58 protein-coding genes and 1 tRNA gene (1 of these 59 cut by a window edge) are annotated in these 57,671 nt (G+C 42.4%); 30 read left to right on the top strand and 29 right to left on the bottom strand.

The window, feature by feature from the left end; genetic code table 11:
- Positions 1-229, bottom strand: the 5' portion of a protein-coding gene (gene rpsB, locus FTV13_RS01150) for a 30S ribosomal protein S2 (RefSeq protein WP_004784492.1). The gene continues 518 nt to the left of window position 1, outside the view; the window shows 229 of its 747 coding nt (coding positions 1-229); the start codon lies at positions 227-229; its stop codon lies beyond the left edge, outside the window.
- 207 nt (positions 230-436) lie between these two features.
- Here rpsB and map point away from each other — a divergent pair, with 207 nt between their 5' ends.
- On the top strand, positions 437-1,264 hold the full coding sequence (gene map / locus FTV13_RS01145; protein ID WP_004784494.1) for a type I methionyl aminopeptidase: 828 nt from the start codon (positions 437-439) through the stop codon (positions 1,262-1,264).
- A gap of 253 nt (positions 1,265-1,517) precedes the next feature.
- On the top strand, positions 1,518-2,753 hold the full coding sequence (locus tag FTV13_RS01140; protein ID WP_005236666.1) for a pyridoxal phosphate-dependent aminotransferase: 1,236 nt from the start codon (positions 1,518-1,520) through the stop codon (positions 2,751-2,753).
- Between the two features lie 44 nt (positions 2,754-2,797).
- Here FTV13_RS01140 and FTV13_RS01135 read toward each other — a convergent pair whose 3' ends face one another.
- Together FTV13_RS01135 and FTV13_RS01130 are read right to left on the bottom strand one after the other, a co-directional pair.
- Positions 2,798-4,060, bottom strand: coding sequence for an MATE family efflux transporter (locus FTV13_RS01135; RefSeq protein WP_373684508.1), 1,263 nt, complete (start codon positions 4,058-4,060; stop codon positions 2,798-2,800).
- A 479-nt stretch (positions 4,061-4,539) separates the two neighbouring features.
- Complete coding sequence (locus FTV13_RS01130; protein ID WP_159124076.1) at positions 4,540-4,950, bottom strand: GFA family protein; 411 nt, start codon at positions 4,948-4,950, stop codon at positions 4,540-4,542.
- Positions 4,951-5,111: 161 nt separating this feature from the next.
- On the opposite strand from FTV13_RS01130, the gene FTV13_RS01125 reads away from it, so the two are divergent.
- Positions 5,112-5,555 carry a PaaI family thioesterase gene (locus FTV13_RS01125; RefSeq protein ID WP_166138298.1) on the top strand — a complete coding sequence of 148 codons (444 nt, stop codon included), beginning with the start codon at positions 5,112-5,114 and terminating at the stop codon, positions 5,553-5,555.
- Between the two features lie 12 nt (positions 5,556-5,567).
- On the opposite strand, the gene FTV13_RS01120 is transcribed toward FTV13_RS01125, so the two are convergent.
- Entirely contained in the window at positions 5,568-6,011 is a 444-nt protein-coding gene (locus FTV13_RS01120; protein ID WP_180010721.1) for a hypothetical protein, read from the bottom strand.
- Between the two features lie 236 nt (positions 6,012-6,247).
- Between FTV13_RS01120 and FTV13_RS01115 the strand changes: the two genes are divergently transcribed.
- Positions 6,248-6,323: transfer RNA gene (locus tag FTV13_RS01115), tRNA-Asn, on the top strand.
- A 356-nt stretch (positions 6,324-6,679) separates the two neighbouring features.
- Here FTV13_RS01115 and FTV13_RS01110 read toward each other — a convergent pair.
- The 11 genes from FTV13_RS01110 to FTV13_RS01060 form a co-directional block, all read right to left on the bottom strand.
- A complete protein-coding gene (locus tag FTV13_RS01110; RefSeq protein ID WP_180010719.1) occupies positions 6,680-7,333 on the bottom strand; it encodes a tRNA-(ms[2]io[6]A)-hydroxylase in 654 nt (217 codons plus the stop codon).
- Between the two features lie 15 nt (positions 7,334-7,348).
- Entirely contained in the window at positions 7,349-8,074 is a 726-nt protein-coding gene (gene pdxJ, locus FTV13_RS01105) for a pyridoxine 5'-phosphate synthase (protein WP_180010717.1), read from the bottom strand.
- A gap of 16 nt (positions 8,075-8,090) precedes the next feature.
- Positions 8,091-8,798: a DNA repair protein RecO gene (locus FTV13_RS01100; protein ID WP_180010715.1), complete on the bottom strand. Its 708-nt coding sequence runs from the start codon at positions 8,796-8,798 to the stop codon at positions 8,091-8,093.
- A gap of 11 nt (positions 8,799-8,809) precedes the next feature.
- Positions 8,810-9,007 carry an NF038104 family lipoprotein gene (locus FTV13_RS01095; RefSeq protein WP_034593121.1) on the bottom strand — a complete coding sequence of 66 codons (198 nt, stop codon included), beginning with the start codon at positions 9,005-9,007 and terminating at the stop codon, positions 8,810-8,812.
- An 18-nt stretch (positions 9,008-9,025) separates the two neighbouring features.
- Positions 9,026-10,054, bottom strand: coding sequence for a GTPase Era (era, locus tag FTV13_RS01090; RefSeq protein ID WP_004784513.1), 1,029 nt, complete (start codon positions 10,052-10,054; stop codon positions 9,026-9,028).
- Positions 10,054-10,752 (bottom strand): ribonuclease III, encoded by a 699-nt coding sequence (gene rnc, locus FTV13_RS01085; RefSeq protein WP_004784515.1) that lies wholly within the window; start codon positions 10,750-10,752, stop codon positions 10,054-10,056. The genes era and rnc overlap by 1 nt, the downstream gene beginning before the upstream one ends.
- Positions 10,724-11,095 (bottom strand): DUF4845 domain-containing protein, encoded by a 372-nt coding sequence (locus tag FTV13_RS01080; protein WP_034171224.1) that lies wholly within the window; start codon positions 11,093-11,095, stop codon positions 10,724-10,726. The genes rnc and FTV13_RS01080 overlap by 29 nt, the downstream gene beginning before the upstream one ends.
- Before the next feature lie 24 nt (positions 11,096-11,119).
- The gene (gene lepB, locus FTV13_RS01075; RefSeq protein WP_159124070.1) at positions 11,120-11,947 is read right to left on the bottom strand and encodes a signal peptidase I; all 828 of its coding nucleotides are present in this window, start codon (positions 11,945-11,947) and stop codon (positions 11,120-11,122) included.
- Between the two features lie 21 nt (positions 11,948-11,968).
- The gene (gene lepA / locus FTV13_RS01070; RefSeq protein WP_004784519.1) at positions 11,969-13,786 is read right to left on the bottom strand and encodes a translation elongation factor 4; all 1,818 of its coding nucleotides are present in this window, start codon (positions 13,784-13,786) and stop codon (positions 11,969-11,971) included.
- Between the two features lie 260 nt (positions 13,787-14,046).
- Positions 14,047-14,532 carry a thioesterase family protein gene (locus FTV13_RS01065; RefSeq protein WP_179992701.1) on the bottom strand — a complete coding sequence of 162 codons (486 nt, stop codon included), beginning with the start codon at positions 14,530-14,532 and terminating at the stop codon, positions 14,047-14,049.
- A gap of 127 nt (positions 14,533-14,659) precedes the next feature.
- Entirely contained in the window at positions 14,660-16,045 is a 1,386-nt protein-coding gene (locus FTV13_RS01060) for a Do family serine endopeptidase (protein ID WP_125279350.1), read from the bottom strand.
- 236 nt (positions 16,046-16,281) lie between these two features.
- Here FTV13_RS01060 and nadB point away from each other — a divergent pair, with 236 nt between their 5' ends.
- Complete coding sequence (nadB, locus tag FTV13_RS01055; protein ID WP_180010713.1) at positions 16,282-17,910, top strand: L-aspartate oxidase; 1,629 nt, start codon at positions 16,282-16,284, stop codon at positions 17,908-17,910.
- Positions 17,911-18,028: 118 nt separating this feature from the next.
- Here nadB and FTV13_RS01050 read toward each other — a convergent pair whose 3' ends face one another.
- From FTV13_RS01050 to pabC, 4 genes are all read right to left on the bottom strand, one after another.
- The gene (locus FTV13_RS01050) at positions 18,029-18,469 is read right to left on the bottom strand and encodes a PaaI family thioesterase (protein ID WP_180010738.1); all 441 of its coding nucleotides are present in this window, start codon (positions 18,467-18,469) and stop codon (positions 18,029-18,031) included.
- A 91-nt stretch (positions 18,470-18,560) separates the two neighbouring features.
- Positions 18,561-19,160, bottom strand: a complete 600-nt coding sequence (tmk, locus tag FTV13_RS01045) for a dTMP kinase (protein WP_125279347.1) — start codon at positions 19,158-19,160, stop codon at positions 18,561-18,563.
- Positions 19,161-19,162: 2 nt separating this feature from the next.
- Positions 19,163-20,221: an endolytic transglycosylase MltG gene (mltG, locus tag FTV13_RS01040; protein ID WP_180010711.1), complete on the bottom strand. Its 1,059-nt coding sequence runs from the start codon at positions 20,219-20,221 to the stop codon at positions 19,163-19,165.
- A 1-nt stretch (position 20,222) separates the two neighbouring features.
- Positions 20,223-21,038 carry an aminodeoxychorismate lyase gene (gene pabC, locus FTV13_RS01035; protein ID WP_180010709.1) on the bottom strand — a complete coding sequence of 272 codons (816 nt, stop codon included), beginning with the start codon at positions 21,036-21,038 and terminating at the stop codon, positions 20,223-20,225.
- A gap of 161 nt (positions 21,039-21,199) precedes the next feature.
- Here pabC and FTV13_RS01030 point away from each other — a divergent pair, with 161 nt between their 5' ends.
- The 8 genes from FTV13_RS01030 to FTV13_RS00995 all read left to right on the top strand — a co-directional run bounded on the left by FTV13_RS01030 (position 21,200) and on the right by FTV13_RS00995 (position 29,216).
- Positions 21,200-22,210, top strand: coding sequence for a sulfate ABC transporter substrate-binding protein (locus tag FTV13_RS01030; protein WP_034703949.1), 1,011 nt, complete (start codon positions 21,200-21,202; stop codon positions 22,208-22,210).
- Between the two features lie 173 nt (positions 22,211-22,383).
- Positions 22,384-23,409, top strand: a complete 1,026-nt coding sequence (locus tag FTV13_RS01025) for a sulfate ABC transporter substrate-binding protein (RefSeq protein ID WP_179992694.1) — start codon at positions 22,384-22,386, stop codon at positions 23,407-23,409.
- Positions 23,410-23,429: 20 nt separating this feature from the next.
- Positions 23,430-24,035 (top strand): alpha/beta hydrolase, encoded by a 606-nt coding sequence (locus FTV13_RS01020; protein ID WP_180010707.1) that lies wholly within the window; start codon positions 23,430-23,432, stop codon positions 24,033-24,035.
- 86 nt (positions 24,036-24,121) lie between these two features.
- On the top strand, positions 24,122-24,955 hold the full coding sequence (gene cysT / locus FTV13_RS01015) for a sulfate ABC transporter permease subunit CysT (RefSeq protein WP_004784537.1): 834 nt from the start codon (positions 24,122-24,124) through the stop codon (positions 24,953-24,955).
- The gene (gene cysW / locus FTV13_RS01010) at positions 24,952-25,845 is read left to right on the top strand and encodes a sulfate ABC transporter permease subunit CysW (RefSeq protein WP_180010705.1); all 894 of its coding nucleotides are present in this window, start codon (positions 24,952-24,954) and stop codon (positions 25,843-25,845) included. The genes cysT and cysW overlap by 4 nt, the downstream gene beginning before the upstream one ends.
- Before the next feature lie 11 nt (positions 25,846-25,856).
- The gene (locus FTV13_RS01005; RefSeq protein ID WP_159124059.1) at positions 25,857-26,918 is read left to right on the top strand and encodes a sulfate/molybdate ABC transporter ATP-binding protein; all 1,062 of its coding nucleotides are present in this window, start codon (positions 25,857-25,859) and stop codon (positions 26,916-26,918) included.
- A gap of 52 nt (positions 26,919-26,970) precedes the next feature.
- Positions 26,971-27,894, top strand: a complete 924-nt coding sequence (locus FTV13_RS01000) for a CysB family HTH-type transcriptional regulator (protein ID WP_004784546.1) — start codon at positions 26,971-26,973, stop codon at positions 27,892-27,894.
- A 119-nt stretch (positions 27,895-28,013) separates the two neighbouring features.
- Positions 28,014-29,216, top strand: coding sequence for an outer membrane protein transport protein (locus FTV13_RS00995; RefSeq protein ID WP_180010703.1), 1,203 nt, complete (start codon positions 28,014-28,016; stop codon positions 29,214-29,216).
- Between the two features lie 63 nt (positions 29,217-29,279).
- Here the strand turns inward: FTV13_RS00995 and carO are convergent, their stop codons facing one another.
- Positions 29,280-30,014 carry an ornithine uptake porin CarO gene (gene carO, locus FTV13_RS00990; RefSeq protein WP_180010701.1) on the bottom strand — a complete coding sequence of 245 codons (735 nt, stop codon included), beginning with the start codon at positions 30,012-30,014 and terminating at the stop codon, positions 29,280-29,282.
- Between the two features lie 299 nt (positions 30,015-30,313).
- Between carO and dapD the strand changes: the two genes are divergently transcribed.
- The 5 genes from dapD to FTV13_RS00965 all read left to right on the top strand — a co-directional run bounded on the left by dapD (position 30,314) and on the right by FTV13_RS00965 (position 33,707).
- Positions 30,314-31,135 (top strand): 2,3,4,5-tetrahydropyridine-2,6-dicarboxylate N-succinyltransferase, encoded by an 822-nt coding sequence (dapD, locus tag FTV13_RS00985; protein WP_004784553.1) that lies wholly within the window; start codon positions 30,314-30,316, stop codon positions 31,133-31,135.
- A gap of 131 nt (positions 31,136-31,266) precedes the next feature.
- Positions 31,267-31,977: a 7-carboxy-7-deazaguanine synthase QueE gene (gene queE, locus FTV13_RS00980; protein ID WP_159124056.1), complete on the top strand. Its 711-nt coding sequence runs from the start codon at positions 31,267-31,269 to the stop codon at positions 31,975-31,977.
- Between the two features lie 33 nt (positions 31,978-32,010).
- Positions 32,011-32,679 carry a 7-cyano-7-deazaguanine synthase QueC gene (gene queC / locus FTV13_RS00975; protein WP_180010699.1) on the top strand — a complete coding sequence of 223 codons (669 nt, stop codon included), beginning with the start codon at positions 32,011-32,013 and terminating at the stop codon, positions 32,677-32,679.
- A 27-nt stretch (positions 32,680-32,706) separates the two neighbouring features.
- Positions 32,707-33,168 (top strand): hypothetical protein, encoded by a 462-nt coding sequence (locus FTV13_RS00970; protein WP_034171206.1) that lies wholly within the window; start codon positions 32,707-32,709, stop codon positions 33,166-33,168.
- Between the two features lie 80 nt (positions 33,169-33,248).
- Positions 33,249-33,707 (top strand): peroxiredoxin, encoded by a 459-nt coding sequence (locus FTV13_RS00965; RefSeq protein ID WP_180010697.1) that lies wholly within the window; start codon positions 33,249-33,251, stop codon positions 33,705-33,707.
- A 75-nt stretch (positions 33,708-33,782) separates the two neighbouring features.
- On the opposite strand, the gene FTV13_RS00960 is transcribed toward FTV13_RS00965, so the two are convergent.
- Complete coding sequence (locus FTV13_RS00960) at positions 33,783-34,382, bottom strand: LysE/ArgO family amino acid transporter (RefSeq protein ID WP_166138351.1); 600 nt, start codon at positions 34,380-34,382, stop codon at positions 33,783-33,785.
- 107 nt (positions 34,383-34,489) lie between these two features.
- Between FTV13_RS00960 and FTV13_RS00955 the strand changes: the two genes are divergently transcribed.
- Positions 34,490-35,392 carry a LysR family transcriptional regulator ArgP gene (locus FTV13_RS00955; RefSeq protein WP_180002801.1) on the top strand — a complete coding sequence of 301 codons (903 nt, stop codon included), beginning with the start codon at positions 34,490-34,492 and terminating at the stop codon, positions 35,390-35,392.
- A 46-nt stretch (positions 35,393-35,438) separates the two neighbouring features.
- Here the strand turns inward: FTV13_RS00955 and FTV13_RS00950 are convergent, their stop codons facing one another.
- The gene (locus FTV13_RS00950) at positions 35,439-36,002 is read right to left on the bottom strand and encodes a YceI family protein (RefSeq protein ID WP_180010736.1); all 564 of its coding nucleotides are present in this window, start codon (positions 36,000-36,002) and stop codon (positions 35,439-35,441) included.
- 47 nt (positions 36,003-36,049) lie between these two features.
- Complete coding sequence (locus tag FTV13_RS00945; protein ID WP_180010695.1) at positions 36,050-36,619, bottom strand: nicotinate-nicotinamide nucleotide adenylyltransferase; 570 nt, start codon at positions 36,617-36,619, stop codon at positions 36,050-36,052.
- A 101-nt stretch (positions 36,620-36,720) separates the two neighbouring features.
- Between FTV13_RS00945 and FTV13_RS00940 the strand changes: the two genes are divergently transcribed.
- From FTV13_RS00940 to FTV13_RS00930, 3 genes are all read left to right on the top strand, one after another.
- On the top strand, positions 36,721-37,521 hold the full coding sequence (locus FTV13_RS00940; RefSeq protein WP_180010693.1) for an enoyl-CoA hydratase: 801 nt from the start codon (positions 36,721-36,723) through the stop codon (positions 37,519-37,521).
- Between the two features lie 73 nt (positions 37,522-37,594).
- A complete protein-coding gene (locus tag FTV13_RS00935) occupies positions 37,595-38,389 on the top strand; it encodes a nitroreductase family protein (RefSeq protein ID WP_180010692.1) in 795 nt (264 codons plus the stop codon).
- Between the two features lie 253 nt (positions 38,390-38,642).
- Positions 38,643-39,236 carry a hypothetical protein gene (locus tag FTV13_RS00930; RefSeq protein ID WP_180010690.1) on the top strand — a complete coding sequence of 198 codons (594 nt, stop codon included), beginning with the start codon at positions 38,643-38,645 and terminating at the stop codon, positions 39,234-39,236.
- 79 nt (positions 39,237-39,315) lie between these two features.
- On the opposite strand, the gene FTV13_RS00925 is transcribed toward FTV13_RS00930, so the two are convergent.
- From FTV13_RS00925 to FTV13_RS00905, 6 genes are all read right to left on the bottom strand, one after another.
- Positions 39,316-40,782 (bottom strand): carotenoid oxygenase family protein, encoded by a 1,467-nt coding sequence (locus tag FTV13_RS00925; protein WP_180010688.1) that lies wholly within the window; start codon positions 40,780-40,782, stop codon positions 39,316-39,318.
- A gap of 136 nt (positions 40,783-40,918) precedes the next feature.
- Positions 40,919-41,236 (bottom strand): NGG1p interacting factor NIF3, encoded by a 318-nt coding sequence (locus FTV13_RS00920; RefSeq protein WP_180010686.1) that lies wholly within the window; start codon positions 41,234-41,236, stop codon positions 40,919-40,921.
- A gap of 17 nt (positions 41,237-41,253) precedes the next feature.
- A complete protein-coding gene (locus FTV13_RS00915; RefSeq protein WP_159124023.1) occupies positions 41,254-42,135 on the bottom strand; it encodes a LysR family transcriptional regulator in 882 nt (293 codons plus the stop codon).
- Positions 42,136-42,614: 479 nt separating this feature from the next.
- On the bottom strand, positions 42,615-42,740 hold the full coding sequence (locus FTV13_RS15650) for a KGW motif small protein (RefSeq protein ID WP_253144109.1): 126 nt from the start codon (positions 42,738-42,740) through the stop codon (positions 42,615-42,617).
- Positions 42,741-43,054: 314 nt separating this feature from the next.
- Positions 43,055-46,888 (bottom strand): phosphoribosylformylglycinamidine synthase, encoded by a 3,834-nt coding sequence (gene purL / locus FTV13_RS00910; protein ID WP_180010684.1) that lies wholly within the window; start codon positions 46,886-46,888, stop codon positions 43,055-43,057.
- A gap of 550 nt (positions 46,889-47,438) precedes the next feature.
- Positions 47,439-49,082 carry an arylsulfatase gene (locus FTV13_RS00905; protein ID WP_180010682.1) on the bottom strand — a complete coding sequence of 548 codons (1,644 nt, stop codon included), beginning with the start codon at positions 49,080-49,082 and terminating at the stop codon, positions 47,439-47,441.
- Between the two features lie 193 nt (positions 49,083-49,275).
- On the opposite strand from FTV13_RS00905, the gene FTV13_RS00900 reads away from it, so the two are divergent.
- The 8 genes from FTV13_RS00900 (at position 49,276) to tolA (ending at position 57,663) form a co-directional block, all read left to right on the top strand.
- Entirely contained in the window at positions 49,276-50,616 is a 1,341-nt protein-coding gene (locus tag FTV13_RS00900; RefSeq protein ID WP_166138742.1) for a deoxyguanosinetriphosphate triphosphohydrolase, read from the top strand.
- 120 nt (positions 50,617-50,736) lie between these two features.
- Positions 50,737-51,339, top strand: a complete 603-nt coding sequence (gene ruvA, locus FTV13_RS00895; RefSeq protein ID WP_180010680.1) for a Holliday junction branch migration protein RuvA — start codon at positions 50,737-50,739, stop codon at positions 51,337-51,339.
- Between the two features lie 245 nt (positions 51,340-51,584).
- Positions 51,585-52,586 carry a Holliday junction branch migration DNA helicase RuvB gene (gene ruvB, locus FTV13_RS00890; RefSeq protein ID WP_180010678.1) on the top strand — a complete coding sequence of 334 codons (1,002 nt, stop codon included), beginning with the start codon at positions 51,585-51,587 and terminating at the stop codon, positions 52,584-52,586.
- A gap of 525 nt (positions 52,587-53,111) precedes the next feature.
- Entirely contained in the window at positions 53,112-54,461 is a 1,350-nt protein-coding gene (locus tag FTV13_RS00885) for an amidohydrolase (RefSeq protein WP_373684852.1), read from the top strand.
- A 260-nt stretch (positions 54,462-54,721) separates the two neighbouring features.
- Entirely contained in the window at positions 54,722-55,129 is a 408-nt protein-coding gene (gene ybgC / locus FTV13_RS00880) for a tol-pal system-associated acyl-CoA thioesterase (protein ID WP_034170923.1), read from the top strand.
- A 27-nt stretch (positions 55,130-55,156) separates the two neighbouring features.
- On the top strand, positions 55,157-55,855 hold the full coding sequence (gene tolQ, locus FTV13_RS00875) for a protein TolQ (protein ID WP_179992679.1): 699 nt from the start codon (positions 55,157-55,159) through the stop codon (positions 55,853-55,855).
- Complete coding sequence (gene tolR / locus FTV13_RS00870; RefSeq protein WP_159124030.1) at positions 55,855-56,304, top strand: protein TolR; 450 nt, start codon at positions 55,855-55,857, stop codon at positions 56,302-56,304. The genes tolQ and tolR overlap by 1 nt, the downstream gene beginning before the upstream one ends.
- Positions 56,305-56,307: 3 nt before the next feature.
- The gene (gene tolA, locus FTV13_RS00865) at positions 56,308-57,663 is read left to right on the top strand and encodes a cell envelope integrity protein TolA (protein WP_180010676.1); all 1,356 of its coding nucleotides are present in this window, start codon (positions 56,308-56,310) and stop codon (positions 57,661-57,663) included.
- The last annotated feature ends 8 nt before the right edge of the window (positions 57,664-57,671 follow it).

The following is a 57,671-nucleotide window of genomic DNA, read 5'->3' as shown; positions in this document are numbered from 1 at the left end:
CACGTTTAGTACCAACGAACAAAACTTTGTTCTTTTTGCTAGCTAATTGGTTAGCGAAGTTCAAAGCATCATTTAACGCAGGAACAGTGTGCTCAAGGTTGATGATGTGAATTTTGTTACGCGCGCCAAAGATGTATTGACGCATTTTTGGGTTCCAGAAACGAGTTTGGTGACCAAAGTGCGCGCCAGCTTGTAGAAGGTCGCGCATGCTTACGTTGTAATCTGCCATTTTCTTTACCTTAAAGTTTGGGTTAGGCCTCCATATATCCGCATTCTCCACCCTTGCGGGCACCCAGAGTAATGTGACGATATATGTGCGGATTTTTAATACACCATTCAATCAGCCTCGCAAATATATTCACGAAAAAGCATTTGATAAAATGGGCGGCTATTTATACCATAGTCACATACAAATTTCCAAAAGTTTTTAGAGATCATGAACACTACTTATCAAGCTCCCCGTCGTTTAATCAAATCCGCTGAAGATATCGAAAAGATGCGTATCGCTGGACGACTGGCTGCAGAAGTGTTGGATATGATCAAACCGCATATCAAACCCGGCGTAACGACACTGGAATTGGATACGATTTGTCATGACTATATTGTAAATGTGCAGAATGCCATTCCTGCATGTTTAGGTTATGGTGCAGCGCCTGGCCGCCCTGCTTTCCAGCATACAATCTGTACATCTGTAAACCATGTGGTCTGTCACGGGATCCCATCTGAAAACAAGATCCTGAAAAAAGGCGATATTTTAAACATTGACGTCACTGTCATCAAAGATGGTTTCCATGGGGATACCAATATGATGTACATCGTGGGTGGTGAAACTTCAATCCTGGCAAACCGTCTGTGCAAAGTCGCTCAAGAAGCCATGTATCGTGGTATGGCTGTGGTGAAACCAGGTGCTACTATTGGTGACATTGGTCATGCGATTCAAAAATATGTTGAATCTGAACGCTTTAGCGTTGTCCGTGAATACTGTGGCCATGGCATCGGTACGACTTTCCATGATGAACCACAAGTTCTGCACTATGGTCAACCAGATACCGGTATGGTTCTTGAAGAAGGTATGACTTTTACGATTGAACCAATGGTGAATGCCGGTGTTTGGCAAACCAAACTGCTGGGTGATAAATGGACTGTGGTCACTAAAGACCATAAATTATCGGCTCAATATGAGCACACTCTTTTGGTAACAAAAAATGGCATTGAAGTGCTGACTGCCCGTCCTGAAGAAGATTTGTCACGTTTTAGTGCATAACAACAACACTTTCTCACATAAATGGCCACTTTAAAGTGGCCATTTTTAGTTTATATTTCCCCTATTATTCTCATCCTCAAAGCATATTCTTAGTTCATGTCTATCTAAACTACCTATCGATGTTCAAGATAAGGTTGCACTGATTCAGCATTTTTTTCGTATATTTTTCCAAATTCTTTTGCCCAATGTGCACCATTTTAGGCTAAGATAATGTGCTTTTTATTTTTTAATCCCTATAAGAAGGAATACTGCCGTGGACGTACGTCTCTCTGATCGTGTGAATGCCATCAAACCGTCCCCTACGCTTGCTGTGACAAATAAGGCTGCTGAACTGAAAGCTGCTGGTCACAACGTTATTGGTTTGGGCGCAGGTGAGCCAGATTTTGATACCCCTCAACACATCAAAGATGCAGCAATTGCAGCAATTAACAACGGTTTCACCAAATACACCGCTGTTGATGGTACGCCAGGTCTTAAAAAAGCAATTATTGCTAAATTAAAACGTGACAATAACCTTGACTATCAAGCAAACCAAATCCTGGTTTCTTGTGGTGGTAAACAGTCTTTCTTTAACTTGGCACTTGCTTTGTTAAACAAAGGTGATGAAGTGATCATTCCTGCTCCATTCTGGGTAAGCTATCCAGATATGGTGATCATTGCTGAAGGTACACCAGTAATCGTGAAATGTGGTGAAGAACAACGTTTTAAAATTACTCCTGAGCAATTAGAAGCTGCGATCACTGACAAAACTCGTCTAGTGGTATTAAACAGCCCTTCTAACCCGACTGGCATGATCTACACTAAAGCTGAATTAGAAGCTTTAGCTGCAGTACTGCGTAAATACCCAGAAGTATTCATCGCATCTGATGACATGTACGAACCAATCCGCTGGGAAGATGAATTCTACAACATCGCAACTGTTGCCCCAGACCTTTACGACCGCACTATCGTATTAAACGGTGTGTCTAAAGCATATGCAATGACAGGCTGGCGTATCGGCTATGCAGCGGGCCCTGCTAAACTGATCGGTGCGATGAAAAAAATCCAGTCTCAGTCAACTTCTAACCCAACTTCTATTTCACAAGTTGCTGCAGAAGCTGCATTGAATGGTCCTCAAGACGTTCTTGTACCAATGGTTGAAGCATTCAAACGTCGTCATGACCTGGTTGTGAATGGCTTGAATGACATTAAAGGTATTTCTTGCCTACCTGCTGATGGTGCATTCTATGCATACGCAAACATCAAACCATTGATTCGTGCGAAAGGCCTGAACTCTTGCACAGAATTCTCTGCTTGGTTACTGGAAGAAACTGGTGTTGCAGTCGTTCCTGGTGATGCATTCGGTCTAGGTGGTTTCATGCGTATCTCTTACGCAACTGCTGACGAAGTATTAGTTGATGCGCTTGCACGTATCAAAAAAGCTGCTGATTCTATCGAAGGCGTTGATGAGGCGATTGCTTCTATCGAAGCTGAAAAAGCTGCGAAATAATCTAATTGATTAGATAAAAAAACCCGCGATGATCGCGGGTTTTTTTATGCAGTTTGTAGATGCTTACGGTATTTAAGTCCCAAGCAAAGCAAGCACATCAATGCGGCAAAGGTATAGGAAATAGCCAGCATCCACCAGAAACCACTTATTCCTGAGACGTCCAGATTGAGATTGAAGAGCAATACTGGATGATAAGCCAAATACCAGCCTCCGCCCAATCCACCTAATAGCAGTACTCCACTAAAGATAAACATGGGGAATACCACCACTTTCCAGCAGCGCAGCATATTGACGCTAACCACCAGAATCGCATCAAAAATATGCATCCAGCACAATAAGAACATCAATGCCAGACTCACCGCAAGTACATCCTTATTATCACTAAATAGCGCCACAATCGGTTTTTGAAAAATTGCGATCAAGATCGCCAAAACAACTGCGCTTGCGACCACCACACGTAACGCTTTAAAAGTTAAATCCCAGGCAGATTGCACTTGATTTGCACCAATCCTGGTAGAGACCAGAATGCTAAAAGCAGAGCTCATCGAAAATGGCACCATAAACAGCAGGCCAGCCAAACCCATCGCTACTTGATGCGCATTCACCATTATCTCCCCCAAAGGCAAGATCAATAATGCAATCGCACTAATTGTAAAGACATCAATAAATACGACAATTGCTGAGGGTAAGCCGATTCTTAAGACTTTTAGCAAAGTTTTAAAATGGAAGAATTGTCCGGACCAGTGCACACGCAACTGCTTTTCTAGAAATATTAGGTAATACACCACTAATAGTGCCCATTGAACAGTCAGATGAGCAATGAAAGCTCCCTTAACCCCATAGGCAGGTACATAACCCTGAATCCCAAAAATCAGGCAATAGGCCAAACTCACTTTGAATATCAGATAAAAAATATTGGCATAGAACACACGCTTCGCCTCACCACAGGCTTGCGTTAAAATATATAAAATACGTACTAACAAATGCGCTGGAAGCGTCCAAGCTAGTAACCATAAACAAGGTTGAATCAAAGCCTGTAATGCACTATCTGCTTTTAACAGATGTAGCAAAGGATCTGCATGAGTTAATAGCCATCCTGCAAATACAGACAGGACGATGACAATAAGGATGCTCTGTTTCAGAATTTTTTGAATATTATCAAAAGCACGTCGCCCATATGCTTCAGCAAGTTCCTGCATCATACCCTGCAAAATCCCCGTCCCCGAAACAAATAATAAAGAATAAATAGATAAACACACAGCCATAGCAGCCACATGTTGCGGTGAGTAATGAGACAGGAAAATCATGTCAAATATTCCGACCAACATTATGATGCTATTACTCAAAAAAATCGGTACCCAAAGATGCAAAAACTGTTTCATTGCAAAATCACTCTATTCTTAATTCTTTTCTCGGGTTTTATTTTTAAACTGAATTATTTAAAACCGAGATATACAGTGGAAATCACATACAATCCTTGTGCCATAAATCTTTATATTTATTGATTTTTATAGAAAAGTTTAGTTTCTATCTTTAGTTCGCTTATAGAAAATAATAATTTATTGAGCTCAGAAACTATGAGTTTTTTTCGTTCCAATTTAACAATTTAATCAAAAGAAAGAATGATCATGACATGAAAAGCAGGATGCTATTTGAAATACGAACCTGCTGATCAGTATTTTTTAATGAGATATATGCACTTATATAGTGTTCTTAGTTTTAAAAAGATTATTTTCATCAGATCAAATTATGAGACTTACTCTTCCTTTATCTGATTATATTTATTTCAAGAATCAGGTTGCTGAAACATGGCAATGACTTCAGCTTCTGTCATTTTTTTGGTTTGATTGTTAAATGAATAAAATGCTGGCTGATGATCTATATAAATTTCTAAATTGAAATCCAGATCCTCTGGCAGTTGCTCCAAAGTAAATACATTAATATTGGCAAAGGAATGATCTTTGGTCCGCCAGAAAATAAAAGTACCACAGGCATTGCAAAAACCACGCTCTGCCCATTCAGAAGTACTTGCAACAGATAAATGCTGCTGATCAATAAAGTGAATATTTTCTATATCAATCGACATTAATGGTCCACTTGTCTGGCGGCGGCACATGGAACAATGACAGGCAGCAACTTCATGATTTCTGAGCTGAACTTCAAATCGAGTCGCTCCGCATAAACATCTCGCTTTCATGATTATTCTTCCTCGGTATTATTATTTTTAATCATTTTACCGGATTCATCATAAGTAAAAGGCTTTGTACATTTCCTCATACAATTTTTTATTGCTGATCGAAGCACCATCTGCCTAAACTTGTCATTCAAATCCAGTATTTAAAATAATAAGGACAAGCTATGGATCTCAAGAATCTTTCAGGTTTGCAGATTATGCAAAAGATGCTTAAGGGCAATCTGTCTATGCCTTCTATGGCAACCACCATTCCCATGTCTGCTGGCGAAGTCGAACCGGGACATGTGACCTTTGTTGTAAAAGCAGATGAACGCCATCTGAATCCTATGGGAGGTGTACATGGCGGTTTTGCTGCAACTGTTTTAGATACGGTAACAGGCTGCGCGATTCATACTTTACTTGAAGCCGGTGTCGGTTATGGCACAATTGATCTGAATGTAAAAATGTGCCGTCCAATTCCTCACAACCAAGAACTAAAAGCGATCGGAAAATCAATTAATCTCAGTAAAAACCTAGGTATTTCCGAAGGTCAAATTCTGGATGACGAAGGTCGTATTTATGCCCATGCCACAGCAACCTGTATGATTTTTCGCAATTCCGACCATTAACGTGTTTAAGGCTTAAAGTACGCCCCATTTCCCTTGCGGTGCTTTTACCAGCTTCGGTTGGGTCAAAGCCCGATATTCAAAATAATGCTTGGAAACATTTGCCACACTCAGTTCCCGAATTTCTTTACCAGAAGCTTGCCACACTTTAGACTGGTTCGATCCGGTCAGAAGATTACCAGCAAACGCATAGATATAAAGATCTTTTTGCTGTGCTTCAGGCGTGTTCAGAAAGATCTCAAAGCTAAATTGGCGTTCTTGTTCGACCAGCCACTTTTCTGCAAACCATAATTGCAGCAAGTCACCCAGATACAATTGTTTGGTCGCTAAGGGCCATAAACGGATTTCTGCACCAGCCACAGGGGTAAAGTATTGAGCTGAATCTTGAATAATATCGAGATAATGATCTTGATAAAAAGACAGTTGAGAGAAGATTTGAGGGATAGTGAGCGTATTCATTCGCTTTCTCCGGTTTAGCCATTTTTGTGCTGGCAAGTAGGTTTAAATCCACACTGTTTGACCATTTGGTCAAACGACTTTATGTTTTCAATCTAGCAAGTGAAATTTGTTCTGACAAGCATTTTTTAAGAATTTAATGCAATCGTTTAAATTAAAATCAGATAAGTGCAATTTGTAATAAATATGACAGTTTTTGCTTGACCCTTTGCAAAATCTCTCTATAATCTCATTCAGATTCTCCCATAGCTCAGTCGGTAGAGCGACGGACTGTTAATCCGCAGGTCCCTGGTTCGAGCCCAGGTGGGAGAGCCAAATTCAAGCAAGCCCAAGCATTTAAGACTTGGGCTTTTTTATTGCCTGAAATTTCATTTATAAAATGATTCGATTCTTCTTTTCTCTTATATATTCTTACTCTGCCCTTTTATTTACCTAGTTAGATTGGCTTATATTCTCGTTTAATCAAATGTGCTGTTATAAGCCGTTATTCTAAAATTGACGACAGCTTTTGCTATCTTGCACTTCAAGTTTTTCCTTCTAATCAAATTATAAAATGCTTAGGCTATTTTAAATCCTTTCAATAGATAAATAAGCTAGGTAGCGAATCTTATATTTATAAAAAAATCCCCCGATTTGGAGGATATTTTTTAATGTCTTAATTGAGTAGCTTTTTAAGCTGCTTTTGCAGGTACACCACTGTGGAAACGGAACATTTCATCTGGACTAAGAATCAGATTCTTTTCTACTTCACGGATATGCTCAATTCGGCTTTGAATATCTTCTTGTGGATTTTTCAGTTTTGCAGTTTTAGCCACATCTAAAGCTAAGGCCAAGTAGTCCTCAAAATGGCGAGATTCAGATTTAAGCAAATAACGGTAGTAACGTCCTAGCTCATCATCCACCAGCGGCGCAAGCGCATAGAATCGCTCACAAGAACGTGCTTCTACAAAAGCACCAATCACCAGCACATCAATCAGCGCCTCTGGCTCATAGGTACGGATTTCTTTGCGTAAGCCACCTGCATAACGTCCTGCACTGAGTCCAATCCATTGCTGGCCACGCTTATTCATGAATTCCAGCACCTGCTCATAGTGCAGCATTTCTTCCCGTACCAGTTGCGCCAGTTTCACCTGTAAATCTACAAAGAAGCTATAGCGGAACATCAGGTTCATTGCTGTACTGGCTGCTTTCTTCTCACAGTTGGCATGATCCTGCATCAGAATTTCCAGATTCTGTAATGCCTCATCGAGCCAGGCTTTTGGTGTTTCACAACCTAAGAAGCTAATGACAGGCTTCATCAGTTCATCATAATCAATATTTGACATATATCTTTTGCAATCTTAACGCGCAGCTTTAATTGCAGCCTTCATTTGTTGTACAGCTTGCGCCAGTCCAACAAAAACTGCATCTGCAATAATCGAGTGACCAATATTTAATTCATGAATTTGAGGAATCGCAGCAATTGGAGTGACATTATCCAGGTTCAGACCGTGACCTGCATTGACCACCAGACCTTTAGAAGCCGCATACTCTGCCCCTTTGATAATGCGATCCAGCTCAACTTGCTGTGCTTCTGGCGTGTCAGCATCGGCATAAGCACCTGTATGAAGCTCAATTGTAGGTGCGCCACAAGCGACTGCCGCATCAATCTGGGCAATGTCTGCATCAATAAATAGCGACACGTCACAGCCAATCGCAGACAGTTCCTGGGTGGCTTTTTTCACATCTTCAAAATGACCAACGACATCCAGACCACCTTCAGTCGTCACTTCCTGACGCTTTTCTGGTACAAAGCAGACATGCTGCGGCTGGATTTCTTTAGCAATCGCCACCATTTCATCAGTTACGGCCATTTCCAGGTTCATATGGGTAGTCAATACCGAACGCATACGACGTACATCTTCATCCTGAATATGTCGACGGTCTTCGCGCAAATGCAGGGTAATTCCCTCTGCACCGGCCTGCTCACAGATCAATGCAGCATTGACTGGGTCTGGGTACGTCGTACCACGTGCTTGTCTTAAAGTTGCGACATGGTCAATATTGACACCAAGTAATGCAGCCATACTATTTTCCTAACTACTATTGAGATTGAGAATTTTGGATCCACAATTGTCGACTTTTCAGTGGTCGGTCACCAAGTAAAGCAGTGATCACCTGTCGATATAGCTTCGTCAGTAATTGTAACTGTTCTGGATTAAAATCCCTACCATTTTCATAGTGCTGCATTGTTAAAATCTGCTGACCTGACATGGTTGAGCGCAAGGCCTTGGCCGAAGGCATAAAACCTTCATTCAACTGAAAATAGTAATGTTGCAAGGGATTGATTTGTGCCTGATTGGCATCGACCGAAAAATCCAGTTCATAGCCAAGTTCTTCCAATAAAATATGTTCAAACTGACGCAAAACCTGTTTTAAATAAGTATTGGGATTTTCCTGATCGGAGAGTTTTTGCAAGGCATTCAACGTTTCGCCATATTTGGCAAAGGTCAGCGGCATTTGCACTTCAAGCGGACATAAACGCAACAGGATTTCATTCAGATAAAAGCCAGAAAAGAAGGCATCGCCGAAAAAAAAGATCGGCTGATTAACAATTTCTAATTTGGTGAAATTTTTAAGTTCAGATTTGCCCGAGGCCAGCAAGCTAATGGGTTGATATTGGGGTGGAGGATTTTGTCTCAGTATCCCGTCGATACGGCCATATTCCTGGGTAAATAAATGCACAATATGACTGCGATCGCGATATTTACGATGATGAATCAGGTATCCATGCAGCACTTCATTACGCATAGGCTGCTTCTTTAATCTTTATTCTTTTTTGAGTTTTTCTCGTCTTCTTCGTCATCCCCATCAGGAATGGCGGCACCCACAACAGCCGCGGTCCCTTTGACCGCGTACTTTGTGGTTTTATAGGCAACTTTGGCAGGAACGGTCACTACTTTATGAATACAGCCCTGCAAAAATAAAACACATGCAATGACTGCCAGAAATTTCATCATGATCCGTTCCCGTCCAATTTAAATGTCGCTATAACCTAGACTTTTCAGTGCCCGCTCATCATCAGACCAGCCGCCTTTGACTTTCACCCAAAGCGTTAGCATGATTTTCTGCTCGAACATTTTTTCCATGTCGACACGAGCATCCATACCGATTTTTTTCAGCTTGGAGCCTTTTTCACCAATCACAATGGCTTTTTGGCCAGCACGATCAACGAAAATGGTGGCATCAATATAAGTACATGCCGGCTTCATACGACCTGTTTTTTCGTTCAGGGTCGGCTCTTCAGTTTTGAAAGATTCGATCTGAACAGTTAAATCGTATGGCAGTTCTTCACCTAACTGACGCATGATTTTTTCACGGATAATTTCAGAAGCCAGAAAACGTTCTGAACGATCGGTAAGCTGATCCAGTGAATATAGCGGCGGTTGGAATGGCAGGTACTTGGCAATCGTATCGCGTAAGTGTTCGAGGTTGGCACCACGAAGTGCAGACACCGGTACGATTTCAGCAAAGTTCATCAGTTTGGCACGTTCACGAATCAGCGGTAAGGCCTCATTCTTGTTCTCGAACGTGTCCAGCTTGTTGATCACCAGAATGACTGGCATATCCGCATTTTTTAATTTCTCCAGAACAAGCTCATCGTTCTGGGTCCATTTTTGTGCATCAACTACAAACAGCACCAGGTTCACGTCACGCAATGCAGAGTGCGCAGCTCGGTTCATCATTTTATTGATGGCACGCACTTCTTTTTTATGCATCCCCGGTGTATCAACAAATACCGCCTGAGACTTTTCACGTGAATCAATCCCTACGATTTTATGACGTGTGGTTTGTGGTTTACGTGAAGTAATTGAAAGTTTCTGGCCCAGTAAGTGGTTCATCAAGGTTGATTTACCCACGTTTGGACGTCCGACAATCGCCACGAAACCGCTACGATAATCAGAAGGAATTTCAGTACCCTGTGCACTGAAAAATTGACTAATCAAGTCATTGCTGTCGCTTTGCGACTCGTGATCAGCATCAATGTGATCGGAATGAGTAGTCATTAAGACTTATGCTCCAAATGTTTTAAAATATCTGCCGCAACCGCCTGTTCAGCGAATCGTCGGCTTGAACCTTCACCGGCCATGACCGGCAAGCCTTCTACCTGGCATTCCACTTTGAAATGCTGGTTCGGGGCATCACCTTGAATATCTACAACCTCGTAAACTGGGAGAGGTTTTTTACGTGCTTGTAAATATTCCTGTAGGCGTGATTTAGGGTCTTTCAGCTGGTCAGTTGGCTCTATATTGTCTAAATACGGCTCGTACCATTTTAGCACAATTGCCTGTAATACAGTGAGATCACCGCAATCCACATAGATCGCACCAATGATGGCTTCGACCGTATCCGCAAGTATAGACTCACGATGATGACCACCCGATTTCAGCTCACCCGTACTGAGAATCAGGTTCTGACTCAATTTTAGATCATTGGCAATTTTCCCTAGCGCTTCCTGTCGGACAAGAGTCGCACGCATACGCGTCAGACGGCCCTCATTTTCCTGCGGGTAAGCAGTAAAGAGATAATTGGCTATGATCATTCCTAAAAGAGAATCGCCTAGAAATTCTAGGCGTTCATAGTTGTGTTTATGACTGACTGAACGATGGGTCAATGCCAGTTTTAACAGATCAGCTTGTTTAAACTGATAGCCGATCCGTTTGGCAAGACGCTCATCATTTAGTTTTGACTGTGCTTTGATCAAAATCTTTCTCAAACTTCATCACTAAATCGATATTCATTATAAAATTCTTGCGAATTTCATAATTCTTGTGCACCTGTAAACCATCAGTGTTGGTTACCTTGGCAATTTCATCAAATTTCAGATCGCGAATATTGTTCATTTCTAAACGCTGACCCATCTGTTGACGAAATTTTTCTGGCGCAATATTTGCCGGAGAACTCTTTAAAAGTTCCTCAATCTGATTGTCCACCATACGATCATCAAAGTATGGCCCCCACACTGCAATCGCCACTTTGGCAAGAAAAGCAAACCCCACGATTGCAAATAAAATTCCAATATACGAAGCACCTTGTTGATGTTTCATTTTTTATTTTCCTGACTGAAATAATTAATCGATTATTCCGTTTCGACTAAACGATGGCAGTTTAAAGCCAGGTTCTTTATGCATCCAGATATAGAATGCGCGACCTGTTAAGTTTTCTTCCGGAACAAAGCCCCAGAAACGACTGTCAGCACTTTGATCGCGATTATCCCCCATCGCAAAGTAATGACCTTCTGGAACTTTCACTTCCCAATATAAACCATTTTCAGTTGAAAACTTACCATTTTCTATATAGTTAAGGAATGGAGCCTGACGAGCTACATTGACTCCTTCCAGCTCACGCATAGTGAAAGTATGTTCGCCAATGGTTTCTTTATGATAAATCGAATTTGGCGTATCCAGGCGATCTTTTTCACGACTGAATTCTACTGGAACTTTTGCTACTTTCTCACCATTAATGGTTAACTGACCATGATCATAAACAATATGATCACCTGGCAAACCAATTACACGTTTAATATAGCTAATCGTTGGTTGTGGCGGATAGCGGAAGACCACGACATCGCCACGTTCCGGACTACCTGTATCCAGAATTTTTGTATTTACAATCGGTAATTTCACACCATAGTCAAATTTATTGACCAGGATAAAATCACCGGTTTCCAGTGTTGGAACCATAGAATCTGATGGAATATTGAAAGGTTCGTACAGGAAAGAACGCAATACTAAAACGACGGCCAAAACCGGCCAGAAATCATAAGCCCAGGTAATAATGAAGTTTTCATTGCCCTTGCCTTTGGTCTGTCGTTGTTTCAGAACAAACTTATCCAGCAACCAGACCGCGACAAAAAATAAGGTCGCAGGAACAAGAATCAAATTAAAATCAAAATCCATGGGCTTATTATCCTTATAGTATTAGCGTTCGACTTTCAGTACAGCTAAGAACGCTTCTTGTGGAATTTCAACACTACCCACCTGTTTCATACGTTTCTTACCTTCTTTCTGTTTTGCAAGAAGTTTCTTCTTACGTGATACGTCACCACCATAACATTTTGCCAATACGTTTTTACGCATTGCTTTTACGGTAGAACGGGCAATAATTTGCGCACCAATAGCCGCCTGAATTGCCACATCAAACATCTGACGAGGAATCAGGTCTTTCATTTTTTCAACCAGTGCAATCCCACGGTGACGTGCATCCTGACGGTGGCAGATCATTGCGAGTGCATCGACTTTTTCACCATTGATCAGGACATCCACTTTCACCAGTGATGAACTTTCAAAACGCACAAAGTTGTAATCTAGTGACGCAAAACCACGTGAACAAGATTTCAATTTATCAAAGAAATCCATCACCACTTCAGCCATTGGAATTTCAAAAGTAACAGAGACCTGGTTCGCCATGAACTTCATGTCTTTTTGTACGCCACGGCGCTCAATACATAGGGTCATGACATTACCCAGGTATTCCTGTGGCACGAGGATATGACATTCTGCAATTGGTTCACGCAGGTCTTCAACAGTTGAACCATCTGGCATTTTTGATGGGCTGTCGATGTAAATGGTATTGCCATTTTTCATCACTGCTTCATAAATTACCGTTGGTGCTGAAGAGATCAAATCCAGATCGTATTCACGTTCTAGACGCTCCTGTACGATCTCCATGTGCAGCATACCTAAGAAACCACAGCGGAAACCGAAGCCTAGAGCATCAGAACTTTCTGGTTCAAAGAACAGCGCAGAGTCATTGATTTGCAGTTTATGCAATGCTTCACGGAAAGGTTCAAAATCACTGGAATCGATTGGGAACAGGCCCGCATATACCTGTGGTTTTACTTTTTTGAAACCAGGTAATGTTGGAACTTCTGGAGTAGTTGCCAGTGTAATGGTATCACCCACTGGTGCGCCAAAAATGTCTTTAATACCGGCAATCACGAAACCAACTTCACCCGCTTCAAGGATATCGGTTTCAGTATGCTTCGGATTGAAAATACCGACTGAAGTGATGATATGTGTCTGACCAGTCGATTTCACCAGCATCTTGTCGCCCTTGCGAACACGACCCTGTTTCACACGAACCAGAGATACTACGCCCAGGTAGTTATCGAACCATGAGTCAATAATCAACGCTTGCAGCGGTGCATCACGTTCACCTGTTGGTGCAGGAATGACATTCACCAGCGTTTCAAGCACACCTTCAATACCTAGGCCAGTTTTTGCTGAACAGGTCGGTGCTTCAGTCGCTTCAATCCCGATAATATCTTCAATTTCCTGAATTACACGTTCGGGTTCAGCTTGTGGCAAGTCAATTTTGTTCAGTACTGGTAAAACTTCCAGACCCTGCTCAATCGCGGTATAGCAGTTTGCAACAGACTGCGCTTCTACACCTTGTGCTGCATCTACCACCAGTAGTGCACCTTCACAGGCCGCCAAAGAACGTGAAACTTCATAAGAGAAATCCACGTGTCCCGGGGTATCAATGAAGTTCAACTGATACTCTTGGCCATTTGGATGGGTATAGTACAAGGTGACCGAAGCCGCTTTGATGGTAATCCCACGTTCGCGTTCAAGTTCCATAGAATCAAGAACTTGAGCCTGCATTTCACGATCCTGCAAACCACCACAAGTTTGAATAAAACGATCTGCCAGAGTCGATTTACCGTGGTCAATATGCGCAATAATCGAGAAGTTACGAATGTTTTTAATATCAACAGATTTTTTAGCTTGCGCCATGGGCTACCTTGAGAAAAAAACGCGTCATGCAATTTAAAAAGTCATTGCATAACAAAAGCCGAATAGAAATTGCCGAGGATTATAGCAGAATGGAGATACAGAAAAAGAATTATCTTTCTTCTCTCTCGCCTATCTTAAATACGTAACCGCTTTATGTTTTATTTTCTTTTCCTCAGCTTTTTTCTCAGAAAACAGCTTGTTAAATGAGCTGCTTCCTATTTGGTAGCTCCCCTCTATTCAATCTCGATATCATCACCTTATTAGATTGATTCTTCTCTTATCGCCTTTGCTTCTTCGCTCAAATATAAAGTAGAAAAATCATAAGGGTTAATACTGTCTGAGAGGGGCTGATAAGCTTGGGTAAAACTTGGCGACATACGCTTCGGTCGACCCGACGCAATTTCGATACAGGCCCACTGCGTGTTACCGGTAAATAGGATATTCTGATCCTGCGGACGATAAAATACATACTGTCTGAATGAATACAAGGCATTTAGATCACTTAACCAAGTTCGTAGAATCAGCTCATCCCCTTCAAATGCCGCCTTGCGATACTGGACATGATGTTCAACTGCAACCATGGCATGTTTAAGTTGCAGATACTCATTTAAACCGAGTCCTAATTGCTCGATATGCGCCGAGGCCACATCCTGCATCCACTGCACATAAACTACGTTATTCACATGTCCTAGACGATCAATATGTTCAGGTTGTACCTTTAAAACTTGGTCAAAAATACCGGTCACTTTTCTCTAATCCTTTATCGCAATTTTTTCTATATACAGAGTCTACAGAAATTATGCCTCGGGTAAATTGCGAAAAATAAAAAACCGCCTATACAAGCGGTCTTTTATTATTGAAGATTCATTTATTTTATGAAATGCGCATCCCGACAATGGCACGTTGACCCTGACGAATCAGACCGACACGGGCAACACTACCTTTTTTCAAATCTGCCACAGCTTCCACAAACTGGTTACTGTTCAAGATTGCTTTACCATTGATTTGAGTCACGACATCATTTGGCATAATCCGTGCCTGAGCTGCGATCCCATCTCTACGAACATCCTGAATGACTACACCACCCTTAATCTCTAAACGCTCTTTTTCAGCCGGGCTTAATTCCCGAATAGTAACGCCTAATACCGGACCTTTATTTGGCTGAGCCTGGTTACCTGCTTTGGCTGGCGTTTCATCTGGTGCAGTCGTGAGTGTTGCATTGATACTACGGCGTTTATCATCACGTAGTACTTCTAGCTGGATCTGCTGTTTAGGTGCAGAACGGTTCAAATAGTTCAGCAACTGACTAGTGCGTGAAATATCAGTACCATTGTATTTTAAAATCACATCACCGGCTTGCAGACCCGCTTTAGCCGCTGGCGAGTTTGGTGCCACCTGGGTAATTAAAGAACCTTCTGGCTTAGATAATTTATAAGATTCAGCCAAAGTACGGTCGATATCTTGCAGGCTTACACCCAGATAAGAACGGGTCACCTTACCATCACGTTTCAGCTGGTCAGCGACTTCCATAGCGACATCAATGGGAATCGAAAATGACAGGCCCATATAACCGCCAGTACCACTGAAGATTCGTGAGTTCACCCCAACCACTTCACCGCGCTGGTTAAATAGTGGTCCACCCGAGTTACCTGGATTCAGGGCCACATCAGTCTGAATAAATGGGACTGCGGTTTCGCCCATCATATTACGCATCTTGGCACTGACAATCCCGGCAGAAGCGGAGTAGTCAAAACCAAAAGGTGAACCGATTGCTAATACGGGTTCACCTACACGTAATTTATCGACATCACCAGTACGCAGTTCCGGGAAACCTGAACCATTGACTTTCAACAAAGCGACGTCGGTACGCTCGTCGCTTCCCACGACTGTCGCATCAATTTCCCGACGATCATTCAAGGTAATTGTCACTTTAGACGCATCTTCAACTACGTGGTGGTTGGTCAGCAGATAGCCATCCTTACTAATGAAGAAGGCACTCCCATATCCGGTTTTTTCCTGCGGTACACGTGGCTGCGGAATAATCACCTGATTACCAAAGAAACGGCGTAAAATTTCAGGAACCTGTTGTTGCAAGAGCTCTTCTTCGCTCATTTTCTTGACAACACTCACACTGACAACTGCCGGACTGACCTGATCAACCAGGTTAGAAAAATCGACGGGTGTTACTGCCTGTAACTGAGCAGCACTCATGGTAACAGTCGCTGCAAATAATCCTTTTTTTAAATCCAGAATTTTCATATAAATTATTCACCCAAATTGTTGATAAATTTATGTAAATAGGTTTTATCACAAACTTCATATATTTTAAGTAACAATATGTTCGAAAGCTTGAATGTTGGCAACCTTTAATTTTTCTAAAGCATTAAGTTAAAGCTTTTATTAATTTTTTTCATCAATAAATGAGCACTTAAACGCTTGCCTTTTGTACAAAAAAGCGCTCTGATTAACGGACTTTTTTCAATTAGCTGATGGACATGTCTAATTTTCCCCTTACCCATCATTTTGACGTGATCATTGTGGGCAGTGGTGGTGCCGGTCTTAGTCTAGCACTTTCTTTGCCTGAACATTTTAATATTGCAGTTCTTGCCAAATCCACCCTGACCGATGCCAGTACCTATTATGCACAAGGCGGCGTTGCAGCAGTACTGGATGAGACAGACTCGATTGAACAGCATATTGATGACACCATGATTGCAGGTGTACATCTGTGTGAAATGGATGCGGTGAAGCAGACGGTTGAAGGTGGTAAGCCTTCGGTGGATTTTCTGCTGAAACACGGCGTCCAATTTACCCTGGATGAGCAGGAACAATTACATTTGACCCGTGAAGGCGGCCATTCACAGCGCCGAATCATTCACGCAGCTGATGCGACTGGGCGTGCCATTTCTACCACGTTGGTACAGCGCGCTCAGGAAAAAGAAAATATTACCATCTTTGAAAATTACATTGCGATTGATCTAATCTGCTCACAAAAACTGGGCTTAGATGGTGAAAATCGCGCCTTAGGTTTATATGCACTCAATGAAGAAAGTGCACAAGTCCATACTTTCTTAGCACCATTTACTGCCCTGGCTTGTGGCGGTGCGATGAAAGCCTATCTTTATACCTCGAACCCTGATATCGCGACCGGTGATGGGATTGCGATGGCTTATCGTGCCGGTTGCCGGGTTGCCAATATGGAATTCAACCAGTTCCATCCGACCTGTTTATATCATCCACAAGCCCGTTCATTTCTGATTACAGAAGCTATGCGTGGTGAAGGCGCCTATTTACGCCTTCCTGATGGTGAGCGCTTTATGCTGCGCTTTGATGAGCGAGCAGAACTGGCACCACGTGATATTGTGGCGCGTGCAATTGACTATGAGATTAAACGTCTGGGCATTCGTCATGTCTGGCTGGACATTACCCATAAAGATGAAGGCTTCATCAAGGAACATTTCCCGACCCTGTATGCACGTCTGCTAGAGCTTGGCATCGACATCACCAAGGAAATGATTCCTGTGGTTCCTGCTGCGCATTATACCTGTGGTGGTGTGGTCGTAGATGAAAATAGCCAGACTGATATTGTCGGACTCTATGCCATTGGTGAAACGTCCTATACTGGCTTACATGGTGCTAACCGCATGGCCAGCAACTCACTTTTAGAATGTTTTGTATATGGCATGAGTGCTGCCAAACATATTCAGGAAAATTTCAAGGCAGATCAAGCTATCCCTGAAGTACCAGAATGGGATGATTCTCAGGTGACCAATCCTGATGAAGATGTCGTCATTCTGCAAAACTGGGACGAGCTGCGTCAGACCATGTGGAACTATGTGGGTATCGTCCGCACGACTAAACGTCTAGAACGTGCCCTGCACCGGATTGAGATGTTAAAGAAAGAAATTACCGAATACTATCAGGATTATCAGGTGAGCAAAAACTTGATCGAGCTGCGTAATCTGGTACTCGTTTCAGAGATGATTGTGCGTTGTGCCATGCAACGTAAAGAATCCCGTGGCCTGCATTTCACCCTAGATTATCCAGAATTGCTGCCTGAACTACGTAAAACTGTACTAATTCCACCAAGTTTTGAAGTAGAAACTCCTTTGGTGAATGCTTAAAGATATAAATAAGGCAGATCATATTTTTAAATGTTATCTGCCTTTTCTTTGGCTGTGATTTTTTTAAGTTTTTAGAATAATCCGGATTTAAATAAAGCATATGATTTGTATGAGTTAATCAGCATTTTAAGGAGTGTATGGGTTCTTTACGTGGTGGAACCGAATAGGTCGCTGTCACATGGGCAACCGGCTCTTCCTGATCAATCGAATAAATCCAGACTTCTCCCACAATAAGCGCCTTCCCCACTTTCATCAATTTACTTTCCCCTCGCAGATCAACACCACCCGAAGGTTTACGCAGAAAATTGATATTTAAGTTCGTGGTCACTGCCAGGCCAACTAGTCCAATCTCACCGAGGATCGCAATATATAAAGCCAGATCAGCCAAGGTCATCATAGTAGGGCCAGATACCGTGCCGCCGGGACGTAATTCCTGCTCACTCACTCGATACAATACAGTTGCACCCTGAGGCACTACAACTTCGATCTGGCACTTTTCCAGGCTCTGCGGAAATTCCTGCTGTAAAAACTGGATGATTTCTTCTCTTGTACTTTTCATCATGTTTTATCTTCCTGATTTATTTCAATATAGAAGATTCTTTCTTGAAATAACTAGAGAAAAGTATGCCAAAAATGTCTTTAGAATAAAATTATTTTAAATAAGACAGTGCCTGTTCAAACACCTGATCCGGTGTTTGAGTTGCATCCAGACATTTAATCCGCTCTGGATGACGCTGGCATAGTGTTGCATATCCAGCGCGAACTTTCTCAAAGAAAGTAACTTTCTCTTGCTCAAACCGATCCAGCGCACCTCGGGCACGAGCGCGATTCATACCCAGTTCAATCGGTGCATCCAGCCAGAACGTAATATCTGGCATACGTTCCACAAAATTTTGATTTAACAGATTCAGCTTGTCTTCACTGAGTCCACGTCCTGCACATTGATAGGCAAAACTGGCATCACTGAAGCGATCACATAAGACAATTTTTCCAGCATTTAAAGCGGGTAAAATCACTTGTGCCAGATGCTGGGCACGTGCCGCATACATCAGCAATAACTCTGTATCATGGCACATCGCTTCTTCGTGGTTTACGGCCAACAATAGTGAACGAATCTGTTCTGCCATTGGTGTGCCACCCGGCTCGCGGGTCAGCACGACCTCTTTACCTTGAGCAATAAAATCATCATAGATACGACGAATGAGTGTGGTTTTCCCTACACCTTCAGTGCCTTCAAAGCTGATAAACATGCTCATTCCTTATTTTTTGAACGTAAAACAGAGAGATATTCTTGCACTGCTCTATTGTGGTCTTGCAGACTGCTGCTGAATTTATGCCCACCATTACCCGTTGCAACAAAATAAAGATTTTGTGAATTGTCCGGATGCATTGCTGCTTCAATAGCTTTTTTGCTTGGTAAGGCAATCGGTGTTGGTGGTAAGCCAGCCATGGTATAGGTGTTATAAGGTGTTGGAGTGCGTAGATCCTGACGAGTAATATTACCTTTGTAATTCTCACCCATACCATAAATCACGGTTGGATCTGTCTGTAGACGCATGCCGATTTTCAAACGGCGTACAAATACACCTGATACCTGTTGTAACTCGCTATCCAGACTGGTTTCTTTTTCAATGATCGATGCCATGATCAGCGCTTCATATTTATTCTGATATGGCAGATCTGAAGCACGTTTTTCCCAAGCCTGATCCAGAGACTTCATCTGGCGCTGATAAAGATCGGTCAGAATCTTGCGATCCGTTTCGCCTTTGGCAAAGAAATAGGTATCCGGAGCAAACAGACCTTCAGGATGATTAAATGGAATATTGAGTTCTTTGAGCAATTGATCGGTTGGCAAATTCACCACTTCTTTAGTTACCAGATCATCTTTCTTTAAGGCATCAATCAGCTGTTTAAAAGTCGTACCTTCAATCACCAGAATCCGGTTCATCTGAGCATTTTCTGCATTGGAAATCATGTCCAGCACTGCACGGATACTCATACCTTGAGGAATTTCATAGACACCCGCCTTCATGGTGTCATGAATCATGATGCGCTGATACAGCTTTAAAATAATCGGAAAGCTGACATAATTTTCTTTGGCCAGCCGATCAATAAATCCAGAATAGGTTTCACCGTTACTAATTGCCAGTAACTGTTTTTGACTTTCTACAGGATAATCTTTCCATAGGCTAGCTTTCAGGATCAACCCTAGAACCAAGAGTATCCCGATTAGAAATAAAACTATCCCTTTCATGAAACCAGGGCGTTTGGCATTATTTTTCTTTTTGGTTTTAGACTTGGAAGCTGACATATTAATAAGGCATCTGATTCAATCGAAGACGGTTAAAAAGTTCAATACAAGCATCTACATTTAAAGCACGCTGCTCAAATTGAGTGGCAATTTTCATCGGACTGAGCGCATTGCAGAAAAACAGACTGTCGATATGGGGAATTTCATCCATTTCCACATCACGCTGCTGACAGATAATGCCCTGATCCTGCATACGTTGCAAAATTTCTGCACGCATCACACCGAAGACGCCATTATAACGAAGTTCTGGTGTAATCCATGTATTGTTTATACGAATGAAGCAATTACTGCTCACCCCTTCAACAATTGTACCCTGCACATCAGTTACCAGTGCTTCCGGCCAGCCATGCTGATCCGCTTCCTGTTTAAGCAACACCTGTTCCAGACGGTTTAAGGTTTTCAGCCCCACCAGATTCGGCATACTGAGGCCAATGGCCTGTTGCAATACACCCGTCTGAATCTGCTCATAACTGAAGTCCTGTACTGTTTTCGGATAATAGAACACCCAAAGATCTGCCGGATGCTCTGGCAGGCTATAACCACGCTGTCCTATACCACGACTCAGTACAATCTTTAAGGTTCCGTTCAATTCATCTTCTGATTTCAATAACGCTTGCAAACTTTTTTCAATCAGGTCCAGATCAGCCTGCAAACTTATTTTTTGCTGGCTCATCCTTAAACGGGCTAGATGACGGTCTGCTAACTCGATCCGATTTCGACGGATGCGCGCGGTAGTAAAGCAACCATCACCATAATGAAAGGCACGATCCAGCACATCTATATCTTTGACGGGTTGAGCATTTTTTAAATACAACATGCTTTTAAGGCCTCTCTGATGACGGATAAAGCGATGAAATATAAGCTCCGTCTATATATCTGTTTTACTCACATAAAATTCGTTTTTAATTATTTTTTATGCAAAAAATCTCCAGCTATTCTTGCCCCATCCAACAAAACAAAGAAACATTTGAGGCAAATATGAACATCCGTAAATTAAAAATTGGGGTATTGGCAGCACTTATTTCAGCAACCGCTTTTAGCGTATCTGCAAAAGACTTCCTGAACGTGTCTTATGACCCAACTCGCGAATTGTACGATAACTTTAATAAAGAATTCAGTGCTTACTGGAAAAAATCTACTGGTCAGGATGTGAACTTTAAACAGTCACATGGCGGTTCAGGTAAACAGGCACGTGCTGTCATTGATGGTCTGGATGCGGACGTCGTGACTTTGGCTCTAGCTGCAGACATTGATGAAATCGCTGCTCGTGGCCTGCTACCTAAAGACTGGCAAAAGAAATTCCCACAAAACTCAACACCTTATACCTCAACCATCGTTTTCTTGGTGAAAAAAGGCAACCCTAAAGGCATTAAAGACTGGGGCGATCTGGTGAAACCTGGCGTAGAAATCATTACACCAAACCCGAAAACCTCTGGTGGCGCGCGCTGGAACTATTTAGCAGCTTGGGCCTGGGCGAAACATCAGCCAGGCGGCAATGATACTAAAGCTCAAGACTTTGTTCGCCAGATCTACAAACAAACTAAAGTACTCGACTCAGGTGCACGTGGTTCAACCACCACTTTTGCTGAACGTGGTATCGGTGATGTATTGCTGGCTTGGGAAAATGAAGCACATCTGGCGATTCGTGAACAGCCTGGCAAGTTTGAAATCATCACCCCTTCTTTGTCGATTCTGGCTGAACCACCAGTAGCAATCGTTGAAAAAAATGCTAAAAAAGATGGCAATGAAAACCTTGCAAAAGCGTATCTGAATTACTTGTACTCACCTGCAGGTCAAACGGTTGCTGCAAAGAATTTCTATCGCCCACGTAATGCGGCAGTATTAAAACAATATAGCAATGTCTTTAAATCGCTGAAGCTGGTGACCATTGATAAAGAGTTTGGTGGTTGGGACAAGGTACAGAAAAAACACTTTGCCAATGGCGGTATCTTTGACCAGATCGTAAAGGCAAATAGCACAAAATCGTAATAATAAATGTCTATACAATGGCCTTATTGAATAAGGCCATTGTTGTTTCAAATACTTATAAAACCTTTTATCTTATATTTTCATATAAAATTCATTTTTAATTATTTTTTATGCATAAAGAATAGGTTTATTCTTCACTCATGTTACAAAACGTGTAAGAGTTTGAGGTTCACATGAGCATTTCAACAAAACTAAAACTAGGGGTTCTGGCTGCTGTTATTTCAGCAACTTCGTTTTCTGCTGCAGCGCGCGACTTTCTGAATGTCTCTTATGATCCGACGCGTGAACTCTATGAAGACGTCAATAAAGAATTTGGTAAATACTGGAAAAGCCGTACTGGCCAAAGCATCAACTTTAAACAGTCACATGGCGGTTCAGGTAAACAGGCACGTGCCGTGATTGATGGTCTGGATGCCGATGTCGTAACTTTGGCATTAGCCGCTGACATTGATGTACTGGTCGAAAAAGCCAAACTGTTACCTGCAGACTGGCAGAAAAAATTACCACAAAACTCAACACCATATACTTCTACTATTGTATTCCTGGTACGTAAAGGCAATCCAAAGGGCATCAAGGATTGGGGTGATCTGATAAAACCAGGTGTAGCGATTATCACGCCAAATCCTAAAACTTCAGGCGGTGCACGCTGGAACTATTTAGCAGCTTGGGCATATGCAAAACACTTACCGGGCGGTAACGACAAAACTGCACAAGAATTTGTTCGTAAAATCTATAAACAAACCAAAGTACTTGATTCAGGTGCGCGTGGTTCAACCACCACTTTTGCTGAACGTGGCATCGGTGACGTATTACTGGCTTGGGAAAATGAAGCACATTTAGCCCTTCGTGAACAACCGGGCAAGTTTGAAATTGTGACTCCTTCCCTGTCAATTCTGGCTGAGCCACCCGTGGCGATTGTTGAAAAGAATGCCAATAAAAAAGGCAACAAATACCTGGCCCAGGGTTATTTAAACTTCCTTTACTCACCACTGGGTCAGGAAATCTCAGCACGTAACTTCTATCGCCCACGTAATGAAAAAATACTGGCGAAATATAACCAAGTCTTTAAGCCATTAAAACTGGTGACTATTGATCAGGAGTTTGGTGGCTGGGATAAAGTACAGAAAGCCCACTTTGAAAATGGTGGTGTTTTTGACCAGATCGTTAAAGCTAACAGCGCAAAAAATAATTTAAGCTGATTTCATACAGGAGCATCGACATGACTCATACGCTTATTGTTCCCGGTGTAGGTGGCAGTGAATACAATCACTGGCAAACCTGCCTGCAACACCGGCTCATGCGTTGCTCCCGGGTGCAGCAAAAAGACTGGAATCATCCGGTACTGGATGTATGGGTCGCAGAATTTGTTAAAACCCTGCAAGCCATTCCAGATGATGTACAAATTGTGGCACATAGCTTTGGCTGTTTGACCAGCGTGGCAGCACTGGCCCAGCATCCTGAACTGAATACTAAAGTCAAAAATCTGGTGCTGGTTGCACCTGCCAATCCGGTACGTTTTGGGGAAAATGGTTTTGCCCGTGATAACCAGACAGATTACAGTGCCTATTTTCAGCAGCTCAAGATTCAGGCTCCAACGACTTTGTTGATCAGTGAAAATGATCCATGGCTAAGTTTTGAAGATGCTCAGGTTCTGGCGAAAGCCTGGAAGATCAAACCGATTAATCTGGGAGCTGTAGGCCATGTCAATGTTGCTTCCGGTTTTGGTTCTTTCCCTGAAATTGAACAATATTTGATTTCAGAAAAGGCTATGCACCATATCAGCAAAGTTGATGAGAGCAAGTATTATTTTAAATTTGCATTTTAGTCCCTGCAAATTATGCTTGTGCCGATTCTATTTTCTAATTTTCGCTGGTTAACTTTAACCAGCATTCTCTCTTTTGAGGAGTAATCATGTCGCAGCGATCCCGAGTGCTGCCAGGATTTGGTCTTTCTCTAGGCTTTACCCTAGCGTATTTGTCATTAATCGTTCTGATCCCGCTATCTGCCGTTTTTATTAAATCACTCGGCATTGGCTGGGAAGGCTTATGGGAAATCCTGAGCTCTGAACGTATCTTGAAATCATTACAGCTAAGCTTCAGTTCAGCCATTATTGCTGCTTTGATTAATGTAGTTTTTGGCCTGTTACTGGCATGGTGTCTGGTGCGTTATAGCTTTCCGGGCAAACGTATTGTCGATGCACTGGTCGATCTGCCTTTTGCCCTGCCAACCGCAGTTGCCGGTATTGCTCTGACTTCTTTATATGCACCGACTGGCTGGATTGGTCAGTATTTAGATCCAATCGGCATCAAGGTGGCTTATACCCCGATCGGTATTACCCTGGCCTTGATCTTTATCGGTATTCCTTTTGTGGTCCGTACGGTACAGCCGGTTCTTTCTGATTTAGAAACTGAACTGGAAGAAGCGGCTTCTGCACTCGGTGCAAACCGTTTTCAGATCGTCACCAAAGTCATTTTCCCGATTCTGCTGCCAGCACTGATCACAGGTTTTGCTTTGGCCTTTGCACGTGGTGTCGGTGAATATGGCTCGGTCATTTTCATTGCCGGTAATCAGCCCTTTGAAACTGAAATTGCGCCATTAATGATTATTTCCCGTCTGGAAGAATATGACTATGCCGGTGCGACCACAATTGCTGTAGTGATGCTGCTCATTTCCTTTGTAATGCTCTTCCTGATTAACTTATTGCAAGCTTGGGCGAGCCGCCGTACCGGGAGAACTGCACGATGAGTTTAAATACCAACAGCAATGCGCTGGCTGAAAAGCTGCAATCCCGCGATGCGACTCGTGAGCCGACCTGGGTACGTTATACCCTGATTGCGATTGCACTAATCTTCTTTTTAAGCTGCCTGATCCTGCCTTTGGTTCTGGTCTTTGTTGAAGCATTTAAACAAGGGGTTGGCGTATATACGCAAGCCCTTGTTCATCCAGATACTTTATCTGCGGTCAAACTGACTTTACTAACGGCTGTGATCGCAGTACCGATGAATGTAGTATTCGGCGTAGCTGCAGCCTGGTCAGTGGCGAAGTTTAACTTCCCAGGTAAATCAGTTTTAACCACCATTATCGATATGCCTTTCTCGGTATCACCTGTTATTGCAGGTTTGATGCTGGTATTGATTTTCGGTACTCAAGGCTGGATGGGTGGCTGGTTGATGGATAATGACATCAAGATCCTTTACGCCGTTCCTGCGATTGTTTTAGCGACTGTATTTATTACCGTACCTTTTGTAGCACGTGAGCTGATCCCTTTAATGGAAGCGCAAGGTACTGAAGAAGAAGAAGCTGCGATTGTACTCGGTGCATCTGGCTGGCAAACCTTCTGGAAAGTGACCCTGCCAAATATCAAATGGGGTCTGATTTACGGCGTAATTCTGTGTAATGCCCGCGCCATGGGTGAGTTCGGTGCAGTATCAGTGGTTTCTGGCCATATTCGTGGTGAAACCAATACTTTGCCGCTACACGTCGAAATTCTATATAACGAATATACCTTTAGCGCTGCGTTTGCCGTGTCATCGCTCCTGGCTCTCCTCGCAATTGTGACTCTGGTTCTGAAAACCTGGGTCGAACTGCGCCAGGAAAAACAAGACAAACGTAATGATGATTCAACAGTTTCTTAAGGAATGCCCACATGAGTATTCAAGTTAAAAATATTGAAAAACACTTTGGTGCATTCCATGCACTGAAAAACATTTCTCTGGATTTCCCGGATGGTCAGCTGGTTGCCCTGCTCGGCCCGTCAGGCTGTGGTAAAACTACCCTATTGCGTATCATTGCAGGTCTGGAATCTGCTGACGGTGGTCAGGTGATTCTGGAAGGTCAGGATGCAACCAATGTTCACGTTCGTGAACGTGAAGTGGGTTTTGTATTCCAGCACTATGCCCTGTTCCGTCACATGACTGTGTTTGACAACGTGGCATTTGGTCTACGTGTCCGTCCACGCTCTACTCGTCCATCAGAAGCTGAAATTAAAAAACGCGTGACCCGCTTGCTTGATCTGGTACAACTTGGCTTCCTGGCTGACCGTTATCCGGCTCAGCTTTCTGGTGGTCAGCGTCAGCGTATTGCTTTGGCTCGTGCACTAGCCGTTGAGCCACGTGTACTGTTACTGGATGAACCGTTCGGCGCGCTAGATGCCAAAGTCCGTAAAGAACTGCGCCGCTGGTTACGTACCCTGCATGATGAACTGCACATTACTTCAATTTTCGTCACTCACGATCAGGAAGAAGCCTTAGAAGTTGCAGATCAAATCGTAGTGATGAACAAAGGTAATGTGGAACAGATCGGTTCACCACGTGAAGTGTATGAAACACCGAAAACACCATTCGTGTTTGACTTCCTGGGACAAGCTAACCGTTTCGAAGGCCAGAATAATGGCGGCATCATTCAGCTAGGTGAAGACCGTATTCAGTTCGATGCCGCTAAACAGGCAGCTCAGGGTAATGTCATTGTCTTCGCTCGCCCGGATGAACTGCGTATTCATGTACAACCACAAGAAAATGCGATTCAGGCCACGTTCATTCGTGAACTCTGGATTGCAGGAAAAGTCGTTGCAGAATTGAATGACCGCCAAGGCAATCTGATTGAAATTTCACTGACACCAGAAGAAGCCCGCGCTCATCAATTCCGTCCGGATCAAACTGTTTGGTTGAGTGCATTAAATCTGCATTTATTTGAAAACCAGGTCGCGTAAGGCTGCAAGATGGGGCTTTTAAATGCCCCATCCTCTTATAGGGTAAAGAATTATGAATTTCCAACAATTAAGAATTATTCGAGAAACTGTTAGACAGAATTTTAACTTAACTGAAGCTTCAGCCGCGCTTTACACTTCGCAGTCAGGTGTCAGTAAGCATATTAAAGATTTAGAAGATGAGCTTGGTGTACAGCTATTTATCCGTAAAGGTAAACGCCTATTAGGACTGACTGAACCAGGTCAGGCACTTCTTGGTATTGTAGAACGTATGCTGGTTGATGCAGACAATATTAAACGTCTTGCAGATGACTTTAACAAGGTCGATGAAGGTACATTAACGATTGCAACGACGCATACCCAAGCACGTTATGTATTACCGCCGATCGTGAATCAGTTCAAAAAAGAATTTCCGAAAGTTCATCTGATTTTGCAACAAGCCAGTCCAATGGAAATTACTGAAATGCTACTTCAGGGTGAAGCAGATATCGGGATTGCGACTGAAGCCTTAACGACTGAAGAAAATCTGGCGAGTGTGCCTTATTACAACTGGCAGCACAGTATTATTACGCCGCAAAATCACCCGCTAAATAGCAAAGAACAGGTACGTATTGAAGACCTCGCTGGCTATCCGATTATTACTTATCATGGTGGTTTTACTGGCCGTTCTAAAATCGACTCAGCCTTTGAAGAAGCCGGTGTAGATGTTGATATTGTCATGTCAGCTCTGGATGCCGATGTGATTAAAACTTATGTCGAGCTCAACATGGGTGTCGGCATTGTCAATGATCTGGCTTATGATCCAGAACGTGACTATCGTCTGAAACAGATTAAAACCGATATTTTCGGAGTAAATACTACCTGGATCGCCGTACGTAAAGGCCACTTATTACGTGGTTATGGTTATGAGTTTATTTCTTTATGCTCACCAGATGCGGACATCAAGGCACTGAAAAAAGTGGCTTATCCAGATGAATAATATGGATTGAATTTTCTAACTTGAAGAGGCGTATTGCCTCTTTTTTTAATTTTAACCGTAGATTATTTCATTAAAAATCAAGCATAATTACAATATAATTCAATAAATAAATTATATTAATGATGAGCTACAAATTTTCCCTCTTGGGATGTGGACTGATTTTTTCCGGGACAAGTTTCGCAGCAGCTTTTGAACAATCCAATCAAACCATCCAGTCCTTTTTTGAAAAGGATCATTATGCCGAAGTCTCATTTGCCTGGACGAATCCTAATGTTAGCGGTCAAGTACAGCATACCGAAGTATTAGAACAATTAGGTATTCAGGATTTTTCCACGGGTCAGCTTGCGAATAATCAACTGGTTGCGAATGCTGCATTAAAATTACAACTTCATCCAAAGATCTCTTGGGGACTCATTTATGATCAGCCCTTCCATGTCGATATTGCATATCAATATAGTCCAATTTTTGCAGGTGAACCTACAAAGATTGAAGCAGCCGATATTGAGTTTGATAGTCATAATCTGACTTCCATTCTTGGATATCAGCCTGATCCAAACTGGAATCTCTATGCAGGACTGAGTTATCAGACCTTAGAAGGTAATTTAAGTTTGGTAGGTGAATCTTTTTCAGTCTTTAATGGTTATCACGTTCAGCTTGAACAAAATGCTGACTGGGGTTGGCTCGCTGGAATGAGCTATCAAACTCCTGAGTATTTCTTTAGAAGTTCGCTGACTTATCGTTCAGCCATAAATCATCAACTGCAAATCACAGAATCACTTATAGTCGGCACAACTACGCCCAGCTTTACGAAAATACAAACACCTCAATCTATTAATTTAGATATTCAGAGCGGACTTCCCTCCCAGAATATTTTTTATGCGGGTTTACGGTGGGTAAATTGGCAAGATTTTGTCATTCAACCGCCGAAATTCGGTACAGTGATTGATTATGCCGCCCTGGAGTTTCCTGAAGTGAAAGATATCAAGATGATCGATTATCAAGAGGATCAATGGTCGGCCAAATTTGGAATCGCCCATCAATGGCCTTCTTCTATGATTAATTCTTTTGAAATTCTATGGGACTCAGGTACGGGAAATCCAGCTTCTACCTTGAATCCGAGTGATGGTTATTGGGGAGTTGGTTTAGGCTATTTTCAGAATTTTCAAAAACACTGGGATATTGCTACAGGACTGTATTATTTAAAATTCCAGAAGCCTAAAACAAATTCAAACGCTGTTATACCCCAGTTCGTAGGCTTATCTGCAGTGGATGATAATGATGTTTGGGTCGTCGGTATGAAGTTGGGCTATCATTTTCAATAGCTTTTAATAAACAAAAAAAACGAGCCGAAGCTCGTTTTTTTTATTAGGCTTAGCAGCTACAGCTTAGAAGCGGAAACTTACACCCAGTTTCGCTACTGGAAGCCATTCGTATTTATTATCTTCACGAATTTCACGACGTTCTTCAGCTAATGCTTCTGCTAAAGTACGGCCATCATCACCAACCAAACCTAAAGCTGCTGTATTAGCATCTAAACTTACAGTAGGATTACCATTGTAGTATGCACCGATTTCACCAAATACACCCCAACGGTTAGTGATTGCTGGAGAGAAACCAAGACCTACATAAGGTGCGATATTGTTTTTGTAAGATAAATCACCATTAATACGAACATCTGTTGTGCCTGCATTAAAACGTGAACCATCTACAGTAAATGACGCATTAGTACCCGGACGACGTTCTAGACCATAATCATTATCGATATAAGCCACACCTGCTGCCATATAGAACCAGTTCGCCCAAGGACGAATTTCAGCGTTCAAATAAGTCAGGTTATTGTCCATATCCAGGTCATATTTATTACCGTTGATTGATAAATCATCAGTCCAAGAAATATCACCACCATTATAACCTAGAGTAACACCTACATAAGGGTTAGCATTCCAAGAGATCGCGCCACCGTAACCGGTAGTACCGACTTCAGCACGAACAGCTGCAGGTTTAAAGAAAGAGAATTCAGCTACGCCTTCATCTGTTACGATTGTTTCATCAGCAGCCATGACAGATCCAGCTGTGGCAGCTAGAACGGATACTGCTAAAAGTTGATATAAAGCTTTCATTATTTCTCTCCTCAAAAGAACTTTTTTTTCATCATTAGTTATTCGTGATGAGCTCAATATAAAGGAGTCAATGAATATTTTTTATTCGTGTTTTGCTGAGCTTTTGTTATTTTTTGATACATATTAATTTTTCTTGTTGAATGATAAGCCTTTTTTAAACAATGTTTGTACATATCTAAAATACGAAAAGGATACTAATCACTTTACTTGCGAATTTAATTCAGCACCCTTCCTAGTTTTCCATCTTTTTAGAGCAATATAGTGTAAAATATCGGAAATTTTTTTCTGGAAGGAAGATCATGTCTCAGCTTTCAACAATCATTGAACAAGCGTTTGAAGACCGTGCGAATTTCACAGCAGCAGACTGTCCTGCTGAAATCCGTCAAGCAGTTGAGGAAGTAATTGCTGGCCTGGACAATGGTACTTTACGTGTTGCTGAAAAAATCGAAGGTGAATGGGTTGTTCATCAATGGATTAAGAAAGCGGTATTGTTATCATTTAAATTAAACGATAACAAACCAATGGAAGCTTGTGATCTTCGCTTCTACGACAAAGTAGATACTAAATTCTCTGACTGGACTGACGAGCAGTTTAAAGCTGCTGGCGTACGTGTTGTTCCTCCGGCGGTAGCGCGTAAAGGTTCTTTCCAGGCGAAAAACGTGGTACTGATGCCTTCTTATGTGAACATCGGTGCTTATGTAGATGAAGGTACAATGGTCGATACTTGGGCAACTGTAGGTTCATGTGCTCAAATCGGTAAAAATGTTCACTTGTCTGGTGGTGTAGGAATCGGTGGTGTTCTTGAACCGCTTCAAGCTAATCCAACTATTATTGAAGATAACTGTTTCATCGGTGCACGTTCTGAAATCGTTGAAGGCGTAATCGTTGAAGAAGGTTCTGTCATTTCAATGGGCGTATTCATTGGTCAATCCACCAAGATTTATGACCGTGAAACTGGCGAAATTCATTATGGCCGCGTACCTGCTGGTTCTGTTGTGGTATCAGGCAGCCTGCCATCTAAATGCGGTAAATACAGCTTATATGCAGCTGTAATCGTGAAAAAAGTAGATGCGAAAACTCGTGCTAAAACTAGCCTGAACGATCTGCTTCGCGAAGACTAAGATGTCTTAACCTAGAGGACACATTTGTGTTCCTCGGAGCTTCAACCGCTCCTCGTCTCTACGGTCAGCAATGATCGTAGGGATTTTTATTTTTATACATTGTTATTTATTTTTCAGTGGTTAATGTTGTTATGAATACGCTTCGATCTTCCGCAATTCCAGTTTCTGATCCGTCTGCGGGCTTACGCATTACGGAGATCTTCTATTCATTACAAGGTGAAGCCAATACTGCAGGTTTACCGACCGTATTTATCCGCTTAACCGGATGTCCACTGCGCTGTACGTATTGTGATACTACCTATTCTTTTGAAGGTGGCGAGCGTAAATCTTTAGATGACATCATCCAGACCACGCTTGATTTTAAAACGCCTTATGTCTGTGTGACCGGTGGTGAACCATTAGCGCAACCGAACGCCCTACCTCTGATACAGCGACTTGCAGATTTAGGCTGTGAAGTCTCTTTAGAAACCAGTGGTGCATTAGATGTTTCTAAAGTGGATGCACGGGTATCCAAAGTTCTGGATTTAAAAACGCCAACTTCAGGTGAAGTTGCACGAAATTTGCTTACAAATCTGGATCATTTGACTCAGCATGACCAGATTAAGTTTGTGATCTGTAATCGTGAAGATTATGAATGGTCAAAACAGCAGGTAGAACAGTACCAGTTGAATGAAAAAGTCAGTACAGTCTGGTTCTCCCCTGCATTTGCAGTTGAAAAAGGAGCTGCACGCTTGCCACAATTGGCACGTGATCTGGCTCAATGGATTTTAGAAGACCATCTCCCTGTTCGTTTCCAGCTGCAGCTGCACAAGTTGTTATGGAATGATGAAACTGGTCGTTAATTTTTGTAAATTTACTATATTGGAGTATTTGTTATGCGCCCTCGTGCCATTGTATTGTTATCTGGCGGATTAGATTCAACAACCTGTCTGGCTTGGGCGCAGGCACGCTATGAATGTATTGCACTGAGTTTTATGTATGGCCAACGCTCTACTACAGAACTTGATGCAGCTCGTGCACTGGCTCAACGCTCGGGTGTAGAACATCGTGTCATCAATATTGATTTAGGTAACCTAGGCGGCTCAGCCCTTACTGATCATAGCATTGAGGTACCAGACCAATTGCAGGAAGGTATTCCGGTAACCTATGTACCTGCACGAAATACCATCTTCTTATCTTATGCTTTGGCTGCTGCAGAAGTGTTCGGTGCTGAGGCAATTGTGATCGGGATTAATGCGGTGGATTATTCAGGTTATCCAGACTGCCGCCCGGAATTTATCGAAGCTTTTGCCAACATGGCACGCCTTGCAACCAAGGTTGGTGTCGAAGGTCAGGCCCTGAAATTTGAAACACCTTTGTTACATTTATCCAAAGCAAATATCATTCGCTTAGGCCTAGAACATGGCGTAGACTACAGTCAAACGGTATCTTGCTACCAAGCAGATGCCCAAGGACGTGCGTGTGGAACATGTGACAGTTGTCGTTTACGCAAGCAAGGTTTTGCTGATGCAGGTGTTGAAGACCCGACACGTTATTACCTTTAAAATCGATCAAGGTTATAAATCCATATTATGAATATTAAAGCCAAATTACTTGCGACTAGCCTACTCTCTTTGTCTGCCCTATTTTCAACTGCATCTTTTGCAAATAATGATCAAGCTAAGGCAAAAGCAGAATTTGAGGCGATGAAAAAAGAATACACAACTGCCATGAAAAATGCTGGAAGCAGTTCAAATGTACGTGACGGTTTAATTAAAGCCTGTGCTATTCCATACAAACAGGCAGTGAAGTACAAAAAACTGACTCAGTCTGATGTGAACAAGCTTTGTACATGTGAAGTAGATGCGGAAGGTAAATTGACTCAAGCCCAAAAATGGCAGATTCAAAGTACCATTAACCAGAAGAAAAACCCTGCTACTTTAGACTTTGTTAAAAAACAAAGCCAGAACGTGCAGTCTTGTGTAGGCCCACAGCTCGCAGGTAAATTAAATTCACTTGCTGCAGAAGCCAATAAAGCCGCTCAAAAGAAATAATCCTGACGGATGTTTTTCTAGGATAAGCCACTATAATGTGGCTTATTTTTTTGAAAAAATTTAGAAAAATTGGAGAGATCATGTCTGAGATCAGCTTACTTGAGCACACTTTTCCGACCACTACAGGTGAAATTAATCTGGCCCAACTGGATGCAGAATGGCTGGTGATCTATTTTTATCCTAAAGATTCGACACCTGGCTGTACCACTCAGGCAGTCGGTTTTTCTTGTTTAAAAGATCAGTTTGATGCGCTCAATACGACTATTCTGGGCGTATCACGTGATTCGGTTAAAGTGCACCAGAACTTTACTGAAAAACAGAATCTGACTATCAATCTGATCAGTGATAAAGAAGAAGTGTTATGCAAACACTTTGATGTCATTAAAGAAAAGAATATGTATGGTAAGAAAGTGATGGGCATTGAGCGCTCTACCTTCATTTTCCATAATGGCAAATTGGTCAAAGAATACCGTAAGGTAAAAGCCGCTGGCCATGCTGAACAGGTCTTAGAAGATTTGAAAGCTTTACAGGCTGCTTAAGATCTTTCATAAAATCAAAGAAGGCATGAATAGAAATATCATGCCTTTTTCTTTAGAGTTGCTGCAAAGAACAATTCAGTTCACTAAAGAAACTGCAATTGACCACATTACACAGCCAATGAGTACATCCAGTATTTTCCAGGCTTTTGGACGCTGAAAAATAGGTTGCAAATAACGTGCTGCATAGCCCAATCCAAAAAAGAATACAAAGGACGCACTAATCGCTCCCAAGGCAAATTGTATCTGCGCATTGGAATATTGGGTGGAGATAGAACCAATCAAGACCAGTGCATCCAGATAAACATGCGGATTGAGCCAGGTCAGCATCAAACAAATCAGCAAAACCTTATATAAAGAAGGCACATCTTTTTGATCTGTGTCCAGACGCTGCTCATTCTTCCAGGCCTGATAAAAATGCTGAGCGCCATAGATCGCCAGAAAAGTTGCACCCAGATATTTCGCCATATTGATCCAGTGCGGATTGACCAGCATCAATTGTGAAAACCCCAAAACACCGGCAAAAATTAATATTGCATCAGATAAGGCACAACACATACAGATCGCAAAGACATACTGCTGTTTCAAGCCCTGCTTCAATACAAAAGCATTTTGTGCACCAATGGCAATAATCAGGCTAAAGCCTACTGCAAGACCTTGTATATATGCATTTAACATTGGAATATCATGGAATTATAAAGATGGGGATCATTATCTATGTTATTCTTTTCAATTAAATATAATTAAGAAAATATCATTTAGACTAAATTTTATTTAGGTAAGCTATGCCACTTAATTCTAAAAACTGTGATGCTTTTCTGGCTGTTGCAGAAACCCAAAGTTTTGATGCTGCCGCAAAAGTATTAAATATAACGGCTTCGGCAGTCACTTTAAGAGTGCAAAATCTGGAAAGAGATTTGGGGCAAGTTTTGGTGCTACGTGAGCGTCCTTGTAAAGTGACCAATGCTGGTCAAACCTTACTGAATTATTTGCAGCATCAACGCCTGTTACAGCAGCAATTGATCCAGCAATTAAATGGTCAAAATAAAGCAGAATTTAGCTCGATTCATATCGCGGTAAATGCGGATTCACTCGCGACCTGGTTATTTCCCTGTCTGAACACCACCCTGCTTGCAGAGAAAATCACTTTGAATCTTCAGGTTGCTGTTCAAAGTGAAACTCATAAGCTTCTGGAGCAGGGCCAAGTCAATGCCTGTATTAGCAGTGAGAGTGAAGCCATGCCGGGCTGTAAGGCTTATTTTATTGGGCAGATGCATTATAGAATGGTCGCAACACCTGCTTTTGTGCATTCCTGGTTTAAACAAGGCATTCACCGGGAATCACTGCGTAAGGCACCCGCTGTGATTTATAATGATCAGGATCATTTACATAGCCATCTACTGTTAGCTCAATTTGGCTTAAACCAGCAATGTTTTCCTTTTCACTATATTCCCTCCTCGACCGCCTTTGCGGACGCTATTTTTTCTGGATTAGGATATGGTTTGGTGCCGGACTATCAAATTGCGGACCGGATTCAAAATGGGACACTGATCGAAATACTGCCTGAATGCTGTTGTGATGTACCTTTATATTGGCATCACTGGAAACAGCAGTCTCCCGCTCTAAAACAGTTAACCAAAGTCATTCTGGAACAGGCAGAACAATGTATGAATAATCCAATTCAATAAGCAGTTCTATGATGTCCTGCCGAATTCACAGAAATTGAATATCAGATTATTGGGTTTTCCACTGTCCCATTAGGTGAATATTAACTTTTTCACCCACGCCTGCAGTGGCTTTCTTCATCCCAAAATCTGAGCGATTAATTACCGTAGTGGATTTCACATCGAGTAGATTAGGATTAGCCTTGTTCGGTGTCAGAGTGGTATCGAAAACTACTGGTCGAGTAGCCCCTCTTAGAGTGAGTTGACCCATGACCTGATAACGATTCGTACCATTTGGCTTAAACTGGGTACTTTTGAAATTGACTGTTTTATAGCGCGATGCATGAAACAGATCCTCACCCATAATCATATTTTTAAGGCTGGGCTTGGAAACCTCCAGGCTATCCACCTGCATAGTGAACTCAGTAGATGACTGTTGTGGCCGATCGGGATCAAACTGCATGGTTGCCTTGAACTCTTGAAAATTTCCCTTTACCACATTTAAACCCAAGGAGTTAATGCTAAAGCCGACACTACTTTGAGGCGTCAATGTCCAGCTTTTAGCATACGCAGCCGATATACACATAGCAGATAGAGCACCCGCATAAGCTATATTTTTCAGGAATAGATTCATTGTGTTCATCCTTAACAATCAAATGAACTCACTACCTTAAAACGGTTTTAGCCCAGATTTGTTTTATCATTTAGTTCAAACTTGTTGACCAATTGTTGATAAATCTCATTATTTTTAAATTTATGTAAAAACTCACTGGTGCCTAAAGGAAAAGCCGATTCCACCACTTCACCGCGATAATACGCTTCACGTAAAGGAGTGGCGGATATAGCGCCAACCAAGCTATCCAGTTCCACCATTTCCCATTCCGGGAACAAACTTAAATAATAAGAAGATTCATCTTTAAAGTGTCCAATTAGACCAACTTTTACTTCTGCTTCAACTACTTCAGACACCAGCGATTTCACCAGTTTTTGCCATTTTTCATCATTATAGACGTCAATGACATGGACAAATTTAATCCGTTTCTGATCTGCTTCAGAAAAATTCGACAGGATCATTTCTTCACGCTCAGTGGCCAGAAATGGATTTTTAATATTGCGTTCTTGCTGTGCTGAGCCTAATGCCAGAATCACCTGCTGGCTCTGCTGCAAGGCAATTTTAATCGTTTGCATATGGGCCAGATGGAAAGGTTGAAAACGACCAATAAACACCAGGTAATCAAATTTATACTTCATAGCACATCTTACTTTTATGAACGCATCAGTTATGCCGCAGGGAAGTTTTTGCGACATAATAAGCGCCAATAAATTCATATTAATAAAGCAAGGATAGTACGATGACACTGAGCTGTATTCAACAACCGCATCAGCATTTAAATGCGAATTTAGACCATGGCGTATTGACCTTAGCCATTCACCGTCCTGAGGCAAAAAATGCGCTTTACGGCGAACTATATCTATGGATCGCACAGGCACTGGATGAAGCGGATCAGGATAGTAGTGTGCGTGTCGTGATTCTACGTGGTCAAGACGCAGACTTTAGTGCCGGCAATGACATGCAGGACTTCATGAAGTTTATTCAGACACCTCTGCAAGCTAAGGCTGGCGATACCCCTCCTTTTGTCCTGTTGAAGTCCGCTGCAAAATTTTCCAAGCCTTTAATTGCAGCCGTTCGTGGCGTTGCGATTGGTATCGGGGTAACGATTCTGCTGCATGCTGATCTGGTTTATAGTGACAATACTGCCCTGTTCCAGATTCCATTTGTTAGCCTTGGCCTGTCGCCTGAAGGCGCTTCAAGTAAGCTGTTAGTACAACAAGCTGGCTATCATAAAGCGGCTGAGTTACTGCTTACTGCACAGCGATTTAATAGTCAAAAAGCATTGGGTGCAGGTCTGGTAAATAGCATTGAGGAAGATGTCTATGCCGCTGCTGAAAAACAGGCAAAAACTCTTGCCGCTTTACCCCTGGCTTCTATTAAACAAACCAAAGCACTGATGAAGCATAATCTGGCTGAAATTATCGAGTGTATTGATGATGAAGCGGAGATCTTTATGAAACGTGTGGGTTCACCTGAAATGACGGAAGCCGTTCAGGCGTTTATGCAAAAACGGAAACCTGATTTCACACAATTCAACTAATTCTGAAACTTATCTTTTAATTGAGGCAGTTTAGACTGCCTCAATCTTTTATTTTTTTGAAAGAATCTAGCTTATGACTAATGAAAACTCCCAAACGACTTCTCAAACAACCGATAGTTCAAATCCTGAAAAGAAACGTTACTACGAACCTGCACCTCAGGATATTGATGTAGACAATTTCCGAAAGGTCATCGAAAGCCGACGTTCTGTACGTAAATTCACTAAAAAGCCAATTCCTGCCGAGGTCCTCGATGCCTGTCTGGATTTGGCCTTGCTGGCACCAAACTCTTCAAACCTGCAGCCATGGACATTTTATGTGGTGCAGAACTCCTCCAAGAAAAAACGTCTGGTTAAAGCATGTATGAGCCAGCTTGCTGCTAAAACAGCTTCAGAACTGATTGTCTGTGTGGCACGTACTGACCGTGTAGATGAAATGGCAAAACTGAATATCAGCGAGTTTCCATTTCCTGAGGCTCCACCAGCCATTAAAAAGTACTATAAGTACATTCCCTATAACTACAAGACAGGTTATCTGAATGCCTTTGGTAACTTTAAGAAAGTCGCTTTCAAAGTAGCCCGTACACTCGATAAACAAATGCCGGTTTCTGCATTTAGTCCTGCCGATGCCAAGCTATGGGCAAGTAAAACCACAGCACTAGCATGTGAAAATCTGGTACTGGCTTTACGTGCTTATGGTTTTGATAGCTGTATGATGGAAGGTTTCGATGAACCAATGGTTCGTGAAATTCTGGACCTGAATGATCAGCAATATCCGGTGATGGTGATTGGTGCTGGTGAACGTGCCAAAGATGGCGTGTTCTTCCCGCAGTATCGTTTTGATCGAGAGCTGTTTATTCAGAAGGTTTGAGTTTAAAAATAGTATTTAAAGGATTTAAGAATATTAATTTACTTAATATTTGATGACATGGATGTCGCTTAATTAAGTATATTAGAAAAATCTAAATAATAATTTTATAGTTTCCTCATACAAGTATTTCATAATGATTTTATTCTTATAAAGAATCACTTAAAACAAAAATTTTCAATCATCAATTATCTCAACCAAATTAAAACTAACTACGAAATAGCCTTAACCTTCTCATCTAAGACAGGCGTTTATAATGGTCAAACTTATTAAAACGAGCATACTTATAAATATAATAATGTTAGCTACAGGATGCTCATCAATGATGAAAAATAGTATTAGTTACGCTATACATTATGAGACAGGAAAATTTATATATAAAAACAATTGGCCCGAGTGTAGAAATTTAACAATGACTCCAGATTTAATAAAAAATCAAAAATATATTACAACTTATAGTAGCTGTAAGGTATCTCCTGAAGGGTATGTTCCTCAACAAATTATTATTGAATATGTACCTTGGTTGACTTATGAAGAGCAAATAAAAAAAGGATATGGTGTTCCTGAAGAATTACGTTACGCTCAAGGAGAAGCAGCAGCAAAAAAAAGACTAGCGATAATGAATGCAGAACAAGAGGGTATAGATAAAATTCCAGCCACAGCATGGAAACGTATTATATTAAATCCCCCTAAAGAAGTAGAGAAATATAAGAATCAGGTTCCAGAAGGCAAAGGTAATCGTAGTCGAGGTAAAGAGATTCATTACCTCATTTCCCTTAATCCTGATGGTAGTTACAGTATAGAAACCAAACTGTATTGGGTTGAGAAATATCAAGAAAAGTGGAATTGAAGATTTATTTAAGCATCTAGTCAAGTCCGTTTGATTTCACACGGACTTAAATAAACTAAAATTTTTCCTAAATATAATTTTATATTACTTTCAACTTCCGATAATCAATCCAATTACAATGAAACCCAACCGGCACTCGGACGGGTAAATAAATTGTGGCAATTGGCCCATCCTTAATATGCTGTGCATCCAAAATCACAACTTTCGAAGGGCTACAATCTAAAGCATGCACATAAGACATGAGCCAACCCTCATTTTCAGCTTGTGCACCCTCTTTTTCGACAAATATAGCCTCACCTGTGACCCAATTTTCTCCAAATGAATAACTTTCTATGGTCGTAGTTTCTAAATCATGACCCAATAAGCTATTACTGCTGACATGGTAAGGATCATCAAATTCGCCAAAGGAAATGCTATAAGCATAACGATATGGCCGCCCGGTATAAGCTTCATTAATGCGTGGGAATTCCTGTTTAACATCCGATAAGATTGTCCGCTTCACTTTCCCTGTTCCTTTTTCGAAGACAAATCGTTCTAATCGAAGATCCTGATCTTCAATTGGGCCCTGAATCGAATGCACCATCGCTTTGGAATGTACCACTGCATCCATGACGACATCCCCTGTATCCAGATCATAAGCATTCATGGTATGGAAAATAAAACAGGGATCAATGTTGTACCAGCGTATATCCTGAGCACTTCCACCAAGAGGTAATAAGCCAATACGTGCCTGATGTTTCTGGTTCCATTGATATGGCAGCAATGAACCTTTTAAAGCACTTTGCATTGAGAAATTTACATTTAAGTCCAGAATTAAGACCTGAGATTCGGTAATCGCACAGTCATGTACCATCGGACCATGTTTGACTGGAATCTCAACATGATTTTTCAGTTTACCCTGTGCATCTATATGCAGATAAAAGACTTTATTATGGGTTAGCCCATCATAACAAACCGCATGAATATCACCGGTATCTGGATCAATATGTGGATGTGCAGTAAATGGCAAGTCTAGATCATCATTCTCAAACAGATGATGGCACTTAGATTCCAGTTCACTATTCACTTCGATTGGATAAGCACCCGCTTCGACCAATGCCCAGATTTTCCCAGCAAAATTGATGATATTGGTATTTACTGGATCAGCTACACCACGACTTTTCCCCGGAATCACTGAGCGATGTAATTTCTTCTGTACACTATCCGCACCGACATATTGGCTTTTGTACCAGTGTGCTTCACCTTCTTTAAGCCGTAACGCATGAATCATCCCATCACCAGTAAACCGGTGATAAATTTTTGGATTTTTCACTGTAATGGGGTTCGGGCCAATTCGCATCAAGGCGCCATCTAATTCTTTCGGGATCTGCCCTTCTACCTTCAATTGAGTTGAAAAATGCTCCTGCCGCTGCGGTGCAAAAATACCATCCAGATATGGATTATCATGGGCATATGGAATACGGTTATGTAGGATTTCTGCGCCGTATTGAATAGATTTATTCAGCGTATTTTTGAACATGCTGCTCAGCGGTTTTGGCAACTGCATTGTTATATTCCTTGTTTTATTCTTTTATTTGAGTTGTTCTGATAAATTTTATAATAATAAAAGCAGATTGGGTGTTTTTAATATATAGACGGCACATCAACACTAATGCACCGTCGGTTTATATCACTTCTAAAATTTAAACTTTTATATCTAAGAGCTGTATAAATTCAAATGCCGGTTCTTCATAAGGATGACTGTCTTTTAGAGCCTTAGCCACTTCAACAGCCTTTTCATCAGGCACAAGAATTTCGACCCGCCATTCTTCCACCTTTTCTAATTGGCCAATTTCCCCAATATGAGGATCTGCGCCTTGCTGCGGCTTAAATTGTCCAGTTCCCAGCACTTGCCAGGCACAATCGGTATATTCACCAATCCCACCCGCACCTGCTGCAAAGATGGCCTTCTTGGTTTCCTCTAGGTTTTCATCTGGTACGTAATAAATCAGTTTAAGCATATATCCCTACAAGTTTTTCAAGCATTTACCGTATTGTTAAGGGCTTCGGTAATAATATTCAATGCTGGATTTTGAGAGTTCTTGTTAAATGTTGCATATAGTTCTACCTGGGGTAAAGGTCGATCTGTCTGGATCACTTTCACTTCATCATTCAGGAAACGCAATAAATAATCGGGAGCAAAACTGAAACCCATCCCCATATTGATCAGGTTAATATGCTGTAGCACATTGGTCGCCCACAGCACCTGATCGTGCTTTAGCTGATCAAAGGACATCAAAGCATTCAGTCTTTCGTAAAATACAGGTGATGCATTCTGATCACACATAATAATCGTATGATTTTTCAGTTCTTGTAATTTCAGTATTCGATCGGTTGGGTGCAAATGCTTGGCTGCAACCAAGTGAATTTGCTCCGTCAATAAATGAATATTGTCAAAATCTGGATGATCCATCTGAAAACGGGTAATACTTAGATCTAGTTCAGCATTTTTTAGACGTTGAAGCTGTTCCAGACAGAACAGGCTATGCAGATGAATTTTCAGATCTGGCATGGTCTTTTTCAACTTGGCCAAAATATGTGGCATGACTTTTAGTTCGGCAACATTCAGAAAACCAATATGAATCTGGTTATTTTTCTGCTGGGCCACCTGTCGTGCTGACGCAACGGCCAATTTGGCATTTTCTAGAGCTTTTTCTGCATAGATTAAAAAGGCCTTACCTTCATCGGTTAACTGTATTTTTCGTGAAGAACGCTCAAACAGGTTAACGCCAACTTCCTGCTCCAAATCTTTAATCTGCTGGCTTAAAGAAGGTTGAGCCGTAAACAGCTTTTCAGCAGCCCTAGTGAAACTCTGCTCCTGCGCCACGGTAATAAAATAGCGTAAATGTCGAAGTTCCATAGATTGCTCACTTCAAAAAACAGGTGCTTATCATACGATTTAGGCCAACGTATTGAAAATATTAATAGATCAATAGCTTATACGAATACTCATATATCTACTTTCTATGCATGGCCAGACTTTTCCCCTCCTACATTTATACCTGTTTCAGGTATACACATAGTGTCTTGCATGACGCAGTATTCGACATTGAGCTCAGATTAAAGTTGGAAACAGGCAGCAGAATCGCTGAACTTGCCATATCTGGAGGTGATTCAGATTGCTTCTCATGATGTTATAAACCCTAGAATGGCAAGTCTGAAATTCATGAATCTGTGTAATTCTGGTTAGGCCGGTTGGTTATATCACTTGGTGTTATCAGGATAGTATTAATAATGCTTTTGATTATGTGAATACGCTGAAGGTAACGTTAAAGCAGATTCAGCTCACTGTTTAGCGATAAAAAAGCCACCTCTCGGTGGCTTTTTTAAATCTGTTGATCAAGAACCCTGTAGCAAATAACTACCTACCAAGAACAGCACCTGTAGGCCAACGACAAAACCAAATAACCACCAACCTTTCTGACGTAATTCTGTTCTATCCATTATTCTGAGCGTCTTAGCCATGTCATCACCTCATTCTTGAGTGTTGATACTGAACTGATCTATACCATCTTTCCTTTAAAGTGCATAAATATTGTGCATTATTTACACAATATCACTTCTATGCAGATATAAAAGCAAAATCTAAACCAGTTCAGCGGGAGAAAATTAAATAAATGTTTCAAACTGCTTAGAAAGCAAAAAGCCACCCACTGGTGGCAATTGATGAAGCTAGTCTAAACAAAAGTAAATGATTTTTCTAGTTTTACTAATTTCCCATAAGTTCAAACTATAAAAAAGGGCCGCTGCTGCGACCCTTTTTTTGAAGCTAAATCAGATTAACCAATAAATTTGCGAGCATTACGGAACATGCGTAACCATGCACCGTCCTGATCCCAGTCTTCTGGTTTCCAAGAGTGCTGGATCGCACGGAAGTTACGCTCAGGGTGTGGCATCAAGATAGTCGCACGACCATCTTTCGAAGTTACACCAGAAATCCCTTCAGGCGAACCATTCGGGTTCAATGGATATTGCTCAGTCGCATTACCCTGGCTATCCACATAACGCATAATCACCTGATTATTGGCATTCAATGCAGCAATGTTTTCAGCCGATGCTACTACGCGACCTTCACCATGTGCCACAGCGATTGGAAGAATTGAACCTTCCATGCCTTCTAATAATACAGAGTGAGATTTCTCTACACGAACATTGACGCTACGTGCTTCAAATACTTCTGATTTGTTGCGATGGAACCGAGGCCAAGCATCTGCACCTGGAATCAGTGGAGCCAATTGTGACAGCATCTGACAACCATTACAGATCCCTAGAGAGAAGGTCTCCTGACGGTTAAAGAATTTCTCGAACTGGTCACGAAGTTGCTGATTGAACAATACTGATTTCGCCCAGCCACCACCTGCACCCAATACGTCACCGTAAGAGAAGCCACCACATGTGACCAGACCTTCGAAGTCATCCAAGCTGATACGGCCAGCTAGAAGATCGCTCATGTGTACGTCAACAGTATTGAAGCCGACTTTGTCGAATGCTGCTGCCATTTCTACATGACCATTCACACCCTGCTCACGCAGAATCGCCATATTTGGACGACGTGAGTTAATGTACGGTGCTTCGATTTGTTCGTTCAGATCAAATGTCGGTTGAGCAATCAAACCTTTGTGTGCTTTGTCTGTTACTAATGCAAATTCTTGATTTGCAGTTTCTACGTTGTCACGCAGACGCTGGATTTGATGAGAAACTTCAGTCCAAGCCACTTGCAGGTCGGCACGTTCAAGTACCAGACCATTTACAGATAACTGATCAGAGTTATTCACTGTACCTACTACAGAGATCGCATCTTTCAGAGTAGAAGTCGCGATTTCTGCTTGTAATGCTTCCCAATCTGCTTTCGCTATTTGCAGAACTGCACCGATTTCTTCAGCGAACAATGCTTCAACTGATTGGTCTTCTAGCGCTACGCCTAGACGTGCAGCAAACATCATTTCCGCAACAGTTGCCAGTAAACCACCATCACCGATGTCATGGTAAGCCTTGATCAGACCACGGTTGTTCCAGTCTTGAACCAGTGCGAAGAATGCTTTGAAGTCATCAAAGCTGTCGACATCAGGAGTCACTGAACCAATTGCTTTGTATACCTGAGCCAAGATCGAACCGCCTAAACGGAACTGACCTTTAGATAGATCAATACGAACCAGTACAGATTCAATATTTTTCAGCTCAGGGGTTAATGTCTTACGAACATCAGTTACAGGTGCAAATGCAGTGATCACGCCTGACATTGGAGAAGTAACAGATTTGTCTTCGCCTTCGTCATTCCAGGTGGTACGCATTGACAATGAGTCTTTACCGACTGGAATTGCGATGCCCAGTGCAGGGCACATTTCCATACCAATGGCTTTTACACCTTCGAACAATGCTTGGTCTTCGCCCGGTTGACCTGCAGCAGCCATCCAGTTTGCAGACAGTTTGATGTCGCTGATTTGATCAATCTTCGCAGACATAATATTTGAGATCGATTCAGCAACTGATAAACGTGCAGAAGCCGCTGGGTTTAACAATGCAACTGGTGGACGTTCACCCATTGCCATTGCTTCACCTGTGTAACCGACAAGGCTGGTTGTTGTTACTGCAGCATCAGCCACAGGAACCTGCCATGGACCAACCATCTGGTCACGTGCCACCATACCGGTAATCGAGCGGTCACCAATAGTGATCAGGAATGATTTAGAAGCGACTGTTGGGTTCTTGATCACGCGATAAATCGCATCTTTCAGATCAGTCACTTTAGACGCATCAAAGTCATCGCCTTTACGCGGAGCAGTTTCATATGAACGGCTCATACGTGGTGTACCACCAAGCATCACTTGCATTGGCATATCCACTGGCTTGTTGCCGAACAATGGATCTTCAACGGTTAAATGACGCGCTTCAGTTGCTTCACCCAATACCGCAAACGGACAACGTTCACGCGCACAGATCGATTCGAATAAAGGTAGAGATTCTGGACGGATCGCCAGTACATAACGCTCTTGCGCTTCGTTTGACCAGATTTCCATTGGCGACATGCCTGGCTCAAGCGATGGGATCTTACGAAGATCAAGCACCGCACCAAGCTCATGGTCATTTACCAGCTCGGGCATCGCATTCGAGATACCGCCCGCACCGACGTCATGTACAGAAACGATTGGGTTTTCATCTTCCATACGCCAGCAAGTATCAATCACTTCCTGACAACGGCGTTCCATTTCCGGGTTTTCACGTTGTACAGAAGCGAAGTCCAGGTTTTCACCCAGTTTACCGCTGTCTACAGATGATGCAGCACCACCGCCAAGGCCGATCAGCATTGCTGGACCGCCAAGCACGATCAGTAGATCGCCTGGTTGAATCGCATCTTTTTCAACGTGGTCCGGACGGATGTTACCGTAACCACCCGCGATCATGATTGGCTTATGGAAACCTTTCACTTCGCCATTGACGTTTTGTTCAAACGTACGGAAATAACCAGTTAACGCTGGACGACCAAATTCGTTGTTAAACGCAGCACCACCCAATGGACCTTCAATCATGATTTGAAGTGGAGATGCCATACGTGACGGTTTACCGTAGTTTTCTTCCCAAGGCTGTTCAAAACCAGGAATATTCAGGTTAGATACGGTGAAACCCGTTAAACCAGCTTTCGGTTTACCACCACGACCAGTCGCGCCTTCGTCACGAATCTCACCGCCTGAACCAGTTGCTGCACCGGCAAATGGTGCAATCGCTGTTGGGTGGTTGTGAGTTTCCACTTTCATCAGGATGTGAGCGGCCTGGCTCTTGTATTTATAAACGTGTTGACCGTTATCTTCTTGAGTCGGATAGAAACGTTGCGTATCAAAACCAACAATCACCGATGCGTTGTCTTTATAAGCCGACAATACGTCTGTTGGTGATTCTTTATAGGTATTTTTGATCATCTGGAACAATGACAATGGTTGAACTTCACCATCAATCGTCCATTCAGAACCGAAGATTTTATGACGGCAGTGCTCTGAGTTAGCCTGCGCAAACATCATCAGTTCAATGTCGTTCGGGTTACGACCCAGTTTAGTAAATGCTTCTGTCAGGTAATCAATTTCCTGTTCAGACAGCGCAAAACCGAACTCATTATTGGCTTTTACCAATGCCTCTTTACCTTGACCCAGGATATCAATCGAGTTCAAAGGTTTTGGCGCAGTTTCAGTAAACAACACTGCAGCATCTTCAATCGCATTGAAAACACTTTCAGTCATGCGGTCATGCAAGATCTGTAATGCTTCTTTAGAAAGCTCTTTTTCGCCCTTCAAAGTAAACAAAACACCGCGTTCTAAATGATGAACCGGTGTATTACAGTTGGCAAAAATATCAGTTGCCTTTGATGACCATGGTGAAATCGTGCCGACACGCGGTGTCACTAGAATCTGGATTTCATCACTTGCAGCCTGGCGCAGTTCAAATGATTGACCATCGTTGAGAAGCTGTAAAGCGGATTGCTGTTGTTGCTCGTTGAGCGCTTGGTCAAAAAGATAAACAAATTGACTTTCTAGTGATTGAACAGAACTAATTGACGATAAACGTGTGAGTAGTTGAGCTTTCTTAAAAGAAGAATGTGCAGGTGCACCGGCAACGATAAACATGCTGATTTTGGCTCCACGGGATGATCGAGCGACCATGCCACAATGTGACTTGAGAGAGCGCATATTCTACTGTGAAATACATAAATCGGCTAGAGAGGAAATGAGAAAACTCAAGCGAAAAGCTATAGCATTTTATAAATAATGCTTTTATTTTCAGATAAAAAAATTGAATGTAGTCGCACAGCTTAACACAATTTGTTAAAGAAAAATTAAAACTAGTCAAGAATAATTCAACTTAAAAATTTTGTATTATTTTTCAACACTATTGATCATATCAAGTGGTTTAAAATTTAATCTCTATTTTTAATAAAAATGAGCCAAGGATTGACTTCTTTATTATTTCTTGATCAAAAATAGGTAGCTGCGCTGCTTTTTGCCATCTGTCTGAATGATGATCAACTATATTAAATATTCAGTCCACAGACTAAGATTTACTTTCTATCAAAATTATTGCTCTATAAAAAACAGGCCGTTTGACCTGTTTTTTATTTCAGCTCATTCTTGTAAGCATCTGCTCAGTTATGAAATTCGATAATTCATTAGAAATAGCTTAGGCAGTTTTATTTAATAAAATTCCCCCGCCTTCAATTTCTACCACACCATTTTCTCGTACATAAACTTTCCAGTCGGCCAGCAGCTCCTGTAATTTTTCTGGATAACGCTCTGCTAGATCTTCAGTTTCACCCACATCTTCTGCCAGGTTATAAAGTTGCCATCTGTTTGGGCCATTCGGTGCGGGAATAAATAAAGCCTTCCAATCCCCTTTACGCAAAGCTTTTTGTCCGAACAGCTCCCAACCCGTGATATGGTCTTCAGCATGAATATAGGCCTGCTGTTGCTGCAAATACGGCAGAATGCTTTTACCACGTAGTGGCACCAGTTTCCGACCTTTATACTGCTGTCCCGGATGCTGAATATTTAATGTTTCCAGTAAAGTAGGCAGTAGATCCATCACCGTTAAAAACTCATGACTGATGCCATTTTGACGTGCAAAGCCCTGATGCTTGATAAATGCCGGTGTACGAATTCCACCTTCACTGGTATGCGCTTTATAAAGTCGAGATGGCGCTGTGGCCGCCTGTGCCCAATGCTCACCGTACCAGACATAGGAATTACCCTTGCCAATATTTTCCAGACGATTGTCATAATATTTGGCAATCACGGTCTCAATATCAGGACCAAAGACTGGTAATGCTTCCAGCTGCGCACCTTCTGCCCCATTGTCCGAAAGAAAAATAATAATAGTATTGTCGTATTGATCAGTCTGTTTTAAATGTTCAATCACACGACCAATATTCTGATCCATGCGATCAACCATTGCTGCGTAGACTTCCATGGTACGCGCCGAGAACTGCTTTTCATCTTCCGTCAAACTGTCCCAGAATTTAGTTTTTGCCAATACTGGATGAATCGTAGCATCTTCACCTACTAAACCAAGCTCTTTGATTTTAGCTAAACGCTTCTGACGTAATACTTGAGGACCTTCATCATATACACCTTTGTATTTGGCAATATCTTCCGGATGGGCTTGCAAAGGCCAGTGTGGTGCTGAAAATGGCAAATACGCAAAGAATGGGCGTTCTGCACGACTCTCATCATCTTGCAGATAATCCAGCAAGCGATCTGTAAAATAGTCTGAACTATAGAAGTCTTCCGGCAATGCAGTAATGTATTCATCATTTTCTGCATAGAGCCCCCGAGTTACTTTCAACAGGCCCGGAATTTCTTCTTCTGGAATATCGGGTTCAAACGCATAGTGATTGGCTGCACCCGGGAGCAAGGTAAATGACTTTTCAAAACCACGGCGTGCCGGAAAACGGTCTGGAGTTAAGCCCAGATGCCATTTTCCAGACATGATGGTGTAATAGCCTGCATCATGTAACAGTTCCGGTAGAGCCGCAACCTGATCATTTAAATACCCCTCATAACCCGGTTGGCCTTTCTGTTCAGGTCGTATGGCTTCGGCCATGGAACCCAATCCTGCCAGATGATGGTCTGTGCCGGAAAGTAGCATGGAACGGGTGGGTGAACAGGTCGATGCGGTATGAAAGTTAGTCAGGCGTAATCCTTCCAGGGCAATTGCATCTAAATGTGGTGTCTGGATCTCTCCACCAAATGCACCCAGATCAGAAAAGCCCAGATCATCAGCGACGATGAGTAAAATATTTGGTTGAGTAATTTGTGCTGTGGTCATATTTGGTCTACAAATTGATTTTATTATCGTGGTAATTTGCCTGAAATTGTTGGCTCAATCCTGTCACCAAATTGACAATCTTTCGCTGTATTTCAGCTAAGCTAATTCAAAATGACATTTCATGTCGCACTGCCCTAGTGCTTTACGCTCTTTTTTGGCATGATGCAGAAAGTAGAGAACTGAATAATGATAAATGACTCAAATGCGTTGGTTGGAACTGCTTTCGACAGTTCGGATTGGTAGTAAAAAGCAGAGTACAGAACTGGCCCGTAGCCCGTTCCACAAAGATTATGACCGTATTATTTTTTCCCAGAGCTTCCGGCAGCTCAACCGTAAAACCCAGGTGCATCCTTTAACCCAGCACGATGGTATTCATACGCGCCTGACGCATTCACTGGAAGTCTCCTGTATTGGCCGCTCGCTAGGGATGTTGGCCGCAGAGAAAATTAAAGACCAGCTTCCACCCTGGGTGTCTCCAGCGGATGTGGGCGCCATCATTCAAGCCGCTTGTCTGGCCCATGATATTGGCAACCCGCCTTTTGGCCATGCCGGTGAATATGCGATCCGCGAATGGTTTGATGATGTATCACATACTGACTTCTTAAAAGATTTAAGTCCTGAACAGGAAGCAGATGTACGTCAGTTTGAAGGCAATGCCCAAGGCCTGCGGCTTCTAACCAAGATTGACTATCATCCAAATGATGGCGGCATGCGCCTGACCTATGCCACTTTGGGTGCTTATTTAAAATATCCGTGGCTGTCAAAAACCATGGCATCACAAGTAGATTTACCTGCCAGTAGCCGTGCCAAATTTGGCTGCTATCAGGCAGAAAAAGAGATTTTAAAGCAAATTGCGGAAGAGCTTGGACTAATCCAGCTCGGCGAGTATCGATATTGTCGTCATCCACTGACCTATCTACTCGAAGCAGCCGATGATATTTGTTATGCCCTGATTGACCTAGAAGATGGCATCAGCTTGAACATGCTCAGCTATGCTGAAGTGGAACCGGTATTTTTAAATCTGCTCGGAGATTATGGAACGCCTTCTGAAATCGGCATGCCTGATACGACCTGGCAACAGAAAATTGCTGCACTGCGTGGCCGTGTGATGAAACGTCTGGTGAATGAAGTGACGACTGCTTTTGCACGCCACCATGACCAGATTCTATCTGGTCAGTTACAAGGCACTTTATTGCAATATTGTTCGTCAGATATTGAAAGTGGTATTAACCGCGCCAAAGAACTGGCACGTGACAAGATTTTTGAACATCCACAGAAAGCGGGCCTAGAGATCATTGCCCATCAAAGTCTGCAAAATATTCTGGATGCCTTTATTCCGCTGACCACACCACATAAAAACCTGAGCTTTAAGGAACAGCGGTTAATGTCGATTCTGCAACGTTCAGGTGCAAACTTTAAAGACAGCCATTATGACAATATTATGCAGGTATTAGATATTATCTCGAAATTTTCGGATCATCAGGCTTATAACCTGTCACAGGAATTGCAGGGTAATAAAGCCGGATTGTTATAAAACATCTGGCTGGATTAGATGATTATTGCAGCAAAATCACCTGTTTTGCAGAAGGAGATTTTGCCTTTCCTGAAAATGCTGACTACTATGCTGCAAAACTGAATTGAGTAATGATAAAAGATGATTGGATGCCTGATTGGTGAAGTGCTGGCGCTGGAAGCACCGACTGTATTATTAAATGTGAATGGTGTAGGTTATGAAATCGATACGCCGCTCACTACTTTTTGCCAGTTGCAAAAAGGCCAGAAAATTACCCTGTGGACGCATCTGGCTGTGCGTGAAGATGCACAATTGCTATATGGTTTTTTAAATGCTCAGGAAAAAACTATTTTCCGTACTTTATTAAAAGTGAACGGCGTTGGCCCCAAAATGGCACTCGGCATTCTATCTACCTTAAGTGTAGAAATGCTAATTCATACAGTTGAGAATGAAGATGTAAATACCTTGGTTAAAGTTCCAGGTGTCGGCAAGAAAACTGCTGAACGTTTGATGATCGAACTGCGCGATCGCTTTAAAGCCATGTCTGCGGGCACTGCTCCAAGCAATTCGACAGCTCCACAAATTCAGTTTATGGGCAATTCAGCCGTGGCTGAAGCGGAAGCTGCATTACAGTCATTGGGCTATAAACCTGCTGAAGCACAAAAACTGGTGAACGCTGCCAAAGGTGAATTTACTGAAGCCAGCGATATTATCCGCGCGGCATTAAAGTCGATGAATAGATAATAGGAAAATGACTTTACTTTAAATAAGACTGTTTATTCTCCTATTTATATAAATTACTCGCGACATGGATGTCGCCGGTTGAGTTGAGGTACAGGAAGTACCTTCAACTCAACAAAAGATTTTTGTTACTTTTGATCTTTCAAAAGTAAGACAACGCCTACACAATGGCAGTTAAACACAAATCATTATTTGAGGCTGTTTCTGCAGCATCAAACAGCTTCGATAAAGAGATTAAGTTAATAGATATGCAAGACCGTCTCATCAGTGGTTCTGAAAAACCCGAAGATCATTTTGATCGTGCCATCCGCCCGACTTCCCTCGATGACTACATCGGTCAGCCGGTGGTCCGCGAGCAGATGGAAATTTTCATTGGCGCAGCACGTGGCCGTGAAGAAGCCCTTGATCACACCCTGATTTTTGGCCCGCCAGGTCTGGGTAAAACGACATTGGCCAATATTATTGCCCGTGAAATGGGTGGCAATCTCAAATCGACTTCCGGTCCAGTATTAGAACGTGCGGGCGATCTGGCAGCAATGCTGACCAATCTTGAGGAAGGTGATGTTCTGTTTATTGACGAGATTCACCGCTTGTCACCTGTGATTGAAGAAATCCTTTATCCAGCCATGGAAGACTACCAGCTGGATATCATGATTGGTGAAGGCCCTGCTGCCCGTTCGATTAAATTGGACTTACCACCATTTACTTTGGTCGCTGCAACCACACGTGCTGGTCTACTCACTTCTCCACTTCGTGACCGTTTCGGGATTGTGCAGCGTCTGGAATTCTATTCAGTCGATGACCTCACTCATATTGTGAAACGTTCTGCAAGCCTCTTGGATGTTCCAATGACCGAAGATGGCGCAAAAGAAATTGCACGTCGTTCACGTGGTACACCGCGTATTGCCAACCGTTTATTGCGTCGTGTACGTGACTATGCTCAAGTCAAAGGCACAGGTGAAGTCACTCAGGAAATGGCTCAACGTGCATTAGATATGTTGAACGTGGATAAAGATGGCTTGGATACTCTCGACCGTCGTTACCTGTCGATGTTGCTAGAACGCTTTGATGGTGGCCCGGCGGGTGTAGAAGCTTTGGCAGCAGCAATGGCAGAAGATTCAGGTACGCTGGAAGATGTGATTGAGCCTTATCTGATTCAGCAAGGTTATGTGATGCGTACTGCGCGCGGTCGTATTGCGACCAATATGGCTTATTTACAGTTTGGCATAACGCCGCCTGAGCCGAAGTAAGGGTTAAAATTCTTTTGGCTTAACCATTTTTTATCATAAAGAAAAAGAGCTAATTGACTACTGCAATCAATTAGCTCCAAAAGCACAAACTCGAATCTTTATTATTAAGTAGTTTATTTAGCTATTATAGTTATTGCTCTTTAAGCAAATACTTAGGCTATTTCTTTTAAATTTTATCAATAATAATTATGAAATAATCAAAGCAACTTTAATGCCAAAATAGTATTTAACTTAGAGAAATAGTTGAAACTTAGATAATGAAAGATTTTTAAATCAGATACAAATTCCTTTTAATAATTCCCTATTAGTTTGAATTTTTTAAATAAAATAGACCGTTAAATTTTTATAATTACATAATTTTACAATATCTACCTCTGTAAAATTCCCTTTATCAGCAAGTACTAAAAATGAATATACCGAAAAGGTATGAAATCCATATTCAGAGGGTTTTGGTCAAATGTAGTGCATTATGTAATGCTCAGGCATCTCTTTAACTCTATTCAGATTTTTAAGGTTCTCCCTGATATGAACATGCATAAGACGCTTTCATTTTGTCTCCCTCTTTTATTTTGCAGTCAACTGGCTTTAGCAGATTGGGTAGATGATTCTGTTAAAGCAGCCGAAGCGCATACCATCAAACTACGCCAGCATATTCACCAATATCCTGAACTGGGCAATATGGAATTCAAAACCTCGGAATTAGTACAAAAAGAATTAAAGTCCTATGGTATTGAAGTACGTAAAGGCTATGCCAAAACAGGTGTGATCGGCGTTCTAAAAGGTTCAAAACCTGGCCCCGTCATGGCATTACGTGCAGATATGGATGCCTTGCCCATTCAGGAAACGGCAGCTGTACCTTTTGCCAGCAAGCAGAAAGGTATTTATCAAGGCAAGGAAACTTATGTGATGCATGCCTGCGGTCATGATGCGCATACTGCAATGCTATTAGGTGCAGCCAAAGTGCTCGCTACCAATAAAGATAAGATTGCCGGAACCGTAGTTTTTGTATTCCAGCCAGCAGAAGAAGGCGGTGCAGATATTGATAACTTTAGTCAAGGTGATCAGATCGGCTCACGTAAAATGCTGGCTGATGGCGCACTCAAGAATCCTCAGCCTGAAGTGATTTTTGGAATGCATGTGATGGCGGGTATGCCAAGCGGCAATATTTTCTATAAAGATGGTGCAATTCTCAATAGCGCGGATCATTTACGTATACAGGTAGATGGCCATCAGGTACATGGTTCAATGCCTTGGGCAGGTCGCGATCCAATTTATGCTTCTGCACAGATGATTAATAATTTACAAAGTCTGGTGAGCCGCAAAGCAGATCTGACCAAAGGCATGGGCGTGGTCAGTATTGGAAGTATTCAGGGTGGTACCACAGGAAATGTGATTCCTAATCAGGTGAATATGGTCGGTACGATTCGTTCTAACAGTGAAGATGTCCGTCAAGGCATTTTAAAAGACTTGCCGGAAATGCTGGAACACAATGCCGCAGCCAATGATGTCAAAGTCAAAGTAGAAATTGCGCCCTATGCACCTGTTACTACCAATGATAAAACCTTGACCGAGTTGATGCGTCCGACTCTAGCTAAGGTGAATGGTGAAGATAAACTGCATCTACTCGATAACAATGCCAGTGCCAGTGAAGACTTCGCTTATTATGGCAAGCTGATGCCATCATTGTTTATCTTCGTCGGTGCAACGCCAGCAGATCAAGACTCAGCCAAAGCAGCACCGAACCATAACCCGAATTTTATAGCCGATGATGCGACTTTAAAAACCGGCGTAGAAAGTCATGTCCGTTTTATACTGGATTATCCAAAAGTAGCCAATCAGGTACAAATGAGCTGGAAGCAAAATAACAAAAGCTGATTCTTAGTTCCTCCAGCATGAGTGACTGGTCTCATTCATGCTTTTACTTCGCCGTATTAATAAGCAATTGGTCGTTCCGTACTGGCTTAGCCCCTACTCCATCCAGATTTGACATCTTGTGCCATTGGTCTCAAAGCTCACAGTGCTAAACTTTGACGCGCTAAATTGCTTGACTTTTGGAATGAATAAGGCAAATTCTAAGCCTGCTCCAGCCTCCAAAAACAAGCAATAATTTCGTAAAATCTGCATGGAACAAAACTATGGCGAATCACTTTGAATTCAATATCCGCGTCTATATTGAAGATACTGATGCGGGTGGCATTGTCTACCACGCTAACCATATTCGCTATATGGAACGTACCCGTACTGAATGGTTACGTGCTTCCGGAGTGAGTCACTACTGGCATCAATCCGACTATAACTTTGTTGTGCACAAAATTAACGTCAAATATATGCGCCCAATCCTCATGGATGACCTGATTACCGTGACTGCACGTGTCATTTCATGTAAAGCTTCATCATTTGTATTGCAACAAAATATTTATCGTGGTGAAATCATGCTTGCATCTGGTGAGGTCGAGTTGGCATGTATTAGTGCAGACATGAAACCACGTCGTCTTCCTGATGAAATCCGCGAACTGATTCATAAAGAATTGGAACAAGACTAAAAAAATTATTTGGCACACGTAACAGCTATGGCAACTCAGTTAGAATCATCTCTTCAAGTCTCAGATCTTATTTTACAAGCAAGCCCTGTCGTACAACTGGTGATGCTTTCTCTCCTGTTAGCCTCGTTGTACAGCTGGTACCTGATTGCCAAGTTAACCATGAGCTATAAAAAAGCTCAGGCTGATGACAATCATTTCCAGAAAATTTTCTGGTCAGGTGCCGAACTCAAGACGCTTTATAACAATGCCCAGCTCAATTCCAAACGTACTGGTCTGGAAGATATCTTCTATCAGGGTCTGGGCGAGTTCCTTAAACTTAAAAAACGCCATGCTCCAACTGCCCAGTCAATTGAAGGTACTGAGCGTATTCTGCGTGTAGGTTTAAGTCGTGATCAGGGGCATCTGGAACAAGGCTTGGGTGCGCTGGCCAGTATTGGTTCAGTCGCTCCTTATGTCGGTCTGTTTGGTACCGTCTGGGGCATCATGAATGCCTTTATTGGTCTGGCAGATGTCGATCAGGTTACTTTGGCCACTGTCGCACCTGGTATTGCAGAGGCCCTGATTGCAACGGCGATTGGTTTATTTGCTGCAATTCCTGCGGTTTTAGCCTTTAACCATTTCACATCTAAAGGTGAAGCACTGTACTCTGACCGTGCTCTGTTCGCTGAAGAAATGGTGGCTCTGCTGCAACGTCAATCTGTGGGCGCTACGCAGGACAATGACTAATGGCCATTCAACGTTCAGGACGCTTCGAGCGTATTAAAAAACCACTGAAAAGTGACATGAATGTGGTGCCATACATCGATGTGATGCTGGTACTTCTGGTCATTTTCATGGTGACTGCCCCAATGATTACCAGTGGCATCAAGGTCGATTTGCCGCAAGCCAATGGCTTACCAATCGAATCCAAAGATGCGCCTACGATCGTCACTTTAAAAGAAGATGGTACTTATTTTCTGGAATATAAAAATCAGACCACAGGTCCTGTCACCCTAGAGGCTTTGACGCAGACTTTGATAGAAGCGCAAAGCACTGCGGAAAGTGAAAACAAGGTCCTCAATGTCGTGATCAATGGTCATACCACCCGCCCTTATGGCGATGTGATGGCCTTAATGTCAAGCCTGCAGGATGCGGGTTTGTCCCAAGTGGGTTTACTGACCAAGCCATTAGAATAAAGTATGAAAAATTATCAGAAACCACCGTTTCAGAAGAAAGCAATTGCGATTGGGTTTACGTTAGGAATCCATGCAGTTGCTTTGGTGGGCCTGCTTTTTCTGGGCATGAGTAAGCCACCTGAACCGCCAAAACAGATTAAAACGGTCTTAATTAAACCTGAAGACCTCAAGCCGGTGACTCGTGAAGAAACTGAGTTTGAAGAAACTGCACATGAAAATATTGCAGAAGAAATTACCCAAACTGCTGAACCGAGTGTAGAGCCTGCACCTGTAGTGCCAACGGCAGCTGCACCGACACCTCCGGCACCGCAGCCTGCACCAGCACCCCCACAGATCGATATTCAAAAAGCTCAGCAAGAAGCCAAAGCGGCAGAGCTTGCTCAAGCCAAAGCCGCCCAGCAAGCAGCCGAAGCAGCAAAACGTGCTGAAGCCGCCGAACAGGCAAAACAGGCTGCTGCCAAAGCCAAAGCAGAGGCTGCACAAAAATCTAAAGCCGAAGCTGAAGCAGCGCGTAAGGCGGAAGTAGAAGCACAGCGTAAAGCCGATGCTGCGCAAAAAGCCAAACTTGAAGCGCAGAAAAAGGCTGATTTAGCCGCCAAGCAAAAAGCAGAGGCTCAAGCCAAGGCAAAAGCGGATGCTGCGGCAAAAGCCAAGGCAGATGCCGAAGCTAAACGTAAAGCCGATGCGGCTGCAAAAGCTAAAGCAGAGGCGGATGCTAAACATAAAGCTGACGCTGCGGCAAAAGCCAAAGCAGAGGCTGAAGCTAAACGTAAAGCTGACGCGGCTGCGAAGGCTAAAGCGGAAGCAGATGCCAAGCACAAAGCTGACGCTGCGGCGAAAGCTAAAGCAGAGGCCGAAGCTAAACGTAAAGCTGATGCCGCTGCGAAGGCCAAAGCGGATGCTGATGCCAAGCATAAAGCTGATGCCGCTGCAAAAGCTAAAGCAGAGGCGGATGCTAAACATAAAGCTGAGGCTGCGGCAAAGGCTAAAGCAGATGCAGATGCGAAAGCCAAAGCAGAAGCTGATGCCAAAGCCTCTGCAGCCAAACAGGCTGCTGAAGAAGCTGCACAGAAAAAAGCGGAATCTAAGCGAATTGCCTCTACTGCAAAACGTGATTTCGAAAATAAAATCAGACGTGCATGGGATACCCCAGTGGGCTCCTCAGGCCAGAAAGCGACTGCTCGGGTCACTTTGAGCGATAGTGGTTCTGTGGTTTCTGTGGTGGTGAGTGCCAGTGATCCAGATATGAAAGCCAGTGTAGAAGCGGCAGTACGTGCTGCTGCACCTTATCCAATGCCTTCAGATCCGGATGCACGCCGTGAAGCACGAAGTTTTACTTCAACCTTTACAGCTCATTAATGAAAAAC

The sequence above is a fragment of the Acinetobacter sp. YH12235 genome, from assembly GCF_013417705.1.
Taxonomy (GTDB): Bacteria; Pseudomonadota; Gammaproteobacteria; order Pseudomonadales; family Moraxellaceae; genus Acinetobacter.
Note: the sequence above shows the minus strand (reverse complement) of the source record. Positions and strands in the feature narration are given on the sequence as shown.

Excerpts from the sequence above, each read along its gene's own strand:
- map (WP_004784494.1), top strand. The coding sequence starts at position 437 with ATGAACACTACTTATCAAGCTCCCCGTCGTTTAATCAAATCCGCTGAA.
- FTV13_RS01135 (WP_373684508.1), bottom strand. The coding sequence starts at position 4,060 with ATGATTTTCCTGTCTCATTACTCACCGCAACATGTGGCTGCTATGGCT.
- FTV13_RS01130 (WP_159124076.1), bottom strand. The coding sequence starts at position 4,950 with ATGAAAGCGAGATGTTTATGCGGAGCGACTCGATTTGAAGTTCAGCTC.
- FTV13_RS01125 (WP_166138298.1), top strand. The coding sequence starts at position 5,112 with ATGGATCTCAAGAATCTTTCAGGTTTGCAGATTATGCAAAAGATGCTT.
- FTV13_RS01120 (WP_180010721.1), bottom strand. The coding sequence starts at position 6,011 with ATGAATACGCTCACTATCCCTCAAATCTTCTCTCAACTGTCTTTTTAT.
- FTV13_RS01110 (WP_180010719.1), bottom strand. The coding sequence starts at position 7,333 with ATGTCAAATATTGATTATGATGAACTGATGAAGCCTGTCATTAGCTTC.
- pdxJ (WP_180010717.1), bottom strand. The coding sequence starts at position 8,074 with ATGGCTGCATTACTTGGTGTCAATATTGACCATGTCGCAACTTTAAGA.
- FTV13_RS01100 (WP_180010715.1), bottom strand. The coding sequence starts at position 8,798 with ATGCGTAATGAAGTGCTGCATGGATACCTGATTCATCATCGTAAATAT.
- FTV13_RS01095 (WP_034593121.1), bottom strand. The coding sequence starts at position 9,007 with ATGATGAAATTTCTGGCAGTCATTGCATGTGTTTTATTTTTGCAGGGC.
- era (WP_004784513.1), bottom strand. The coding sequence starts at position 10,054 with ATGACTACTCATTCCGATCACATTGATGCTGATCACGAGTCGCAAAGC.
- FTV13_RS01080 (WP_034171224.1), bottom strand. The coding sequence starts at position 11,095 with ATGAAACATCAACAAGGTGCTTCGTATATTGGAATTTTATTTGCAATC.
- lepB (WP_159124070.1), bottom strand. The coding sequence starts at position 11,947 with ATGGATTTTGATTTTAATTTGATTCTTGTTCCTGCGACCTTATTTTTT.
- lepA (WP_004784519.1), bottom strand. The coding sequence starts at position 13,786 with ATGGCGCAAGCTAAAAAATCTGTTGATATTAAAAACATTCGTAACTTC.
- FTV13_RS01060 (WP_125279350.1), bottom strand. The coding sequence starts at position 16,045 with ATGAAAATTCTGGATTTAAAAAAAGGATTATTTGCAGCGACTGTTACC.
- nadB (WP_180010713.1), top strand. The coding sequence starts at position 16,282 with ATGTCTAATTTTCCCCTTACCCATCATTTTGACGTGATCATTGTGGGC.
- FTV13_RS01050 (WP_180010738.1), bottom strand. The coding sequence starts at position 18,469 with ATGAAAAGTACAAGAGAAGAAATCATCCAGTTTTTACAGCAGGAATTT.
- tmk (WP_125279347.1), bottom strand. The coding sequence starts at position 19,160 with ATGTTTATCAGCTTTGAAGGCACTGAAGGTGTAGGGAAAACCACACTC.
- mltG (WP_180010711.1), bottom strand. The coding sequence starts at position 20,221 with ATGTCAGCTTCCAAGTCTAAAACCAAAAAGAAAAATAATGCCAAACGC.
- pabC (WP_180010709.1), bottom strand. The coding sequence starts at position 21,038 with ATGTTGTATTTAAAAAATGCTCAACCCGTCAAAGATATAGATGTGCTG.
- FTV13_RS01030 (WP_034703949.1), top strand. The coding sequence starts at position 21,200 with ATGAACATCCGTAAATTAAAAATTGGGGTATTGGCAGCACTTATTTCA.
- FTV13_RS01025 (WP_179992694.1), top strand. The coding sequence starts at position 22,384 with ATGAGCATTTCAACAAAACTAAAACTAGGGGTTCTGGCTGCTGTTATT.
- FTV13_RS01020 (WP_180010707.1), top strand. The coding sequence starts at position 23,430 with ATGACTCATACGCTTATTGTTCCCGGTGTAGGTGGCAGTGAATACAAT.
- cysT (WP_004784537.1), top strand. The coding sequence starts at position 24,122 with ATGTCGCAGCGATCCCGAGTGCTGCCAGGATTTGGTCTTTCTCTAGGC.
- cysW (WP_180010705.1), top strand. The coding sequence starts at position 24,952 with ATGAGTTTAAATACCAACAGCAATGCGCTGGCTGAAAAGCTGCAATCC.
- FTV13_RS01005 (WP_159124059.1), top strand. The coding sequence starts at position 25,857 with ATGAGTATTCAAGTTAAAAATATTGAAAAACACTTTGGTGCATTCCAT.
- FTV13_RS01000 (WP_004784546.1), top strand. The coding sequence starts at position 26,971 with ATGAATTTCCAACAATTAAGAATTATTCGAGAAACTGTTAGACAGAAT.
- FTV13_RS00995 (WP_180010703.1), top strand. The coding sequence starts at position 28,014 with ATGATGAGCTACAAATTTTCCCTCTTGGGATGTGGACTGATTTTTTCC.
- carO (WP_180010701.1), bottom strand. The coding sequence starts at position 30,014 with ATGAAAGCTTTATATCAACTTTTAGCAGTATCCGTTCTAGCTGCCACA.
- dapD (WP_004784553.1), top strand. The coding sequence starts at position 30,314 with ATGTCTCAGCTTTCAACAATCATTGAACAAGCGTTTGAAGACCGTGCG.
- queE (WP_159124056.1), top strand. The coding sequence starts at position 31,267 with ATGAATACGCTTCGATCTTCCGCAATTCCAGTTTCTGATCCGTCTGCG.
- queC (WP_180010699.1), top strand. The coding sequence starts at position 32,011 with ATGCGCCCTCGTGCCATTGTATTGTTATCTGGCGGATTAGATTCAACA.
- FTV13_RS00970 (WP_034171206.1), top strand. The coding sequence starts at position 32,707 with ATGAATATTAAAGCCAAATTACTTGCGACTAGCCTACTCTCTTTGTCT.
- FTV13_RS00965 (WP_180010697.1), top strand. The coding sequence starts at position 33,249 with ATGTCTGAGATCAGCTTACTTGAGCACACTTTTCCGACCACTACAGGT.
- FTV13_RS00960 (WP_166138351.1), bottom strand. The coding sequence starts at position 34,382 with ATGTTAAATGCATATATACAAGGTCTTGCAGTAGGCTTTAGCCTGATT.
- FTV13_RS00955 (WP_180002801.1), top strand. The coding sequence starts at position 34,490 with ATGCCACTTAATTCTAAAAACTGTGATGCTTTTCTGGCTGTTGCAGAA.
- FTV13_RS00950 (WP_180010736.1), bottom strand. The coding sequence starts at position 36,002 with ATGAATCTATTCCTGAAAAATATAGCTTATGCGGGTGCTCTATCTGCT.
- FTV13_RS00945 (WP_180010695.1), bottom strand. The coding sequence starts at position 36,619 with ATGAAGTATAAATTTGATTACCTGGTGTTTATTGGTCGTTTTCAACCT.
- FTV13_RS00940 (WP_180010693.1), top strand. The coding sequence starts at position 36,721 with ATGACACTGAGCTGTATTCAACAACCGCATCAGCATTTAAATGCGAAT.
- FTV13_RS00935 (WP_180010692.1), top strand. The coding sequence starts at position 37,595 with ATGACTAATGAAAACTCCCAAACGACTTCTCAAACAACCGATAGTTCA.
- FTV13_RS00930 (WP_180010690.1), top strand. The coding sequence starts at position 38,643 with ATGGTCAAACTTATTAAAACGAGCATACTTATAAATATAATAATGTTA.
- FTV13_RS00925 (WP_180010688.1), bottom strand. The coding sequence starts at position 40,782 with ATGCAGTTGCCAAAACCGCTGAGCAGCATGTTCAAAAATACGCTGAAT.
- FTV13_RS00920 (WP_180010686.1), bottom strand. The coding sequence starts at position 41,236 with ATGCTTAAACTGATTTATTACGTACCAGATGAAAACCTAGAGGAAACC.
- FTV13_RS00915 (WP_159124023.1), bottom strand. The coding sequence starts at position 42,135 with ATGGAACTTCGACATTTACGCTATTTTATTACCGTGGCGCAGGAGCAG.
- FTV13_RS15650 (WP_253144109.1), bottom strand. The coding sequence starts at position 42,740 with ATGGCTAAGACGCTCAGAATAATGGATAGAACAGAATTACGTCAGAAA.
- purL (WP_180010684.1), bottom strand. The coding sequence starts at position 46,888 with ATGTTTATCGTTGCCGGTGCACCTGCACATTCTTCTTTTAAGAAAGCT.
- FTV13_RS00905 (WP_180010682.1), bottom strand. The coding sequence starts at position 49,082 with ATGACCACAGCACAAATTACTCAACCAAATATTTTACTCATCGTCGCT.
- FTV13_RS00900 (WP_166138742.1), top strand. The coding sequence starts at position 49,276 with ATGACTCAAATGCGTTGGTTGGAACTGCTTTCGACAGTTCGGATTGGT.
- ruvA (WP_180010680.1), top strand. The coding sequence starts at position 50,737 with ATGATTGGATGCCTGATTGGTGAAGTGCTGGCGCTGGAAGCACCGACT.
- ruvB (WP_180010678.1), top strand. The coding sequence starts at position 51,585 with ATGCAAGACCGTCTCATCAGTGGTTCTGAAAAACCCGAAGATCATTTT.
- FTV13_RS00885 (WP_373684852.1), top strand. The coding sequence starts at position 53,112 with ATGAACATGCATAAGACGCTTTCATTTTGTCTCCCTCTTTTATTTTGC.
- ybgC (WP_034170923.1), top strand. The coding sequence starts at position 54,722 with ATGGCGAATCACTTTGAATTCAATATCCGCGTCTATATTGAAGATACT.
- tolQ (WP_179992679.1), top strand. The coding sequence starts at position 55,157 with ATGGCAACTCAGTTAGAATCATCTCTTCAAGTCTCAGATCTTATTTTA.
- tolR (WP_159124030.1), top strand. The coding sequence starts at position 55,855 with ATGGCCATTCAACGTTCAGGACGCTTCGAGCGTATTAAAAAACCACTG.
- tolA (WP_180010676.1), top strand. The coding sequence starts at position 56,308 with ATGAAAAATTATCAGAAACCACCGTTTCAGAAGAAAGCAATTGCGATT.